The sequence below is a fragment of the Acinetobacter sp. YH16038 genome (assembly GCF_013417275.1).
GTDB lineage: Bacteria > Pseudomonadota > Gammaproteobacteria > Pseudomonadales > Moraxellaceae > Acinetobacter.
Window position 1 is genome coordinate 1 of sequence record NZ_VPEG01000024.1, and the last position, 54,163, is coordinate 54,163.

General features: G+C 43.5%; 54 protein-coding genes. 32 read left to right on the top strand and 22 right to left on the bottom strand.

Going from position 1 to position 54,163, the window contains the following annotated elements:
- On the bottom strand, nucleotides 1–152 hold a 152-nt coding region (locus tag FTV34_RS11490), incomplete at its 3' end, for a DUF4372 domain-containing protein (protein WP_141214591.1).
- 131 nt (nucleotides 153–283) lie between these two features.
- Nucleotides 284–706, bottom strand: a complete 423-nt coding sequence (locus tag FTV34_RS11495; protein WP_004782528.1) for an OsmC family protein — start codon at nucleotides 704–706, stop codon at nucleotides 284–286.
- A 147-nt stretch (nucleotides 707–853) separates the two neighbouring features.
- On the opposite strand from FTV34_RS11495, the gene crp reads away from it, so the two are divergent.
- The 4 genes from crp to clpB all read left to right on the top strand — a co-directional run bounded on the left by crp (nucleotide 854) and on the right by clpB (nucleotide 6,143).
- Nucleotides 854–1,561: a cAMP-activated global transcriptional regulator CRP gene (gene crp, locus FTV34_RS11500; protein WP_180070239.1), complete on the top strand. Its 708-nt coding sequence runs from the start codon at nucleotides 854–856 to the stop codon at nucleotides 1,559–1,561.
- A gap of 193 nt (nucleotides 1,562–1,754) precedes the next feature.
- Nucleotides 1,755–2,804: an NADP(H)-dependent aldo-keto reductase gene (locus FTV34_RS11505; RefSeq protein WP_180070241.1), complete on the top strand. Its 1,050-nt coding sequence runs from the start codon at nucleotides 1,755–1,757 to the stop codon at nucleotides 2,802–2,804.
- Between the two features lie 140 nt (nucleotides 2,805–2,944).
- Nucleotides 2,945–3,310: an antitoxin Xre/MbcA/ParS toxin-binding domain-containing protein gene (locus FTV34_RS11510; protein ID WP_180070243.1), complete on the top strand. Its 366-nt coding sequence runs from the start codon at nucleotides 2,945–2,947 to the stop codon at nucleotides 3,308–3,310.
- 253 nt (nucleotides 3,311–3,563) lie between these two features.
- Entirely contained in the window at nucleotides 3,564–6,143 is a 2,580-nt protein-coding gene (gene clpB, locus FTV34_RS11515; RefSeq protein WP_004782517.1) for an ATP-dependent chaperone ClpB, read from the top strand.
- A gap of 67 nt (nucleotides 6,144–6,210) precedes the next feature.
- Here clpB and rlmKL read toward each other — a convergent pair whose 3' ends face one another.
- On the bottom strand, nucleotides 6,211–8,415 hold the full coding sequence (gene rlmKL / locus FTV34_RS11520; RefSeq protein ID WP_166137265.1) for a bifunctional 23S rRNA (guanine(2069)-N(7))-methyltransferase RlmK/23S rRNA (guanine(2445)-N(2))-methyltransferase RlmL: 2,205 nt from the start codon (nucleotides 8,413–8,415) through the stop codon (nucleotides 6,211–6,213).
- 654 nt (nucleotides 8,416–9,069) lie between these two features.
- Between rlmKL and FTV34_RS11525 the strand changes: the two genes are divergently transcribed.
- The 4 genes from FTV34_RS11525 to FTV34_RS11540 all read left to right on the top strand — a co-directional run bounded on the left by FTV34_RS11525 (nucleotide 9,070) and on the right by FTV34_RS11540 (nucleotide 13,577).
- The gene (locus FTV34_RS11525; protein WP_034170006.1) at nucleotides 9,070–9,402 is read left to right on the top strand and encodes a hypothetical protein; all 333 of its coding nucleotides are present in this window, start codon (nucleotides 9,070–9,072) and stop codon (nucleotides 9,400–9,402) included.
- 222 nt (nucleotides 9,403–9,624) lie between these two features.
- Nucleotides 9,625–10,641, top strand: coding sequence for an aspartate carbamoyltransferase catalytic subunit (locus FTV34_RS11530; RefSeq protein ID WP_004782500.1), 1,017 nt, complete (start codon nucleotides 9,625–9,627; stop codon nucleotides 10,639–10,641).
- Between the two features lie 10 nt (nucleotides 10,642–10,651).
- On the top strand, nucleotides 10,652–11,890 hold the full coding sequence (locus tag FTV34_RS11535; RefSeq protein ID WP_180070245.1) for a dihydroorotase: 1,239 nt from the start codon (nucleotides 10,652–10,654) through the stop codon (nucleotides 11,888–11,890).
- Between the two features lie 193 nt (nucleotides 11,891–12,083).
- The gene (locus FTV34_RS11540) at nucleotides 12,084–13,577 is read left to right on the top strand and encodes an OmpA family protein (RefSeq protein ID WP_257226158.1); all 1,494 of its coding nucleotides are present in this window, start codon (nucleotides 12,084–12,086) and stop codon (nucleotides 13,575–13,577) included.
- 57 nt (nucleotides 13,578–13,634) lie between these two features.
- Here FTV34_RS11540 and FTV34_RS11545 read toward each other — a convergent pair whose 3' ends face one another.
- The 8 genes from FTV34_RS11545 to FTV34_RS11580 all read right to left on the bottom strand — a co-directional run bounded on the left by FTV34_RS11545 (nucleotide 13,635) and on the right by FTV34_RS11580 (nucleotide 23,122).
- A complete protein-coding gene (locus FTV34_RS11545; RefSeq protein WP_180070249.1) occupies nucleotides 13,635–15,047 on the bottom strand; it encodes a short-chain fatty acid transporter in 1,413 nt (470 codons plus the stop codon).
- A 96-nt stretch (nucleotides 15,048–15,143) separates the two neighbouring features.
- The gene (locus tag FTV34_RS11550) at nucleotides 15,144–15,782 is read right to left on the bottom strand and encodes a CoA transferase subunit B (protein WP_004782495.1); all 639 of its coding nucleotides are present in this window, start codon (nucleotides 15,780–15,782) and stop codon (nucleotides 15,144–15,146) included.
- Nucleotides 15,783–15,784: 2 nt separating this feature from the next.
- Entirely contained in the window at nucleotides 15,785–16,489 is a 705-nt protein-coding gene (locus FTV34_RS11555) for a CoA transferase subunit A (RefSeq protein WP_159123878.1), read from the bottom strand.
- Between the two features lie 100 nt (nucleotides 16,490–16,589).
- Nucleotides 16,590–17,492: a hydroxymethylglutaryl-CoA lyase gene (locus FTV34_RS11560; protein WP_004782490.1), complete on the bottom strand. Its 903-nt coding sequence runs from the start codon at nucleotides 17,490–17,492 to the stop codon at nucleotides 16,590–16,592.
- The gene (locus FTV34_RS11565; RefSeq protein ID WP_180070251.1) at nucleotides 17,489–19,483 is read right to left on the bottom strand and encodes an acetyl/propionyl/methylcrotonyl-CoA carboxylase subunit alpha; all 1,995 of its coding nucleotides are present in this window, start codon (nucleotides 19,481–19,483) and stop codon (nucleotides 17,489–17,491) included. The genes FTV34_RS11560 and FTV34_RS11565 overlap by 4 nt, the downstream gene beginning before the upstream one ends.
- A gap of 19 nt (nucleotides 19,484–19,502) precedes the next feature.
- On the bottom strand, nucleotides 19,503–20,300 hold the full coding sequence (locus FTV34_RS11570; protein ID WP_180070253.1) for an enoyl-CoA hydratase/isomerase family protein: 798 nt from the start codon (nucleotides 20,298–20,300) through the stop codon (nucleotides 19,503–19,505).
- A 12-nt stretch (nucleotides 20,301–20,312) separates the two neighbouring features.
- Nucleotides 20,313–21,914, bottom strand: a complete 1,602-nt coding sequence (locus tag FTV34_RS11575) for a carboxyl transferase domain-containing protein (protein ID WP_004782485.1) — start codon at nucleotides 21,912–21,914, stop codon at nucleotides 20,313–20,315.
- Nucleotides 21,915–21,949: 35 nt separating this feature from the next.
- Nucleotides 21,950–23,122 (bottom strand): isovaleryl-CoA dehydrogenase, encoded by a 1,173-nt coding sequence (locus FTV34_RS11580; RefSeq protein WP_180070254.1) that lies wholly within the window; start codon nucleotides 23,120–23,122, stop codon nucleotides 21,950–21,952.
- A gap of 146 nt (nucleotides 23,123–23,268) precedes the next feature.
- Between FTV34_RS11580 and FTV34_RS11585 the strand changes: the two genes are divergently transcribed.
- The 5 genes from FTV34_RS11585 (at nucleotide 23,269) to FTV34_RS11605 (ending at nucleotide 28,324) form a co-directional block, all read left to right on the top strand.
- Nucleotides 23,269–23,904 carry a TetR/AcrR family transcriptional regulator gene (locus FTV34_RS11585; protein ID WP_004782481.1) on the top strand — a complete coding sequence of 212 codons (636 nt, stop codon included), beginning with the start codon at nucleotides 23,269–23,271 and terminating at the stop codon, nucleotides 23,902–23,904.
- A 97-nt stretch (nucleotides 23,905–24,001) separates the two neighbouring features.
- The gene (locus FTV34_RS11590; RefSeq protein ID WP_004782479.1) at nucleotides 24,002–25,690 is read left to right on the top strand and encodes an AMP-binding protein; all 1,689 of its coding nucleotides are present in this window, start codon (nucleotides 24,002–24,004) and stop codon (nucleotides 25,688–25,690) included.
- Nucleotides 25,691–25,932: 242 nt separating this feature from the next.
- A complete protein-coding gene (locus FTV34_RS11595) occupies nucleotides 25,933–26,604 on the top strand; it encodes a class I SAM-dependent methyltransferase (RefSeq protein ID WP_180070256.1) in 672 nt (223 codons plus the stop codon).
- 62 nt (nucleotides 26,605–26,666) lie between these two features.
- Nucleotides 26,667–27,464 carry a thioesterase family protein gene (locus FTV34_RS11600; protein ID WP_180070259.1) on the top strand — a complete coding sequence of 266 codons (798 nt, stop codon included), beginning with the start codon at nucleotides 26,667–26,669 and terminating at the stop codon, nucleotides 27,462–27,464.
- Nucleotides 27,465–27,547: 83 nt separating this feature from the next.
- A complete protein-coding gene (locus tag FTV34_RS11605) occupies nucleotides 27,548–28,324 on the top strand; it encodes a Rossmann-like and DUF2520 domain-containing protein (protein ID WP_180070261.1) in 777 nt (258 codons plus the stop codon).
- A gap of 43 nt (nucleotides 28,325–28,367) precedes the next feature.
- On the opposite strand, the gene trmB is transcribed toward FTV34_RS11605, so the two are convergent.
- Nucleotides 28,368–29,084 carry a tRNA (guanosine(46)-N7)-methyltransferase TrmB gene (gene trmB / locus FTV34_RS11610; protein WP_004782474.1) on the bottom strand — a complete coding sequence of 239 codons (717 nt, stop codon included), beginning with the start codon at nucleotides 29,082–29,084 and terminating at the stop codon, nucleotides 28,368–28,370.
- Between the two features lie 150 nt (nucleotides 29,085–29,234).
- Complete coding sequence (locus FTV34_RS11615; RefSeq protein ID WP_180053552.1) at nucleotides 29,235–30,680, bottom strand: SulP family inorganic anion transporter; 1,446 nt, start codon at nucleotides 30,678–30,680, stop codon at nucleotides 29,235–29,237.
- Nucleotides 30,681–30,896: 216 nt separating this feature from the next.
- Between FTV34_RS11615 and FTV34_RS11620 the strand changes: the two genes are divergently transcribed.
- The 3 genes from FTV34_RS11620 (at nucleotide 30,897) to FTV34_RS11630 (ending at nucleotide 32,574) form a co-directional block, all read left to right on the top strand.
- Complete coding sequence (locus FTV34_RS11620) at nucleotides 30,897–31,508, top strand: glutathione binding-like protein (RefSeq protein ID WP_180070263.1); 612 nt, start codon at nucleotides 30,897–30,899, stop codon at nucleotides 31,506–31,508.
- A gap of 157 nt (nucleotides 31,509–31,665) precedes the next feature.
- Nucleotides 31,666–32,247 (top strand): NAD(P)H-dependent oxidoreductase, encoded by a 582-nt coding sequence (locus FTV34_RS11625; protein ID WP_180070264.1) that lies wholly within the window; start codon nucleotides 31,666–31,668, stop codon nucleotides 32,245–32,247.
- A 15-nt stretch (nucleotides 32,248–32,262) separates the two neighbouring features.
- Entirely contained in the window at nucleotides 32,263–32,574 is a 312-nt protein-coding gene (locus tag FTV34_RS11630) for a putative quinol monooxygenase (RefSeq protein ID WP_180070266.1), read from the top strand.
- Nucleotides 32,575–32,614: 40 nt separating this feature from the next.
- On the opposite strand, the gene FTV34_RS11635 is transcribed toward FTV34_RS11630, so the two are convergent.
- The 6 genes from FTV34_RS11635 to FTV34_RS11660 form a co-directional block, all read right to left on the bottom strand.
- Nucleotides 32,615–33,340: a hypothetical protein gene (locus FTV34_RS11635; protein ID WP_180070268.1), complete on the bottom strand. Its 726-nt coding sequence runs from the start codon at nucleotides 33,338–33,340 to the stop codon at nucleotides 32,615–32,617.
- A 453-nt stretch (nucleotides 33,341–33,793) separates the two neighbouring features.
- Nucleotides 33,794–34,576: a thiazole synthase gene (locus tag FTV34_RS11640; RefSeq protein WP_104426272.1), complete on the bottom strand. Its 783-nt coding sequence runs from the start codon at nucleotides 34,574–34,576 to the stop codon at nucleotides 33,794–33,796.
- A 17-nt stretch (nucleotides 34,577–34,593) separates the two neighbouring features.
- Nucleotides 34,594–34,791: a sulfur carrier protein ThiS gene (gene thiS, locus FTV34_RS11645; RefSeq protein WP_005235073.1), complete on the bottom strand. Its 198-nt coding sequence runs from the start codon at nucleotides 34,789–34,791 to the stop codon at nucleotides 34,594–34,596.
- Between the two features lie 39 nt (nucleotides 34,792–34,830).
- Nucleotides 34,831–35,196 carry a DUF423 domain-containing protein gene (locus tag FTV34_RS11650; RefSeq protein ID WP_004782466.1) on the bottom strand — a complete coding sequence of 122 codons (366 nt, stop codon included), beginning with the start codon at nucleotides 35,194–35,196 and terminating at the stop codon, nucleotides 34,831–34,833.
- A gap of 137 nt (nucleotides 35,197–35,333) precedes the next feature.
- Entirely contained in the window at nucleotides 35,334–36,203 is an 870-nt protein-coding gene (gene rpoH / locus FTV34_RS11655; protein WP_004782464.1) for an RNA polymerase sigma factor RpoH, read from the bottom strand.
- A gap of 141 nt (nucleotides 36,204–36,344) precedes the next feature.
- Entirely contained in the window at nucleotides 36,345–36,578 is a 234-nt protein-coding gene (locus FTV34_RS11660) for a sulfurtransferase TusA family protein (RefSeq protein WP_180070270.1), read from the bottom strand.
- Nucleotides 36,579–36,959: 381 nt separating this feature from the next.
- Between FTV34_RS11660 and FTV34_RS11665 the strand changes: the two genes are divergently transcribed.
- On the top strand, nucleotides 36,960–37,175 hold the full coding sequence (locus FTV34_RS11665; RefSeq protein WP_004782461.1) for a cold-shock protein: 216 nt from the start codon (nucleotides 36,960–36,962) through the stop codon (nucleotides 37,173–37,175).
- Between the two features lie 96 nt (nucleotides 37,176–37,271).
- Nucleotides 37,272–38,423 carry an ATP-dependent RNA helicase RhlB gene (rhlB, locus tag FTV34_RS11670; RefSeq protein WP_004782458.1) on the top strand — a complete coding sequence of 384 codons (1,152 nt, stop codon included), beginning with the start codon at nucleotides 37,272–37,274 and terminating at the stop codon, nucleotides 38,421–38,423.
- Between the two features lie 60 nt (nucleotides 38,424–38,483).
- Here the strand turns inward: rhlB and FTV34_RS11675 are convergent, their stop codons facing one another.
- A complete protein-coding gene (locus FTV34_RS11675; protein ID WP_034170065.1) occupies nucleotides 38,484–38,861 on the bottom strand; it encodes a hypothetical protein in 378 nt (125 codons plus the stop codon).
- Between the two features lie 265 nt (nucleotides 38,862–39,126).
- On the opposite strand from FTV34_RS11675, the gene FTV34_RS11680 reads away from it, so the two are divergent.
- The 13 genes from FTV34_RS11680 (at nucleotide 39,127) to FTV34_RS11740 (ending at nucleotide 52,060) form a co-directional block, all read left to right on the top strand.
- A complete protein-coding gene (locus FTV34_RS11680; protein WP_034169994.1) occupies nucleotides 39,127–39,705 on the top strand; it encodes a nitroreductase family protein in 579 nt (192 codons plus the stop codon).
- Between the two features lie 33 nt (nucleotides 39,706–39,738).
- Entirely contained in the window at nucleotides 39,739–40,812 is a 1,074-nt protein-coding gene (locus tag FTV34_RS11685; protein WP_034704062.1) for an NAD(P)H-dependent glycerol-3-phosphate dehydrogenase, read from the top strand.
- Between the two features lie 72 nt (nucleotides 40,813–40,884).
- Nucleotides 40,885–41,340: a histidine phosphatase family protein gene (locus FTV34_RS11690; protein ID WP_159123892.1), complete on the top strand. Its 456-nt coding sequence runs from the start codon at nucleotides 40,885–40,887 to the stop codon at nucleotides 41,338–41,340.
- Between the two features lie 29 nt (nucleotides 41,341–41,369).
- Nucleotides 41,370–42,512 carry a type II secretion system protein GspL gene (gene gspL, locus FTV34_RS11695; RefSeq protein ID WP_166138419.1) on the top strand — a complete coding sequence of 381 codons (1,143 nt, stop codon included), beginning with the start codon at nucleotides 41,370–41,372 and terminating at the stop codon, nucleotides 42,510–42,512.
- Nucleotides 42,512–42,991 carry a type II secretion system protein GspM gene (gene gspM, locus FTV34_RS11700; RefSeq protein WP_004782448.1) on the top strand — a complete coding sequence of 160 codons (480 nt, stop codon included), beginning with the start codon at nucleotides 42,512–42,514 and terminating at the stop codon, nucleotides 42,989–42,991. The genes gspL and gspM overlap by 1 nt, the downstream gene beginning before the upstream one ends.
- 90 nt (nucleotides 42,992–43,081) lie before the next feature.
- Nucleotides 43,082–44,083, top strand: a complete 1,002-nt coding sequence (locus tag FTV34_RS11705) for a quinone-dependent dihydroorotate dehydrogenase (RefSeq protein WP_005235085.1) — start codon at nucleotides 43,082–43,084, stop codon at nucleotides 44,081–44,083.
- Nucleotides 44,084–44,088: 5 nt separating this feature from the next.
- The gene (locus FTV34_RS11710; RefSeq protein WP_180070272.1) at nucleotides 44,089–44,670 is read left to right on the top strand and encodes a CvpA family protein; all 582 of its coding nucleotides are present in this window, start codon (nucleotides 44,089–44,091) and stop codon (nucleotides 44,668–44,670) included.
- 24 nt (nucleotides 44,671–44,694) lie between these two features.
- Nucleotides 44,695–46,230 carry an amidophosphoribosyltransferase gene (gene purF / locus FTV34_RS11715; protein ID WP_004782444.1) on the top strand — a complete coding sequence of 512 codons (1,536 nt, stop codon included), beginning with the start codon at nucleotides 44,695–44,697 and terminating at the stop codon, nucleotides 46,228–46,230.
- Nucleotides 46,231–46,321: 91 nt separating this feature from the next.
- A complete protein-coding gene (locus tag FTV34_RS11720) occupies nucleotides 46,322–48,211 on the top strand; it encodes a M48 family metalloprotease (RefSeq protein ID WP_180053547.1) in 1,890 nt (629 codons plus the stop codon).
- Nucleotides 48,212–48,420: 209 nt separating this feature from the next.
- Nucleotides 48,421–49,068: a hypothetical protein gene (locus tag FTV34_RS11725; protein ID WP_180070274.1), complete on the top strand. Its 648-nt coding sequence runs from the start codon at nucleotides 48,421–48,423 to the stop codon at nucleotides 49,066–49,068.
- A 22-nt stretch (nucleotides 49,069–49,090) separates the two neighbouring features.
- Nucleotides 49,091–50,071, top strand: a complete 981-nt coding sequence (locus tag FTV34_RS11730; protein WP_180070276.1) for a D-glycerate dehydrogenase — start codon at nucleotides 49,091–49,093, stop codon at nucleotides 50,069–50,071.
- Nucleotides 50,072–50,156: 85 nt separating this feature from the next.
- Nucleotides 50,157–51,599 (top strand): M48 family metalloprotease, encoded by a 1,443-nt coding sequence (locus FTV34_RS11735; RefSeq protein WP_180070278.1) that lies wholly within the window; start codon nucleotides 50,157–50,159, stop codon nucleotides 51,597–51,599.
- Between the two features lie 101 nt (nucleotides 51,600–51,700).
- Nucleotides 51,701–52,060, top strand: coding sequence for a hypothetical protein (locus tag FTV34_RS11740; RefSeq protein ID WP_004782434.1), 360 nt, complete (start codon nucleotides 51,701–51,703; stop codon nucleotides 52,058–52,060).
- Nucleotides 52,061–52,140: 80 nt separating this feature from the next.
- Here the strand turns inward: FTV34_RS11740 and FTV34_RS11745 are convergent, their stop codons facing one another.
- Both FTV34_RS11745 and rpsU read right to left on the bottom strand, forming a co-directional pair.
- Entirely contained in the window at nucleotides 52,141–52,587 is a 447-nt protein-coding gene (locus tag FTV34_RS11745; protein ID WP_004782432.1) for a GatB/YqeY domain-containing protein, read from the bottom strand.
- Nucleotides 52,588–52,620: 33 nt separating this feature from the next.
- Nucleotides 52,621–52,836: a 30S ribosomal protein S21 gene (gene rpsU, locus FTV34_RS11750; RefSeq protein WP_001136722.1), complete on the bottom strand. Its 216-nt coding sequence runs from the start codon at nucleotides 52,834–52,836 to the stop codon at nucleotides 52,621–52,623.
- 146 nt (nucleotides 52,837–52,982) lie between these two features.
- On the opposite strand from rpsU, the gene tsaD reads away from it, so the two are divergent.
- The gene (gene tsaD, locus FTV34_RS11755) at nucleotides 52,983–53,999 is read left to right on the top strand and encodes a tRNA (adenosine(37)-N6)-threonylcarbamoyltransferase complex transferase subunit TsaD (RefSeq protein ID WP_004782431.1); all 1,017 of its coding nucleotides are present in this window, start codon (nucleotides 52,983–52,985) and stop codon (nucleotides 53,997–53,999) included.
- The last annotated feature ends 164 nt before the right edge of the window (nucleotides 54,000–54,163 follow it).

Here is a 54,163-nt window from a genome sequence, read left to right on the forward strand (position 1 = left end):
GAGAATTGAGACATCAATATGGCAATAAACTGATCCCACCGGGAAGCCGCTCTAAATTTCTGTCCAACATGGTGCACTTTAGCAAGTTGTTCAAAATCCTGTCGCACAACAGGTTTAATTAGCTCATGAAATACGGTATTCTGATGTGACAAAACCTGAATCCTGGTCGTTAAAGTGTTTGTTTGCACTCATATTTTAACTGTTAGGACTCAGGTTTTTTTATTTAAAGCAAACTATGGGACAGCAGTGCCACGAAGACTGCTTTTTTATTGAAATTAGCGGATTATTCCACTTCTACAATTTCAAAATCGTGAGTAATTTCGACCCCACCGTCAGATAGCATTTTACTGGCAGAACAGTATTTCTCAGCAGAAAGTTCTACGGCTTTAGCGACCTGTTTCTCTTTGATGCCTTTACCGCTGACCACAAAGTGTAGATGGATTTTGGTAAATACCGCAGGAATTGTATCGGCACGTTCTGCTTTTAATTCACAGCGAACATCAGTAATCTCCTGACGTGCTTTCTTTAAAATTGTCACAATGTCAAAAGAAGCACAACCGCCCAGACCGGTTAAAATCAGTTCCATTGGGCGAGGACCACGGTTTTCACCGCCATATTCAGGTGAACCATCCATGATGATACTGTGACCACTTTGAGTTTTTGCTTCAAAAGCAACATTCTCTAGCCAATGAACACTCGTTTGCATTGCAACTACCTAAAAAAAGCTATAAATTTACGAAGTAACTGTACACTAACATAAATTGGGTTGATAAGGAATTTCAATCCCACTGTGTGACAAGTTCACATTAGGTCTTGTGCGATCTATAAATTATCCATATTCGGAACTGTAAGCATGACTTCAAACTTTTCACAATTAAGCACAGACGCACTTTCGCCGGGGCAACTACCTGAATCAGTGAAGGCGTTATTAAAACGTGCATATATCAATCGCTATCCAAAACGTACCACGATCGTGGATGCAGGATCAGAATCTAAATCGCTGTATTTAATTCTGAAGGGGTCTGTGTCTATCATTCTTCGTGAAGATGATGAACGTGAGATTGTGGTAGCTTATTTAAATGCGGGAGACTTCTTTGGGGAAATGGGTCTTTTCGAAGCAAATCCACAGCGTACTGCAGAAGTGCGTACTCGTGATGTCTGTGAAATTGCTGAAATTACCTATGAAAACTTTCATGAAATTAGCAAACAATATCCAGATCTAAGCTATGCAGTTTTTGCTCAGCTGGTTCGCCGTCTGAAAAATACCACACGTAAAGTGACTGACCTGGCATTTATTGATGTATCTGGTCGTATCGCACGTTGTCTGATTGACTTGTCATCTCAGCCAGAAGCGATGATCTTGCCAAATGGCCGTCAAATCCGTATTACCCGTCAGGAAATTGGCCGTATTGTAGGCTGTTCACGTGAAATGGTCGGCCGTGTTCTAAAAACTCTAGAAGAACAGGGCATGATTGAGACCGATGGTAAGGCGATTCTGATTTTTGATGCATCGCTGGAAGAACCTGAAGTGGTAGGTGCTGGCGAGTTCGAAGACGAATAAGTCAAAAGCGTGATAAAAAGCAAATCTTCGGGTTTGCTTTTTTTATTCCTGTTTAAAAATTTCAGCCTGATTCAGAACATAACAAATTGGCACAAGCTTGTTAGAAAAGATGATTTAAGTCCGTCTTATAATTCCGATAGGCTATAGCACACTTGCTCTTGATAAATAACAGATAAACTTAAAGGACATTTTTATGCAATTCAGACCATTGGCGGATACGGGAATCTTAGTGCCAGAAATCTGTTTGGGCACCATGACTTTTGGTGAGCAGAATACTCAGGAAGAGGCTTTTGAGCAATTAGACTATGCCTTGGAGCAAGGTTTATATTTCTGGGATACCGCAGAAATGTATCCAGTGCCACCCAAGCCGGAAACCCAAGGTGCAACTGAACGCATCATTGGTAACTGGATTGCTTCACGGGGTGGTCGTGACAAACTGTTTTTAGCTTCGAAAATTGCGGGTCCGTCACAAGGTGGGAGCCATATCCGTGATGGTCAGACCCGGTTTGTGGCAGATGAGATTGCATCAGCAATTGATAATTCATTGTCACGTTTGCAAACTGATTATATCGACCTGTACCAATTGCACTGGCCTCAGCGCGCAACCAATTTCTTTGGTAAGCTTGGCTATGGCAATGCAGAAGCTGCAGATGATCGTGCAGTAACGAATCTGGAAGAAACCTTGACTGCTTTGCATGACGAAATTAAGAAAGGTCGTATCCGTTATATTGGCCTGTCCAATGAAACACCTTGGGGCACCATGAAGTTCCTGCATCTGGCAGAGAAATTGGGACTTTCTAAATTTGTTAGCGTGCAAAATCCGTATAGCTTGCTGAATCGGACTTATGAAATTGGTATGTCGGAAATTGCCAAATACGAAGGTGTAGGTTTGCTGGCTTATTCTCCACTGGCATTCGGTTATCTGACTGGTAAATTCCGCAATGGTGCACGTCCAGCCAATGCACGTGTGACTTTATTTTCACGTTTTAGCCGTTATAGCAATCCGGAAAGCGAGTGGGCCGTCGAGCAGTATGCACAACTGGCTGAGCAGCATGGCCTGACCTTAACCCAGTTGTCACTGGCTTTCATTAAACAGCAGTTCTTCGTGACCAGTACTATTATTGGTGCGACCAACTTGGATCAGCTCAAGGAAAACATTCAGGCGTTTGACGTGAATCTTTCTGAAGAAGTCTTGCAGGGCATTGAAACCATTCACCGTCAGCAGCCCAATCCGGCACCATAATCACGATATTACCATTCTAAAACACCCTCTAAGCGAGGGTGCTTTTAATTTGATGAGTAAATTTGATGATAAACAACATAGCAAGAAAAGGATAAAGGCAGCATAATCAAAACAAGATTCATCAATAGGATTTAATAAAAATGAATAATGAAACGGATATTTCTAAATCCCAAGTATTAGCCAAAGCTATATTCAACTTAGCTGAACAGTTGCAATTGCAAGAATCCGAACTTGCATTAGTTCTGGATCTATCTGAAGCAGAATTATCGTCAATCATAAATCAAAAAGAATTAGAACCAGATACTACCGCAGGTAAAAGAGCAATAACTTTAATCAATATCTATCAGGCATTATTTAGCCTGAATGGTGGGGATTTGAGCTGGATGCGCCAGTTTATCAATTCACCTAACAAGCTTTTGGATCAGCAAATACCAAGATCCTTGATGCAAACAGAATATGGTTTGAGTGCAGTATTGCGATTACTAGGACGCTTGCAACCGCACTAAAGGTCTTTCTCTATTTTCTACCCATCCGAAAAATAGCAGAGTCAATTAAATCAAATATTCATTATTGATCTTCACCTTAAAAATTCTACTTTCGCTCACTTGAAATATTTTCATTGAATACCAATATTAATACTGATAACTCTGTCTTTTATTTAATTAAATTTTTGAAAAATATATAAAAAATTATTTGAAATTTTATTTCCAGCACCCATATATCCATCAAGTAGAAAATTTGTTGTGAGGAATAACAAGAATGCGTTTTGAGAAATTTACCAATCGCTTACAGCAAACCCTTTCCGATGCGCAATCTCTGGCAATGAGCAAGGATCATGCTGCCATTGAAGGGATTCACATCTTGTCCACCTTGATGGAAGAAGCATCGAATGTGAGCTTGCTGCAACAGGCAGGAGCGAACCTGCGTGACCTGCAAAGCAAAGTACAAACTGCGCTGAACAATGTAGCTACGCTCGGTAATCCCTCTGCCGATATCAATATCAGTCAGGAAGCAGCCAAAGCCCTGCATCTAGCGGACAGTTATGCACAAAAAGCAGGAGATGAGTTCCTGTCCACTGACTGGGTATTACTGGCACTTGCAGAAACGGGTGCCACCAAAACCTTATTAAATAGTGTTGGCGTAAAAACTGAAACTTTACGACAGGTCATTAATCAAATTCGAGGTGATGAAAAAGTCATGAGCAATAATCATGAAGATCAACGGGACTCACTGAATAAATATACGATTGATTTAACTGAACGTGCCATGGCTGGCAAACTTGACCCGGTGATTGGTCGTGATGATGAAATCCGTCGTACGATCCAGGTGCTGTCACGCCGTACCAAAAATAACCCGGTACTGATCGGTGAACCGGGTGTCGGTAAAACTGCGATTGTCGAAGGTCTGGCACAACGTATTGTCAATGGTGAAGTTCCAGAAGGACTGAAAGGCAAACGTGTATTGTCTCTAGACTTAGGTTCTCTGTTGGCAGGGGCTAAATACCGTGGTGAGTTCGAAGAACGTCTGAAAGCCGTTCTGAAAGATCTGGCTAAACATGAAGGCGAAATCATCCTGTTCATTGACGAGCTGCATACATTGGTCGGTGCCGGTAAAGGCGATGGCGCCATGGATGCGGGTAACATGCTGAAACCTGCATTAGCGCGCGGTGAACTACGCTGTGTCGGTGCAACAACTTTGGATGAATATCGTCAGTACATTGAAAAAGATGCAGCTTTAGAGCGTCGTTTCCAGAAAGTGCTGGTGGATGAACCAAGCGTGGAAGATACCATTGCGATTCTGCGTGGTCTGAAAGATCGTTATGCAACTCACCACGGTGTGCAGATTCTGGATTCTGCAATCATTGCTGCGGCGAAAATGTCACACCGTTACATCACAGATCGTCAATTGCCGGATAAAGCCATTGACCTGATTGATGAAGCAGCATCTCGTATCAAAATGGAGCTGGATTCTAAACCTGAAGCACTGGATAAACTCGAACGCCGTCTGATCCAGTTGAAAATGCAGCTTGAAGCGGTGAAAAAAGATGCAGACTCTGGTGCGCAGGGCGAAGTGAAACACCTGGAAGAGCAGATTGCCACTGTAGAGAAAGAGTACAGCGAGCTGGAAGAAATCTGGCGTGCCGATAAAGCGCTGGTAGCAGGCAATAAAGACATTCAGGTGAAACTGGATCAAGCTCGTATTGCCTTAGAAAAAGCCCAGCGAGAAGGTGATCTGGCTGAAGCAGCACGTTATCAGTATGGTGTAATTCCAGAGCTGCAAAAACAGCTGGAACGCATTGAAGCGGCTGAAGAAAGCGAAGCACCAAAATTGCTACGTGACAAAGTCACTGACAATGAGATCGCTGAAGTAGTCAGTGCTGCGACCGGTATTCCTGTGGCGAAAATGCTGCAAGGTGAGCGTGATAAACTTCTGCATATGGAAGAATTCCTGCATAACCGTGTTGTTGGTCAGGAAGAAGCCGTAGTGGCTGTATCTAATGCTGTGCGCCGTTCACGTGCTGGCTTGTCCGATCCTAACCGTCCAAGTGGTTCATTCCTGTTCTTAGGCCCAACAGGTGTGGGTAAAACAGAATTGACTAAAGCTTTGGCGAACTTCCTGTTCGACAGTGACGATGCCATGATCCGAATCGACATGTCCGAATTTATGGAAAAACATTCGGTGAGCCGCTTGGTCGGTGCACCTCCGGGCTATGTCGGTTATGAAGAAGGTGGTGTACTGACTGAAGCGGTGCGCCGTAAACCATATAGCGTGGTGTTATTCGATGAGGTCGAAAAAGCGCATCCGGATGTGTTCAACATTCTGCTGCAAGTGCTAGACGATGGTCGTTTAACAGACTCGCAAGGCCGTGTGGTGGACTTTAAAAATACGGTGATTGTGATGACTTCGAACCTAGGTTCACAGGATGTCCGTGAACTGGGCGATAAAGCAACTCGTGAAGAAGTCCGTACAGTGGTGATGAATGCGGTATCGGAACATTTCCGTCCAGAATTTATCAACCGTATTGATGAGCTGGTGGTGTTCCATGCGCTGGAAAAAGACCAGATCCGTGGTATTGCCGATATCCAGTTGAACCGCTTGCGTCAACGTCTGGCAGAACGCGATATGCGTCTGTCTGTGGATGACAGTGCTTTCGATCAGTTAATCGAAGCTGGTTTCGATCCGTTGTATGGTGCGCGTCCATTAAAACGTGCGATCCAGCAACGTATTGAAAATGGCTTGGCACAAAGCATCCTGGCAGGTGAGTTTGGCCCTGGTGATACCATCGTCGTTCGTGGTGAAAGTGGCGAGCTGGTCTTTGAAAAAATGAAACTCAGCTAATAGAAGTTCTCCTCGCAACAAAAAAACCCAGCCTAGGCTGGGTTTTTCTTTATCTTATATTCACACCTTACATTTTTGGATGAGTAATTTTCCAGGCACGGTGAATTTTCTGGTTACGCTTGAAGTCTGGACCAATGGTTTCATGCGTGATTTCTTCCACGTCATATAAACCTTCAATCATTTCATCCATTTCGAAACCACGGTAGTTGTTCGAGAAATACAACGTACCGTCAGTGGTTAAACGGTTCATGGCACGTTTCAATAAAGAGACGTGGTCACGCTGAACGTCGAAAGTCCCGTAGAATTTTTTCGAGTTAGAGAATGTCGGTGGATCGATAAAGATCAGGTCATATTGTTCATGACCTTCTTTCAGCCATTCAAAACAGTCAGATGCAAAGAATTGATGTTGTTGATCGGCATGGTCTACAGTCAGGCCGTTTAGAACAAAGTTCTCTTTTGACCAGTTCAAATAAGTATTAGACAAATCGACACTGGTGGTACTCGCTGCACCGCCTAAAGCTGCATGTAAGCTCGCGGTAGAGGTATAGCTGTACAGATTCAGGAAGTGCTTGCCTTTGGCTTCTTTGGCAATACGCAAACGTATCTGACGGTGATCCAGGAACAAACCGGTATCCAGATAGTCGGTCAGGTTGACCAGAATCTTGGCTTGGCCTTCCTGGACGATAAAACGTTTAGACGCTGTACTTTGTTTGGTGTACTGGTTTTTACCTTCCTGACGGGCACGCGTCTTGATAAAGATCGCATCACGGCCCAAACCGGTCACGGCACGAATTGCCTGTAGAGCCAGGTTAAAACGTTTTTTTGCTTTTTCTGGATCAATTTTCTTCGGAGGTGCATATTCCTGAACATGCAGACGTTCGCCGTATAGATCAACTGCTACATTAAAGTCCGGCAGGTCGGCATCATACAAACGCAGGCAGTGAATATTTTCTTTTACCGCCCATTTTTTCAGGGTTTGCATATTCTTGGTCAGACGGTTAGCAAATTCCATCGCACCTTCAATCGGCTCGAATTGTTGCGGCTGCCAGCTTTCCAGGAAAGGACGTGTGACTGCTGCCGGTTTTACCGTACCGAAACGGATATAGATCGGCAGTTTACCGTTCATCAAACGCAGAATTTGCGGGTCATTGAACGCCAAGACATCGGCCTGTTCCACCTGAGCAGCAATGACTGCCGCTTTCTGATTCGGGAAATTTTTTTGTAGCAGATTAGACAGACCCAGATACAAGGCACGGTTAGATGCCTTATCACCCAGACGCTCACCGTACGGCGGGTTGGTGACGAAGAAGACTTTTTTGCCTTCCGCCTGGAAATCTGGCCAGTCATTTAAAGTACGCTCTTCGATCTTGATCTGGTCAAGCGCAGATTCAAAACCTGCCGCAATAATGTTCTGTTTAGTGGCTTTCACTGCTTCCCAGTCGGCATCAAAAGCATAGAATTTCGGTAATGGGTTTTCTAGCGCAGCTTTATGACGTTCAGCCGCTTCAGCTTTAATACCCATCCACAATTCATGATCATGACCATTCCAGCCATTAAATCCGAAACGACGCACCAGACCCGGGGCACGATCAGTCAGAATCATCAGTGATTCAATAATAAATGTCCCTGAACCACACATTGGATCAACCACAATATCCGGGTTGATGTCTTTAAGGCCGCCTTTTTGCAGGATCGCAGCCGCCAGATTTTCCTTGATTGGTGCTTCAGTCATAAAGCGGCGATAGCCACGTTTATGCAGGGAATCACCAGATAAGTCTAAACAATAAGTGTGTTCTTTTTTACCGGCCAGAATATACATGGTGATTTCTGGCTGTTTGGTATCAATACTTGGACGCTTGCCCACAGCTTCCATAAAGGAATCGACGACGCCATCTTTGGCACGTAGAGTTGCAAACTGGGTGTTGACCTTAATATCACGTTCAACGTGCAGACGAATTGCGAAGGTGCTTTGTGGTGCAAAAATCAGTGACCAGTCGAAGCTCATCGCACCTTCATAAAGCTCTTCTGCAACATCACGCGCATCGTGGGAGAATTCGATTTCATGCGTGTGAATTGGCATCAGGACACGAGAAGCCAGACGAGACCACATACAGATGCGGTAAGCATTTTCAAGCGTGCCTTTGAAGGTCAGACGACCTGGGAAACGTTCAATATCCTGAACACCTAAACCTTTGATTTCTTCTTCTAATAAGGTTTCCAGACCATCGGCACAGGTGACCCAATAATTGCTTAAACGTGAAGAGGTATTCATAAAATAGAGAGACCGGAAAAGAATAAATAAAAACTGCGCTCAGTTTAGCGTATTTTGCCTGTTAAAGCTTTGGAAATTTTTTAAATTCGAGCACATGCAGCCTAGTTTTACTCATCCTAAAAAGCGCTAAATGTTGACTTAAAAAGCAAACTGAAAATTTACGAGATATGTAGAACTAAACAGTGACAGTAAGGCAAATTTATTGAGTAAATCTTTTTATTTTACAGATGGGTATGTGATGATTATTAAACTAATTCGCAATCTAGATCTTCAATTGCAGCCATGTTGTATGTGTGATTTAAAAAATAAATAATCGGGTTATTGATGTGATGGATCTGATGCCGGATCGTTTATATGCACCATATGGCATCAACATTACTCTAAAAGTAAAAGCTAAAATTTGGTCACTCATGTCAAGTGATCGAGACTAAGAATTGATTAGCCAGACGAGGAGTGAATCTAAAACAAAAAAGACACTGATCTACGATTGCTCGAGGTAAAACAATTTTCATTCATATCAATTTATAACTTACATAACTTATTTATTAATTTTGGTACGTCTATTGCTCTATCTAATATCAATGAAGCTGTAATGCTGAGGGGAATCATTACAGCTTCATCTTTATTCTTAATTATTATTTCGGAGGGGCTTAGATGTTGGATCTTCAATTACGCAGGAATGAGGCATTTTCAATCGCTACCTTGATCTATGCACGTTTAAGACGAGTGACTGGGCGAGTAATTGATGCCATGTATCTTGCAGAAAATATCCACTATGCAAAGCATGTGATTGGGCTGGCAGAGCAGACTGAAGATCCTGAGTTATTACATCTGGTCAATCGTTTAAAAACCACTCTGGATTTATCGTCATTTTCAGAACTGCAGGCTGAAGAACAGGCGGAAAAGGAACTGATTTCTGTGGAACCAAGTGAAGAAGATATCTATCGCGCACAGGTTTCACATCATTATATTGGCGCATTGCGCTAATTGGGGGATTGGGTGTGGATGCTCCAGACTGAAGCACTCATGTTTAAATGAAAAACAAGCATATAGATAAACAGGTTAAATTATCTTATTGAAAAAATACATGGGAATTTAAATTTCCATTCTTATTACCGAGATGGTTTTTGTACAACCGAGCTCTTTATCAACTATAAAGATTCGCTAATCTCTGTATAATACGTTGACTTAACGTATAAGGAATCTCTCATGCACTTGGCGGCATTGCATACACCGAGCCAGATTCAACTCAACAAAGCAGGTAATCTTAAACATTTCCTGACCATCGAAGGTCTTTCTAAAGAAACTCTTACAAAAATACTGGACACTGCGTTGTCCTTTTTTAATGACCAAAATCAGCTAATCACCAATAATTTGCTCGAAGGCAAAACGGTGATGAACCTATTTTTTGAAAATTCTACCCGAACGCGTACTACTTTTGAGGCAGCGGCCAAACGTCTGTCTGCCAACGTGCTGAATATCGATATTGCCCGTTCAAGTACCTCTAAAGGTGAAACTTTACGTGATACCTTGTGGAATCTTGAAGCTATGGCGGCAGATATTTTCGTAGTACGTCATTCATCTTCAGGTGCAGCGCACTTTATTGCCAAAGATGTCTGTCCAAATGTCGCCATCATTAATGCAGGCGATGGCCGTCATGCCCATCCAACTCAAGCGATGCTGGATATGCTGACCATTCGCCGTGAAACCAATAAAAAATTCGAAGATATGTCGATTGCGATTATTGGCGATATCAAGCATTCGCGTGTAGCACGTTCAGATGTGGCGGCACTGCAAACCTTAGGCTGCAAAGATATTCGCGTGATTGCACCGAATACGTTATTGCCATACGGTTTTGATGACTACAGTGAAGATGTACGCCTGTTCAATAATATGGAAGATGGCATCAAAGACTGTGATGTGATCATTACCTTGCGTATTCAAAACGAGCGTATTGATTCGCCAGCGCTGTCTTCTCAGGCTGAATTCTACAAAATGTATGGCCTGAATAAAGAACGTCTCGCCATGGCCAAGCCGGATTGTATCGTGATGCATCCAGGACCAATGAACCGTGGTGTGGAAATTGATTCCAGTATTGCAGACGGTCCGCAATCCGTGATTCTGAAACAGGTTACTAACGGGATTGCAGTACGTATGGCGGTACTGGCTCTTGCGATGCAGGGTCAGTTACAGGAACAGGGTTTGATTGAAGCGATTGCGGTATAAGGAATAAGTCATGACTATTGTAAAAATTGAAAATGTCCGTGTTCTTGACCCAATCCAAAACACTGATTCAGTCGAAACGGTTTATCTGGAAAATGGTAAACGTGTTGCAGAGACTGCTCACGTCTCTGAAACCATTGATGGACAGGGCAAATGGCTGATGCCAACCATGGTGGACCTGTGTGCACGTTTACGAGAACCGGGCCAGCAGCAACACGGAACTTTAAAGTCTGAAGGTAAGGCTGCACGTGAAAACGGTATTCTGCATGTCTTTACCCCGCCAGATTCCAAACCGATTGTGCAGGATAATGGTGCGCTGATTCATGGTCTGGTTGAAAAAGCCATGCTGGATGGCGGTATTTATTTACAGGTGATCGGTGCGCAAACCCAAGGTTTGCAAGGTCAGCAACCGGCCAATATGGCTGGTTTAAAAAAAGGCGGTTGTACTGCGGTTTCTAATGCCAGTGCGCCGTTTGCCAATGATGATGTGGTATTACGTACACTTGAATATGCAGCGGGTTTGGATCTGACTGTAGTGTTCTATGCAGAAGAGCCGCAAATTGCCAAAGATGGTTGTGTGCATGAAGGCTTTATTGCTTCACGTCAGGGCTTGCCAATGATTCCATCGCTAGCGGAAACTGTGGCCATTGCCAAATACCTGCTCATGATTGAAGCAACTAAAGTACGCGCTCATTTCGGTTTGTTATCTTGTGGTGCATCAGTAGAACTGATCCGTATTGCTAAAGAAAAAGGTCTGCCAGTAACTTGTGATGTCGCAATGCACCAATTGCATCTGACTGACCATCTGATTGATGGCTTTAACTCTCTTGCACACGTACGTCCACCATTACGTTCTGAATCTGACAAAGAATTACTGCGTCAAGGTGTGAAATCTGGTGTGATTGATGCGATCTGTACCCATCATGAACCCCTGAGCAGCTCTGCCAAAATGGCACCCTTTGCGGAAACACAGCCTGGCTTTACCGCGTTTGATACCTACGTACCGTTCGGTATCCAACTAGTGAATGAAGGCTTCTTTACGCCGTTGGAATGGGTGGAGAAAGTCACAGTTGCTCCTGCGAAAGTCGCCAGTATGTTTGAGCGTTGGAAAGCGGAAGCAGGCTGGGTACTGGTTGATCCAGAACAGGAGTGGACATTAAGCAAAGAAACGATCGTTTCTCAAGGTAAAAATACACCACTGCTCAATCAAAAAGTGAAAGGTAAAGTGCTGCAAACTTTTATTGCCGCATAACACTTACATTTCGCGTTTACAAAAAGTCAGCTTCGGCTGACTTTCTTATATCTTAATTAAAATACTAGAAAAGTTAGCCTTACATAAACAGTGAAACTTTATGATATCAGTACAATTATTAACATTCCAAAGAGGGTGGGTCGCTACACTGATTAAATATTAAACATTATAAATCAGAATAATGGTGATCTTGATGAATACAGATTTAATTGAACGTTTAAAGAGTGATGTGACCGCCATTGTGCTGCAAGGTGAAACAGAACATCTATTTGCCAAAGATCAGGCCTTAGCCCAATTCTATCCTGTATTGTTAAGTATTCTTCGTGCAAGACCGGCCTGGATTGAAAGTTTCGGTCAGCAACTTAACCCCAAGATTGATGAATTATTTAATAATAATCCGACCCTAAAACAACAATTCCTGGCTCAGTTAGATTCAACTGCACCTCAAGATGAAATTGAACAGACCCTGAATCGGGCGATTGTTCCAACCATGAATTTCTTGCAGGCAGAGGCTGGTGCACCCACTGCTGAAGCAGTAGGGCATTTGCTAGATACCCATGCAGACTCGATTCAACGGGCATTACCAGTCTGGGCTGGTCCTATACTGGCATCTTTAGGCGTATCTCCGCTGGCGGGACAAAACCTGAACCGCGCACCGGGTCTGGCTTCCGAACCGGAAGCAGAACCAGTACTGACTGAAGAGAAAAAGGCAGTGGTGTTCTGGCCTTTTATTCTCCTCGTGATTATTGCGGCGATTATCTTATTCTTCTTCCGTGGATGCCTGCGTGATGATGATCCGGATGAATTACGAAATGCTCAGGCGGTAAGCGAAGCTGCTGCAACAAACCCTGCAATTCTAAAAATCAGCACAGGTAGTCAGGGTGAAATCGTCAACTGTCAGGTACAGATGAATGATCCGAAATATATGCAGATTCTGCAAAATGAAATTAAACAGATATTTAACTACAGTATCGGCTGTGGTGCAGTAGCGAATGAAAATTACCATTCCGAATTTATTGATCAGGATACAATTCCATCCGTATTGAAATTACTGCAAGGCATGTCAAATGTGACTTTGACTTGGGCAGGTAATCAGGTATCTGTGCAGGCGGCAAACAGTGCAGATGCACAGCGTTTGGCAGGTCAGATTCGTGGTCTGGCTAAAAATGTAGAAGTCGTGACCCAAAAACCAGTGGATATGGATGAGGCGATCAATACAGCCAATACCGAGGCTAAAAAAGCTTTAGACGAACTTCAGATGGAGAATATTGAGGCATTGGATGTTGCAACTGCCTTAAACCTGCAACTTATTCATTTTGCGACAGGTTCTACAGAAATTCCTGAAGTGAATAAAAGCTTGCTGGATCAGACCGCAGCTTTATTGCAATATGCCAAAGATGTACGTCTAACCGTAATAGGCCATACTGATACGGAAGGCAGCAGCACTCAAAATCAGGAGCTATCTTTAAAACGTGCTCAAGCCATTGTGAATTATCTGGTACAGAAAGGGGTGAATCCGGCACAATTACAACCTGTAGGTATGGCGGCGAATCAGCCTGCTCAACCGAATGCAACCTCGAACGGTCAGTATCAAAATCGTCGTGTAACTTTTGAAGTTATGAGTACCGAAGATGGTCGTGTACATACTGTAGATAATGAAGGCGTAGTTGAAAAGAAAGCCAGCTAAATAATTCTTTCATCATAAAAAAGGACGAATGATTCGTCCTTTTTTATTTGTTATAAATTAAGAGAAGACAGGTGGGGTATAAGTCAGGGTTCTTCCCAGGAACCAGAGTAAGAACAGTACCAATGGAAGATGAAAGACCAGTTGGGTCACTGTAAAACCAATCACATCTTTGGCTTTTAATTTTAAGATACCCAGCATAGGGAGCATAAAGAAAGGATTGATCAGATTGGGCAAGGCTTCGGCTGCATTATAAATCTGGACAGACCAGCCCAGATGCACTTTCAGGTCATGTGCAGCCTGCATCACATAAGGCGCTTCAATAATCCATTTTCCTCCACCAGAAGGAATGAAGAAGCCTAGAATCGCTGAATAAATTCCCATCACCACTGCAAAGGTTTCCTGCGAGGCAATCGAAACGAAGAACTCGGCGATATAGTGCGATAGGGACAGGTCAGCAGAATTCAGGGCATTGGTCATCATAAAGGCGATGCTGCCATAAAGCGGAAACTGGATCAGCACCCCTGAAATGGCCGGCACAGCTTTGGACACAGCATTGAGAAAATTACGTGGTGTACCATGTAAAGCTACACCCAAAATCAGAAAGATAAAGTTATAGGTGTTTAAGCTGGAGATTGCCAGAATAGGGTTACTTTTGGAAAACTCGTTAAACATCCAGACCAGACCCAGAACCACAATCAGAATACTTAAGATTGGCGAGTTTTCAAGCCAGTCACCCGGCCGTTTATGGGTCACGGTTTCAGTCTTTTCTTCTTCAATCTGGATCGGGAAGTGATCAATAGTTTTAATATGATTGCCTTTGGGCGCAGACCAGTAGGCAATGGCAATCGAAGCGATGATCAAGACTGCTGTCATAATCATGGATTGCGGCAGGAAAATCGTTTCAGTAAATGGAATCACACCAGTCAGATTATAAAGTGGTTCTGGTAGACTGGATTTGTTGGCTTGTAATTGCGCTGCTGAAGAGCTGATACCCAGTGCCCAGGTTGCGCCCATCCCGATAATCGCTGCTGCGGCAGCCGCACGGTAATCCATATTCAGTTCTTTACGCTGCGCTAGCGCAATCACCAGAAGTGCGGTTAGAACCGTACTCATCGCCCAGTTAATCAGGGAAATCAGTAGACTAACAGTAGCTACGAGAACGATGGCTCCACGTCCAGAATGAGGAATGCGCGCCATTTTCTGAATCAGTAATTGCATCGGTTTGGAAACTGAAACTACATAACCGACCACGATCAACATGCACATCTGTAAGGTAAAGGGAATCAGACTCCAGAATCCGTCACCAAATGAAATCGCGACGTCTTGTGCCGGCGCACCAATGCCAATCGCGGCAATCGCCACAATGATGACACCGAGTAGGGCAAAAATATAAGAGTCCGGAAACCATTTTTCAGACCAGTCGCTGACGCGCATGGCAAAGCGCTCCAAGATATTTTGTTGAGTTTGCATGATTAAAATCCATTTATTCTGCATTTGTTATTAAGAAGCGGCTTTCTTCAGCCAAAAAGAAACCCTTAAAAATTTTCATTTTAAGGGTTGGGAAAATCAGGCTGCTTTACGGAGTAAAGGTACGCCGGTGACTTTCTGAATTTCATCAAAACTGACATCGGGTGCCAGTTCTACAAGTTGAATACCTTCAGGTGTGACATCCAATACACCTAAATCAGTAATAATCCGGTTGACTACGGCCTGGCCAGTAAGCGGAAGACTACATTGTGAAACAATTTTAGGTGTACCATCTTTGGCGCAGTGTTCCATCAGCACCACAACTTTTTGCACACCTGCGACCAGATCCATGGCACCACCCATGCCTTTGACCTTCTTGCCTGGAATCATCCAGTTGGCTAGATCACCATTTTCTGAGACTTCCATAGCCCCCAGAATGGCGATATTGACATGACCGCCACGGATCATGGCAAAGGAGTCAGCACTGGAAAAGAAAGAAGCACCTTTGCGGGCAGTTACCGTCTGTTTACCAGCATTGATCAGGTCTGCATCTACAGTATCGGCCGTTGGAAATTCTCCAATACCCAACAGACCATTCTCAGACTGTAGCCAGACATTAATATTCTCTGGAATATAGTTAGCGACTAAGGTTGGCAGGCCAATACCCAGATTGACATAGAAACCATCTTCAAGTTCCTGTGCGGCGCGCTGCGCCATTTCATTACGTGTCCAAGCCATGATCAAGCCTCCGCCTTTAAAGTCATCTGTTCAATCCGTTTTTCTGGTTGGGTATTCAGTACAATCCGGTTCACATAAATACCTGGAAGATGAATTTCATCTGGATCAAGGGCACCGATCTCGACAATTTCTTCAACTTCAGCAATGGTCACTTTACCAGCCATGGCACAGACCGGATTGAAGTTCTGGGCAGTTTTACGGAAAATCAGGTTGCCGGCTTTATCGGCCTTATAAGCTTTAACCAAAGCTACATCAGCAGTTAAGGATTCTTCCAGAATATAAGACTTGCCATTGAATTCGCGGACATCTTTACCTTCAGCAATGACGGTTCCAACACCGGTCGCGGTATAGAAAGCGGGAATACCTGCACCACCGGCACGTAATTTTTCTGCCAACGTGCCTTGTGGAGTCAGTTCAACTTCGAGTTCGCCGCTTAAGTATTGGCGTTCAAATTCCTTATTCTCGCCCACATAGGAAGAGATCATCTTTTTAATCTGTTTGGTTTCCAGCAATAGCCCCAAGCCAAAGCCATCGACACCGGCATTATTGGAAATACAGGTGAGACTTTTGGCACCGGTTTCTTTTAAAGCTGCAATTAGGGCTTCTGGAATACCACATAGACCAAAACCGCCTACCGCCAAGGTATGTCCATTCTGAACCACGCCGTCTAAAGCGGCTTTTGCACTGTCATACACTTTATTTGACATTTTTACCTCGATTTATTCTTCTCTTGCAGATCTCTTTTATCTAAAGATCTGCTGATTTCTATCCATGAGGACTTATAGAGTGTCCGGCTATTTCAAGTTTTTAAGCACAGGCTTTTTGCCAATAGGCATTGGCATAATTGGATGGATTATTGCGTTGTAATACCTCGCTGATATTACGGCTGGCCTGCATCAAAGCATCCAGTTGAATACCGGTTTCAAAGCCCATCTTAGAGAGCAGGTAATACAGGTCTTCAGTTGAAACATTGCCGGAAGCACCTTTGGCATAAGGACAGCCACCGAGACCGGCAATAGAGGAGTCAAATACCCGAATCCCTTGCAGCAATGACTGGTAAATATTAGCGATGGCCATGCCATAGGTATTATGAAAATGACCGGCTAGCACTTTACTATCAATTTCTGAAAGACAGGCATCCCAGACGTTCTTCACGCGATCCGGAGTTGCCGTACCAATGGTTTCACCTAATGACACTTCATAGCAGCCCATGTCTAGTAGACGCTGTGTAACTTTGACGACCTGCTTCGGATCAATTGCACCTTCATAAGGGCAGTCCACCATACAAGAGACATAGCCACGCACCTTGACATCATTTGCTTTGGCAGCTGCCATCACATCTGCAAACTTCTCAAAGCTTTCATCAATCGAGCAGTTGATATTCTTGTGGGTAAAGCTTTCAGAAGCTGCGGTAAATACCGCAACTTCTTTACAATCCACAGCCAGCGCTGATTCAAAACCTTTCATGTTTGGCGTCAGCAAACTGAACTGGATATTCGGATCTTTAGGCAAGCTGGCAAATAGCGTATCGCTATCTGCCATCTGTGGAACCCATTTGGCTGAAACACAGGAGCCGACCTCAATCGCCTGCAAACCTGTTTTCATCAGGTCCAGAATCAGATTTTTACGGTCATCTAGTGTTAAAGGTGTTTTTTCGTTTTGCAGGCCATCGCGTGGCCCGACTTCTACGATTTTAACGAAATCTGTCATGCAACTTCCTCCGCTAGAGGCTGAAACTCAACCAGTTCATCACCGGCTTTAACCTGATCACCTTTCTGGAAGTATGAGTTTGCGATAATGCCATCATGCGGAGCGCGAATGGTATATTCGATCTTCATTGCTTCCAAGGTCAGCAGTACATCGTCTTTTTTCACTTTGTCATTTGCCGCGACCAAAACCTGAGTAATCACGCCAGGCATTGGCGCAGTCAAGTTATTTTCAGTCCCTTGTTCATCCTGGTTATTAAAGTCATTTTTCAAATAATTGAACTTGTAGCTTTGACCATTCTGGAACAGGGTAATGCCATGCTCAGTCTGGCTAAATGCCAGTTTCTGCTGCTGACCCGCAAGATTTAACTGGAGTAGGTGTTGATCAAGCAGCTCACCCTGGATGGTAAGTGTCTGGCCTTCATAATTTGCCAGGAAACTATTTTCTAGCGCTTTAAAGCTCACCACACGTAAAACGTCATTACATTGTAATTTAATTGTGTAGCTATTTTGCTGATTCAGACGCCAAAATGCCTTTTGCTGCCAGACTGGATTATTGCTAGTCGGGTTTTGAGCCAGACGCGATAACAGTTCAACCAAGGCTGCAGTGACCACTAATTCTGCACTGATATTAGCAGATGGTTTGAGTAGGAACTCTTCTTCACGTTGAATCAGGCCAGTATCGAGATGGGCATTTTTAAATGAATCACATAATACTAAGCGATCAAGAAAAGCGATGTTATTGCCAAGACCATCGACATGAAACTGACCCAAGGCATGATGCATCTGGGTTAAAGCAGCTTCACGGTTTTTGCCCCAAACAATCAGTTTGGCAATCATCGGATCATAATAGGTGCTGATTTCATCACCTTCGACAATGCCACTATCCACACGCACGCTGTCATTTTGTTCTGGATAGTGCAAATAGCTGATCTGACCGATGGCAGGAATAAAACCTTTTTCTGGTTCTTCGGCATAAACACGGGCTTCCAGTGCATGACCGTGTATCTGTAATTCATGCTGCTGTTTCGGTAAAGGTTCACCGAACGCTACACGTAACTGCCATTCCACCAGATCCTGACCGGTGATCATTTCAGTGACTGGATGCTCAACCTGCAGACGGGTGTTCATTTCCATGAAGTAAGCAGTACCGTCTTGCTCAACGATGAACTCGACTGTACCGGCACCGACATAATTTACAGCACGTGCAGCATCAATTGCGGCTTGGCGCATCGCCTCAAGTTTGTCTTCTGGCATTTTAGGTGCAGGTGCTTCTTCCAGAACTTTCTGGTGACGACGCTGCACGGAGCAATCACGTTCAAACAGATGCACATAATTGCCATGTGTATCACCAAAGACCTGAACTTCAATATGGCGTGGCTGCACGACATAGCGTTCAATCAGCACATCTTCATTGCCGAAGCTGGAACGTGCTTCGCTTTTACAGGAAGCGAGTGAACTCAGGAAATCTTCACTACGCTCGACCAGTCGCATGCCTTTACCGCCACCGCCAGCACTAGCCTTGATCAGTACTGGATAGCCAATACTGTCAGCTTGTTGTTTCAAGAAATCGGCATCCTGATTGGTACCATGATAGCCGGGGGTTAACGGTACACCGGCCTTTTCCATCAGTGCTTTAGAGGTCGCTTTCAGACCCATTGCTAAGATCGCATCCACTGGCGGACCAATAAAGACAATGTTGTTATCCTGACAGGCCAGGGCAAACTGGTCATTTTCAGACAGGAAACCATAACCTGGATGAATGGCCTGAGCACCGGTAGTTTTTGCTGCCTGAATAATACGTTCAATCTGTAAATAACTTTGTGCAGCAGGCGATTCACCAATATGGATGGCTTCATCTGCCAGTTTGACATGCTGTGCCTGTGCATCGGCATCGGAATATACGGCAACGGTGGCAATCCCTAACTTTTTCGCTGTACGAATCACACGGCAGGCAATTTCACCACGATTGGCAATTAAAATCTTTTCAAACATCCTACGATCCTTCTTGTTGTTATGCCGTGGTCTTAATCCAGGCCGGGCTTTGTTTGTTTAAAAATGCATTCAGTCCATTTTTCGCCTCATCTCCCTGGCGAACATGGGCAATATGCTGTGCGGTTTTAAACAGCAGATCTTCAGTCAGGACCTGTTGATCGACCAGTTGAATCAGCTGTTTTGAGGCGTTTTGCGCTGCTGGTCCACCGAGTAAGAGCGCTTCCACAATCTCATCAATTTTGCTGTCGAGCTGTTCTGGTGCAGTCACTTCATGTGCCAGACCAATGGTTTTCGCCTGTTCAGCTGAGATTCGCTCAGCAGTCAGGAAATAACGTGACGCCTGACGGGCGCCAATCGCACGAATCACATACGGACTAATGGTCGAAGGGGCTAATCCTAAACGTACTTCAGACGTTGCAAACTTGGCATCAGTGCTGGCGATACAGATATCACAAGCGGCTGCCAGACCCATACCGCCGCCAAAAGCAATACCATGGACACGGGCAATCGTTGGCTGTTTCAAGGTCGCCAGACTTTGCAGCATTTTTGCCAGTTTGAGAGCATCGGCTTCATTGTCTGCCTGTGAGGCCTGACCGGCCTTTTTCATCCAGTTCAGATCCGCACCCGCAGAAAAGCTTTTACCTCGGCCTGCCAGAATCACTACACGTACATCATCATCACGCTGATTTAAAGACTGAAAGCAAGCATGTAGCTCTTCAATGACCTGGGTATTAAATGCATTGTGCAATTCAGCCCGGTTAATCCAGACTGTTGCTACCTGATTCTGCTGTTCGAGCTGTAAAAATTGATAGTCCATTTTTGTCACCTCTTACATGCGGAACACGCCGAATTTGGTTGGCTGGATTGGTGCATTCATCGCTGCAGCCAGACTTAGGGCCAGGACTTCACGCGATTGCGCTGGATCAATGACACCGTCATCCCATAAACGCGCAGAAGCATAATAAGGATGGCCTTGGCGTTCATATTGGTCACGAATTGGCTGTTTAAACTGGTCTTCTTCTTCAGCTGACCAGGTTCCACCTTTTTGCTCAATCTGATCGCGTTTCAAAGTCGACAATACGCTAGAGGCCTGTTCACCGCCCATCACCGAAATACGTGAGTTTGGCCAGGTCCACATAAAGCGTGGCGAGTAAGCACGGCCACACATGCCATAGTTACCGGCACCAAAAGAACCGCCAATCACCAGAGTCAGTTTAGGCACATTGGCTGTCGCGACGGCCATCACCAGCTTGGCACCATTTTTGGCAATACCTTCATTTTCATACTGACGACCCACCATAAAGCCGGTGATGTTTTGCAGGAAGATCAGTGGAATATTGCGCTGGGTACACAGTTCAATAAAATGCGCGCCTTTTTGTGCAGACTCGGAAAACAGAATGCCGTTATTGGCAATAATCCCGACTGGCATTCCATAGAGCTTGGCAAAGCCAGTCACTAGGGTAGTACCGAAACGTGCCTTGAATTCATCAAAACGTGAGCCATCGACAATACGCGCAATCACTTCACGGATATCAAACGGTTTACGGGCATCGCTTGGCACAATGCCGTACAGCTCTGAACTGTCAAAACGCGGTGCTTCGATTTCATCTGCAGTTTTATTTGGCTTTTTATTCAGGTTCGCCACAATGTTGCGGGCAATGGCAATTGCGTGTTCATCATTTTCTGCCAGATGATCAGCCACGCCAGACAAACGGGTATGCACATCACCACCACCGAGATCCTCACTGGACACCACTTCACCAGTAGCTGCCTTAACCAGAGGAGGGCCGCCGAGGAAAATCGTGCCTTGATTACGCACAATAATGGTTTCATCTGACATCGCTGGCACATAAGCACCACCTGCCGTACAGCTACCCATCACCACTGCAATCTGCGCAATACCTAGACTCGACATACGTGCCTGATTGTAAAAGATACGGCCGAAGTGATCACGATCCGGGAATACTTCATCCTGTAAAGGCAGATAAGCACCGCCAGAATCGACCAGATAAATACATGGCAAATGATTCTGTTCGGCAATTTCCTGGGCACGTAAATGCTTTTTTACCGTAAGTGGATAATAAGTACCGCCTTTGACTGTGGCATCATTGGCCACGATCATGCAGGTCACACCGTTGACTTGGCCAACACCAGCCACAACACCTGCGGCAGGGACATCATCCTGATAAACCTGATAGGCAGCCAGTTGACCGATTTCCAGAAAAGCCGTGCCTGGATCAATTAAATGATTAATCCGTTCACGCGGCAGTAATTTGCCGCGATCCAGATGTTTCTGGCGGGCAGTTTCTCCGCCACCCAAGGCAATTTTTTCTACTTTCTGTTTCAGGTCATCCACCAGTTGCAGCATGGCAGCCTGGTTGGTCTTAAACTCTTCACTACGTATATTGATTTTGCTCTGTAACTGATTCATGACGAACATCCTTGTTTTATTCTAAGTGTTAATGTTTAGGCTGTTTCGTTGAAGAGCTCACGGCCAATGAGCATGCGGCGGATTTCGGAAGTTCCGGCGCCAATTTCATAGAGTTTGGCATCGCGCCATAAACGGCCTGCAGCAAATTCGTTGATATAACCGTTCCCACCTAGGGTCTGAATGGTTTCACCCGCCATCCATGTAGCTTTTTCAGCGGCATATAAAATGGCACTGGCAGCATCTTTACGCAGGCTACGGCTATGATCGGCCTTGTCACATTCAGCACCAACGGCATATACCAGGGCCTTACATGCCAGCCAGGTAGAGTACATGTCAGCAATTTTGCCTTGCATCAACTGGAATTCGCCCAGTGCCTGACCAAATTGTTTACGCTCATGAATATAAGGAATCACGGTATCCATGCAGGCATCCATAATGCCCAGTGGACCAGCACTGAGAACCGCACGTTCATAGTCCAGACCGCTCATCAGCACTTTGGTTCCATTGCCGACACCGCCAAGCACGTTTTCTTTCGGAACTTCAACATTGTCAAAAAACAGGGGATAAGTATTGGAACCACGCATACCCAGTTTGTCTAAATGAATGCCGTGACTAAAACCTGGCATATTTTTCTCAACCAGGAAGGCGGTCATGCCTTTGGCGCCAGCTTGTAAATCGGTTTTGGCATAGACCACAAGTACATCAGCATCGCCGCCGTTGGTGATCCACATCTTGGAACCGTTGAGTAGATAATGATCACCTTTATCTTCAGCTTTCAGTTTCATGCTGACCACATCTGATCCGGCATTCGGCTCAGACATTGCTAATGCACCGACATATTCGCCAGAAATCAGTTTTGGCAGATAACGCTGCTTTTGTTCTTCATTACCATTTCGCTTAATTTGGTTTACACATAGGTTAGAATGGGCGCCATAGGACAAACCAATGGATGCTGAAGCACGGGAAATTTCTTGCATGGCAATAATATGGGCCAGATACCCCAGATTGGTACCGCCATATTCTTCACTGACCGTTAAACCAAGTAGGCCCATATCACCAAATTTTTTCCAGAGGTGAGCCGGGAATTCATTGTCACGGTCAACTTGCTGGGCAATTGGGGCAATTTCCTTGGCGCAAAATGCGGCCACTGAATCACGAAGCGCAATAAGAGTTTCATCCAAACCGAAATCTAAGCTTTGTAAATTCATTCTTCATCCATCCTGAGATTATATTTGTTGTGTCCAAAAGCATTTTTGTTGTGCTTGTTTTTTTAACATACAACGAAAAATTAAAAAAGTGAACCTATATTCACAAAATGATTTACAATTCATTTTATCTGGTTGAGAATAAGATTATGAGTTATAAAAGATCATCACTGATGCAGGAACGAATGGAACAAAATCGTTTGTCGATTTTACAGTCTGCTCGTGAACTGATTACTCAAGGGGGCTTTAAAGAGGCGTCGATTCAGGCGATTGCAGAACGCGCAGGCGTTTCTACAGGGCTGGTATATCGATATTTTGAAAACAAAAGCCAGATTTTGATTGAGGTTTTGTCGGCAGCGATTCAGCATGAAGTTGGAATTCTTGTTTCCATTGCCGGGTCGGATTTGTCGCCAAAACTGAAATTGCAAAAATCTGTTACAACTTTTGTGAAACGTGCCATGAATAGCCCCCAGTTGGCGTATTCACTTATGTTTGAACCGGTTGATCCGGAAATGGAACATGAGCGTTTTCGCAGTAAACAGCTGCTTAAACAAAGCATTAAGGAAATCCTGGCCGAAGGAAAGGTGAATGGAGAGTTCGAGTTTGAAGATTTAAATACGGCAGCTTTGGGGGTGGTTGGTGCCATGACCTTTGTCGTGATTGAACCTTTGAATCCGTCCCGTAATGTGATGTTTGATCAGAACTACAAGGATCACTTTGTCAAACAGATTGCCGATTTTTGTGTTAACGCAGTACATCGACAGGAGGGAAATTCAGCAGCATAGACACACAAAAACAGGCACATAGACAAGGTCGTCGTAGTCATAAAACAATTAGTAAAGTTGAAAATCAGAATTACAAAGAATCAAGGAGATCGATTCAATGACACAAGTACGGTTAAGCTATGCCTATGGAACCAGCAGCCAGCCTTTATTGGGCATGACCATTGGTGAAAAATTTGATCAGGCTTGCGAACAATATGCAGATCGCGATGCAGTTGTCAGTATGCATCAGAACATACGCCTGAGTTATCGGCAGCTACAGGATCAGGTCAATGCCTTTGCCTGTCAGCTGCTGAAATTGGGTATGCAAAAAGGTGACCGTCTGGCGATTTGGTCGCCGAACTGTGTGGAATGGACTATTACCCAGTTCGCAGCTTTCAAGGCAGGCATTATTCTGGTTAACCTGAATCCGGCCTATAAAAGCAATGAGCTGGAATATGTCCTGAATAAAGTGTCCTGTAAGGGACTGGTCATTGCATCGCAGTTTAAAACCACGGACTATCAGGAAATCCTGACCAAAATTGCGCCTGAATTAAAACAGGCTGAAAATAAATTACTGAATGCAGAGCGTCTCCCACATTTAAAGCATGTCATTAAAATTGATGAGCAGCAGCATACTGGCATTCATCGTTTTCAGGATTTAATGCCTACACCAAGTGCTCAAGAGCTGGAACAGCTGCAACAGATCTCCACTGATTTGCAGTTCGATGAAACTATCAATATCCAGTTTACGTCAGGCACCACAGGGAATCCTAAGGGTACGATGCTGACCCATAACAATATTTTAAATAATGGTTACTTTGTCGGTGAGGCGATTCACTTAAGTCCAGAAGACCGTGTCTGTATTTCTGTTCCACTATTCCACTGCTTTGGCATGGTAATGGGCAATCTGGCCTGTATTACCCATGGTTCAGCCATGATTTATCCGTCTGCCGTATTTAATCCGCTGGAAACCTTAAAAGCTATTCAGCAGGAAAAATGTACGGCAGCTTATGGCGTACCGACCATGTTTATTGCTGTGCTGGAACATGAACAGTTTGACGAGTTTGATCTATCCAGCCTGCGTACCGGCATTATGGCGGGTAGTCCGTGTCCACAGGAAATTATGCAGCGTGTAATAGAGCGAATGCATATGTCTGAAATTACCATCTGTTATGGCATGACTGAAACAGCACCGGTAAGTGCCCAAAGTTCAACAGAAGACAGTGTTGAACGTCGTGTGAGTACAGTTGGCCGTGTCCATCCGCATCTGGAAGTTAAAATTGTCGATGAAAATGGCAAGGTGGTGCCGCGCGGTCAATTAGGTGAACTGTGTGTGCGGGGTTATTCCGTGATGCTCGGTTACTGGGAGGACCAGGACAAGACGCAGGAAGTCATTGATGCAGCGCGCTGGATGCATACCGGTGATATTGCTGAAATGGATGATGAAGGCTTTGTCAAAATCAAGGGTCGTATCAAGGATGTGGTGATTCGCGGCGGTGAAAACCTGTTCCCGAAAGAAATTGAAGATTTTCTTTATACCCATCCAGCGGTGTCGGATGTGCAGGTGATTGGCGTGCCAGACCATAAATATGGTGAAGAGCTTTGTGCCTGCATTATCCTGCATGAGAATGATCCATGTACCGAAGAAGCCATCCGCCAGTATTGTGCCGAGCATATTTCTCACAATAAAGTGCCGCGTTATGTGCGTTTCTTCCATGAATTCCCGATGACAGCTTCAGGTAAGGCACAGAAGTTCAAGTTGCGTGAATTTATGCGTGAAGAATTAAATTTAAAAGAGATTGCTTAAATTAATTAAAGCTAAGTTTAAATAGTATTTGATCAGATGACCTGGCGGCATGGATGCCGCCGTTTCATTGTATGGCAAGGATGCCATATCAATGAAACAGAGGGGTTTGGTTACTTTGCCCAGTCAAAGTAACGAAGCACCTGCACAATGGAAGAAGAATCCATCTTGCAAATTGAGGTCATGTATTTAGCAATTTCTTTAAATAGATAAAAATCTATTTCTATATAAATCAGAGTAAACAGATGGCAAAAAACTTTCACAGTGAAGTGGTGGTCGCCAGTTATGATGACCATATCCGTAAACTGATTCCTGGCTATGAACTGGTGCATCAACAGATTGAAGCAATACTCAGTACTGAGCTTCCAGAAAATGCACATATCCTGATTGTGGGTTGCGGAACTGGTTATGAACTATCTTATTTATTGCAGCAGCATCCCAACTGGACATTTACTGCGATTGATCCTTCCGCTGCAATGCTTGAGCAGGCAAGGAAGCAGCTGGCTTCTATTGGCGCTGAACAACGAGTTCAGTTTATACAGTGCACCACTCAAGATCTGGATCAACAAAATTCATTCGATGCTGCACTCGCTATTTTAGTCGTCCATTTTATTCCTGAACCTCAGAAATCTGATTTTTTTCAGGCTATCTATCAGAGCCTTAAAGCTGGCGGGATCGGATTGACCTATGATCTGATGCAACCAGAAGATGAGAATGAATTAAAGGTAATGCAAAAAATGGCACAGCAAACCGGACTTAGTGTGCAGCAAAGCGAAAATATGCTGGCCAGATTGCAGCAGGACTTTTTCCTGATTTCAGTAGAAGATTCAAATGAACTTTTAACAAAAGTCGGATTTAAACAGCGCAAAATTTATAGTCAAATCATGAATTATTATGGTTTTTTACTCAGAAAATAAAGATCATGAAACTTTATATGAATTTTAAAGTTTAAGAGAATAATCAAGGAAGTTTAAGAAGAATGTCAGCATATTATAGTTTGATCCAGCGCGAGCAGCATACAGATGGCAGTAATACTGCCTATTATCGTTCCAATATTCATGCTCAAGGTGCGTGGAATCCTCATGAACAGCATATGGCACCGGCAACCGGTATTCTATGTGTTGAACTGGAACAGTTTCAGCCTAGATCAGAAATGCGCATTGGCCGGGTTGGACTGGATATTTTTGGGCTGATTGCATTTGGTGAATTTTCTATTACTACACGCATGATCCGTCCTGGCAAAACTATTGAACTGATTGAGGCGGAAATGTGTGCCAATGGAAAAACCTGTATCGTTGCTCGTGCCTGGAGGATGCTGACTTCGGATAGCCGGGCCATTGCAGGTATCGAAGATTTTACGATCGAAAGCCCTGATTCTTTACCGGTTTGGGAGGGTATGAGTTGCTGGCCGGGTGGTTATATTCAAAGTATTGAAACCCGTGCACATACCGACCATCGTGCAGGTAAAGGTATTGTCTGGCTTAGAAATTCATTGGATATGGTAGAAGGACAACCGACTACAGATTTTAGTCGTTTACTCGGTATGGTCGATACCGCGAATGGCATTGTGCCACGTCAGGATCCAAATGCGGGCTGGGGATTCCCGAATCTGGATTTGCAGATTCATATGCACCGTCTGCCGCAAGGTGAATGGCTGGGGCTTGAAGTGGTGCAACAGTATGGTGAAGATGGGATTGGTCTCACCAGCGGTGTACTGCATGATATTCACGGGCCTTTCGGTCGCAGTGAACAGATTCTGACCTTACGAAAATTCTAAAACTGATTTAAAAGCAAAAGGATGAATTGATTCATCCTTTTTTTATTGGCATGCTGTGCGCAATGGTTCAGGAATATTGATGAATGCGGATTAGTATTATTGGGGCAGGGCGTGTGGCTTATCATCTTGCCCATGCATTGTCAGCACAACATGAAATTGTACAGATCTACAGCCGGACTCTGGATAAAGCACAGCAACTGGCTGATCAATTTAAAGCGCAAGCCATCGCTCAACCTGAAAATCTGAATCAGGATATAGACTTGATGATCATTGCCGTGAGTGATCAATCAATTGCTGAGGTCATCAGACAAGTCTATTTTTACTTGCAAGATGTGCTGATTGTCCATACTTCAGGCAGTTCTCACCTGAATGTTCTAGCAGATGTACATGCAAAGTCTGGCGTCTTTTATCCATTGCAAACCTTTAGTCTGGAACGTGAAATTGACTGGGAAAATACGCCTTTATTTATTGAAGCGTCTGATCCAGAAGATCAAAAAATTCTAATTTATTTAGCAAATAGCCTAAGTAAACGAGTTTATCAATATAGTTCACAACAACGTTTGAGCTTGCATCTGGCTGCAGTGTTTGCTTGCAATTTTAGCAACTACTGTTATGACATGGCCAAGCAGGTGGTGGATGCACAGCAGGTAGACTTTAGCCTGCTTTATCCATTGATTCTGGAAACAGCCAATAAAGCGACGAAAAATGATCCTCGTCAGGGGCAGACTGGACCTGCGATGCGTGGTGATCAGAATATTCTGAATATGCATCAGCAGATGCTAGAGCAATCTGAACGACAAGACTTGGCAGATGTATATAAATTATTCAGTCAGCAGATTTTAGAACGCCATAAGAGCTAATAAAAAAGCGCTGAATAATCAGCGCTTTTTAGACTTATAGATATTAAGAAATTTTCTTAAAGATAAAGTCATTAATCTTGTGGCCAGCTTCGATCCCGCGACGTTCAAACTTGGTTTGTGGGCGCCATTCAGGGCGAGGGTAGCTGTTGCCTTTACCTGCCAGGTTTTCTAAACGTGGACGTTCTTCCAGAACTTCCAGCATCCACTCAGCATACGGTTCCCAGTCTGTTGCAGCATGGAAAGTACCGCCAAGTTCCAGCTTTTGCTCAACCAATGGCATGCGGTCATGAGATACAAAACGGCGTTTAAAGTGACGTTTTTTCTGCCATGGATCAGGGAAATACAGCTGAACGGTGTTGATGCTATTGTCTGGCATTTCACGAAGTACCTGAATCGCATCAGCATCCAGTACACGTAAGTTCGTCACGCCAGCCATACCTGCTTCATACACGCACTGCGCAATACCCGGTACATGCACTTCGATTCCGACAAAGTTACGCTCTGGATTCGCTTTCGCCATGAGAACCAGAGAGCGGCCCATACCAAAACCGATTTCGACAGTCAGCGGACGTTCAGGGTGTTCAAAATGCTGACGCAAATCACCTACCGGATATTCCAAAATTAAGTGACCATATTGTTCAAGCGCAGTACGTTGAGAGGTATTTAATGGCGCTGAGCGGCGCATAAACGTCACAATTTCACGGTGCTCGCTTAAATTGTCCAGCTCCACGACTTGCTGGTCTAATTGATCGTTCGACATAATTTTGGCAAATCTAAAAATTCAGAATGCGGTATTTTAAGTCCTGAGCGGTGCAAGTCAAACTTTTCTCGGTATTTCTCCATAAAAATCGAGCCAGAGATCTCAGACAAAATAAAAGAGCCAATCGGCTCTTTTATAGATCAAGCTTGATCAGGTACTAAAACGGTCGATCAAAGTGCTACTGGCTTCATTTAAACCAATCACAGTCACGTCTATGCCTTGGGCTTTAAACTTCTGGATGACGTTATTGAGCATATTTACTGAAGTTACATCCCAGATATGTGCATGCGTCAGATCTAGCTCAACATGATCTAGCTTTTCCTTAAAATCAAAAAACTGGTAGAACTTTTCTGTACTACTGAAAAAAATCTGACCAGAAATTATATAGCTACGTGAATTAGGCTTATGCAAATAAGTCGAGACATGTACAGTTCTTTCCAGCTTATTAATAAAGAACAGAGCAGAGAGCAATACACCGACAAATACACCGAGCGCCAGATTATGAGTAGCAAGCACGACAATTATCACTGCAATCATCACGGTATTAAATTCTAGCGGATGCTTGCCAAACTGTTTGATTGCACCCCACTGGAAGGTGGTAAATGATACCATAATCATAATAGCTACCAGTGCTGCCATAGGAATATAAGCCAGCCAGTCTTTCAGGAAGACCACCAGACACAGTAAAAATACGCCAGCAACTAATGTCGATAAACGTGTACGAGCACCTGATGAGACATTGATAATCGACTGGCCAATCATGGCACAACCGGCCATTCCGCCCATAAAACCGCTGACAATATTGGCCATACCCTGACCACGACATTCCTGATGTCGGTCACCTTCAGTTCCAGTCACTTCATCAATCACTGTAGTCGTCATCATACTTTCAAGCAGACCTACAGTGGCTAGAGTAAAGGAATAAGGCAGGATAATCTGCAAAGTTTCCAGATTCAGTGGAATTTCTGGAAGAAGAAAGACTGGCAAGGTATCTGGAAACTCTCCCAGATCGCTCACAGTACGCATATCTGCACCAAGCAATAACGCAAGTGCGCTCAGCACGACGATACAGATCAGAGGCGATGGAATGGCTTTACCGATTTTCGGGATATAAGGAAACAGATAGATAATTGCCAAACCTACTAAAATGAACAGATAAGCCGTACTGTCCATCCGGTGAATTTCCGGGATTTGTGCCACAAAAATCAGGATCGCGAGGGCATTCAAGAAACCATATACCACAGCCTGCGACACAAAACGCATCAGCTTGGCAACTTTAAAAAAGCCCGCAATCACCTGAATGATTCCGGTCAGAATCGTGGCTGCAAGCAGGTATTGCAAGCCATGATCCTTGACCAGCGTAATCATCAATAGTGCCATTGCACCTGTAGCCGCAGAAATCATGGCAGGACGACCACCGAAAAAGGCAATGGACACGGCAATACAGAAAGAGGCATATAAGCCGACTTGCGGATCGACACCGGCAATCGCAGAAAAGGCAATAGATTCAGGAATCAGGGCGAGTCCAACCACCAAACCTGCCAGTACATCAGTCCGGATATTGGAAAACCATTCTTCTTTTTTCAGGTTAATCACGAAATATCATCTAAATTTTGAGAACCTGCGTATCTTAAACAGATACAGATAAAAATCTACACAAGATTGACTTGCAAAAACCTGTAAATTCTTCAATATTGAATATGTAACTGTGCTGAATCACAGTTACGCTTTTTTGCAATTTACAGGTTTGATCACTTGAAAGTTTGTCAGAAGCGATTTAAAACATTGAGAAGTGTATAACAAGGATCAGAAATGAAGCTTTACTATTCGCCAGGCGCGTGCTCTTTGGCAGCTCATATTATTTTAAATGAAATTAATGTCGATTTTGATTTGGAATGTGTTGACTTAAAAACCCATAAAACAGAAAAAGGTGCAGATTATTACGAAATTAACCCAAAAGGTTATGTACCAGCATTAGAAATTAATCCGGGTTTAATTCTTACAGAAAATGTTGCAATTTTACCGTTTCTTGCTCAACACGATCCAAAACAAGATCTGATTCCACCTTCTGGCATGGGACGTGCCAAAGTGCTGGAGTGGTTAGGTTATCTCAATTCAGAACTGCATGATGCTTATGCTGTATTCTTCACTGGAAAATTATCAGATGAAGCCAAAGAAAAAGCATATGCAGAAATTGACCGTTTATTGAGTTATATCGATAAGGCGATTGGTGAATCGGACAATGATTATCTGGTCGATGATAATTTCGGTCCGGCAGATGCTTACCTGTTTGTTCTGACCAACTGGTCGAACCAGATTGAACATGATCTGAGCCCATATAAAAATATTATTCATATCCGTAATAAGGTTGCAGAACGTCAGTCTGTACAGATTGCAATGCGTGATGAAGGTTTGATTCCTTAATACTAAAATTTTGAAAAAGCGCCATAAGGCGCTTTTTTTATTGCTTCCAAAGTGATTATTGATATTTAGTCAATAATGAATTGCAAAATCACTGCTTTTTAGTAATAAGCAGAGTCTATATAGTGCCTGCATAAATTTTTGGTTTCAGGTTCTTTCCATGAAAAATATTTTATTAATTAATGGCGCAAAAGCTTTTGCCCATTCAAATGGTCAGTTAAATGATACTTTGGCCGAACTGGCACAAGAAGTATTGTCTGGACTGGGGCATCAGGTTCAGGTGACTCGTGCTGATAGTGAATATAATGCAAAAGCAGAAGTAGAAAAATACCTTTGGGCAGATACGGTCATTTACCAAATGCCAGGCTGGTGGATGGGTGCGCCGTGGCCAGTGAAAAAGTATATTGATGATGTTTTTACCGAAGGGCATGGCAACCTGTATGCAAATGATGGTCGCTCACGTTCAGATGCTTCAAAAAAATATGGCTCAGGTGGCCTGATTCACGATAAAAACTATATGTTATCTCTTACCTGGAATGCACCGATGGATGCGTTTACGGATACCGAGCAGTTTTTTCATGGCGTGGGTGTAGATGGCGTTTACCTACCTTTTCATAAAGCCAACCAATTCTTGGGGATGCAGGCTTTACCGACATTTATTGTGAATGATGTAATTAAAGCCCCTGAAGTTGAAGCGTATATTACACAGTATCGTGAACATTTAATTCAAATTTTTGCTTAACCAGGAGATATGACCATGCTAACCGTTATTGCTGAAATCATTTGTCATTCGGAACAAGGTATGAAAACAGTGCTGGATTCATTTAACAACATCCGCGCACAGGTATTACAAGAGCCAGGCTGTCATCTTTATGATGTTTATATTGATCATCCAGAGATTGAGAGCCGATTACAGACCAAAGTGCCTTTTTCAATCATGATGTTTGAAAAATGGGAAAGTATTCAGCATCTGGAAACCCACATGCATAGTGTAAATATGCAGCAACATGCTAAAGCCACTCAAGGTGCGGTTGCGAGTGTAAAGATTCGGATTTTAGAAGCACTTTAAGCTGTAATTCTCAGTTTGAAAGAGTTTGTAATATTTAATTTTATTCGAACTCTTGTGGCTGATTAAATTGAACCTGTTCAAGTTTCAGTGCGTAGCGGTGTTTTAAGGTGGACCATTGAACTTTGGCAAGTTGCGTCTGTTCTGAAAATTCATTTTCATCTGTTGTAGTTTTTAGCTTGCCTGTTAAAAAGTTAATGCTTCGTGCTGTACTCTCACCCGAGGCACGGTGAAAATCATCTACATCATAGCCAATCAATTTAAAAGCATTATCTTGGTATCGAAAGGTATAAGTATAATTGGTGACATACCATGAACCACAGCTTAGCCAGTAGTGTAAATGAACCCGAAGTACACCTTTTTGAATGCTTAAGGCTTCGGATTCACCAAGTGGATCAGTGAGGCAAGGCGACTCTAAATCACCTTCGGTTGGCAAAGTAGTATTGCTAGCTGCAAGCTGATAACCATTTGCCTGCTTGAATAAAATCAAAAGTTTTCGTTTGTTGGTATTCAGAACATGATTACCTACACCTGCATTTGCAACAAAGTTTTCGGGATTAGTATCTTCAATAATCAGAGCAATATCCGCTTGACCGTCCTGATTTAAATCGCCTTGCGCTTTTTCTAGAACTTTCCAGTTTTTCGGAATAAAAGATTGATAGCTTGATTTGGAAGAACTATCTGTCTGAGGTTTTGCACATGCATTTTGTGTAAATGCTATACACAGCAGGGTGCTAAATAGGAAAGGCAGTTTGATCTGATAAAGCATCGGTTTAAATTCCTTTTAATTATATTTTTATAAATGTTCGAAGTTAGATAATAAGTTAGTTTATCAAAAGAAGGTGAGAGGACTCTTTTAAAAATCATATGAGACGGGTTTGTGATGAGCTGCAATGTGTCTTTCTCATCAATTAAAAATATTTTGAGTTCTTCATTTGAGAATCTAAGTTACTAGAAAATGATCAAGGAAACTCCCTCTCCTTATAGGAGAGGTTTTTAAGAAATCCCCTCATCCTCTCGTGGAGCATGCTCCCCATCCTGAAGAGAGAAGGAAGGAACTTTAATACTAATGAACGACCATTGTCTGATTTATGAAAGGGATCTCATCTTAATCTTAAAATGTAATCAGAGTCATAAAGATTTAAAAGTCCAGGAGTTTGCTGGAAACTCCTGAACAGATCGACATGATTTAAATAATTTTTTGGGCCTCTAGCCTCGATTATTATTTAAAGAAATAACCGGTTTCAGGTGAGCTGGCATTGGCCATGCGTTTGCATGGCATACGGCCGGCAAGGAATGCTTCACGACCAGCTTCAACCGCTTTACGCATCGCAGAGGCCATTAACACCGGATTTTGTGCTGCTGCAATCGCCGTATTCATTAGTACGCCGTCACAGCCCAGTTCCATGGCAATCGCTGCATCACTGGCTGTACCGACACCCGCATCAACCAGCACAGGCACTTTGGCATTTTCTTTAATAATCGAAATCGTGTGTGGATTCAGAATCCCCAGACCAGAACCGATCAGGCTACCCAAAGGCATGATTGCTACGCAGCCCATACTTTCAAGTTCTTGTGCCACGATCGGATCATCTGAGGTATAGACCATGATTTCAAAACCGTCATCAATCAGGGTACGCGCTGCTTTCAAAGTTTCGGTAATATTTGGATAAAGAGTCTTTTCATCGCCCAGTACTTCCAGTTTTACCAGGTTATGACCATCCAGCAGTTCACGTGCCAGCATACAGGTGCGTATTGCGCTATTGGCATCAAAACAGCCCGCAGTATTTGGTAAAATGGTGTATTTTTCTGGCGGAACCACTGAAAGCAGGTTCGGTTGGTCTGGATGCTGACCAATATTTACCCGGCGAATAGCAACCGTTACAATTTCTGCACCACTGGCCTGAATGGCCTGATCTGTTTCATTTAAATCTTTATATTTGCCTGTGCCTACTAAAAGACGAGACTGGAATTGGCGTGAACCGATCTGTAATAAATCTTGCATAATTGTTCCAAGTGTTATTAGCCGCCACCGACTGCGTGAATAATTTCTATTTTGTCCGCTTCGCAAATGGGCGTTTCACCCAATCTGCTTTTAGAAATAATCATTTCATTGACCTCAACTGCAAAGCGTTTACCCTCAAGCGCCAGACTTTGAACCAGTTCCAGCAGGTTCTTGCATTGAGTTTCTTGTTGTTCGCCATTGATATATACCAGCATCTTGGCAACCCTCCATGATTATTGATTAAAGCATCAGACCTATTTGAGGTATTTTACGGCATTCCAGGCCAGAATTAACCAGCCAGCAATCATTAAGGCACCACCAATTGGCGTAATTGCACCTAAACCGCGCGGCAGACCCAGTGCCATGACATAGAGTGAGCCACAGAACAGGAAAATCCCCGCCTGAATTAGGAGAAAACTCCATTTAATTGGTAATTCAGGAATCACACGGCTGATCACTGCTAGAATAAGTAAGCCAAGAGCATGGTAGAAGAAATAATCTGTGGCCGTTTGCCACCAGGTCAACTGTGCTTCAGTCGCTCGAGTCTTTAAACCATGGGCACCAAATGCGCCGAGCATGACTGCAAGCGCAAGATTAAGTGCTGAAATCGCAATCCACATTTGAATTGATCTTCCCAATAAAGTTTGCGCTTAACCTTAGCATAAAAGCCAAGGCTGAAACACGGCATTAAAAGACAAAAAAAGCCTTCATATATGAAGGCTTTTTCTTAAGATTAGTAGCTTATTAATTCAACACGTCAGTTTGAAGACATTGCCACTTTGATTTTTTCCATTGCATTCTTTTCAAGCTGACGGATACGTTCGGCGGAAACATTATATTCAGCTGCCAGTTCATGCAAGGTTGACTTTTCATCATCCAGCCAGCGACGCTGCAAGATATTGCGAGAACGGTCATCTAGCTGTTCCATCGCTTCATGCAGGGCAGAGGTGCTTTGTTCCTCATAGTCTTCATTTTCAATCAGACGTGCCGGGTCATAACGGTTGTCTTCCAGATATAATGCTGGAGCAACGTGAGTTGAATTTTCGTCATCATCGTCACCTGATGCTTCAAATGCTGCATCATAAGCCGTCAATCGGCCTTCCATTTCCAACACCTGTTCTGGTGTTACATTCAGGTCATTGGCAATCGACTGAGCTTCTTCAAGCGTTAACTTTTTAGAAGACTTTTTCAGACTACGTAAATTGAAGAACAGTTTACGCTGCGCTTTAGTGGTCGCAATTTTGACAATACGCCAGTTACGAATTACATATTCATGAATTTCAGCTTTGATCCAGTGCACCGCAAATGACACCAGACGTACGCCCATACTAGGGTCAAAACGCTTAACGGCTTTCATCAGGCCAAGGTTGCCTTCCTGAATCAGGTCACCTTGAGGCAGGCCATAACCTGCATAACTACGTGCAATATGTACCACGAAACGCAAATGAGACATGACCAGCATTTTTGCTGCGTCCAAGTCCTGGTCGTAGTAATAGCGTTCAGCCAACTCTTTTTCTTGTTCGGCCGTTAAAATAGGAATTTGATTGACAGTGCTAATATAAGCACCAAGATTGACACCTGGCGCCGATAATGACAGGGGCATCAATTGATTGCGGCTGTCACTCATGTGTTCTCCTTGAAGTGCGGGGGATTTAACCCTTAACTAGGTTTTATCTTAATCCAAACTCTCCTCAAATAATGGATATTTGGGTAGAGAAATGTAAACTTTTATACGAGTATGGAGAGCATCCAGTTTAATTGAAAATTTTTAAGATTCAATCAGGTAGTGATACTCGGTCGTAGAAATCTGTTGAGATTCGCATTTTAACTGATGCATTTGGCAATACCGTGTAACATCAGTTTGACTATATGGATCTGATGACTTTAACAAGAATGTTTTGCCCTGATCTGCTTTTAATGCACGCTTTAACATCAGGAGCGGCATCGGACAGGGTTTACCCATGGCATCAATAATATGCGCTTGACCGTGGTTATCACTCATTTCCGTTTTATTCATATCGCAAAAAAGGCTATAAATATTAGCAAATAGGATGCCAAAACCCAACTATTTAGCTAAAAAGTTACATGAAATAATATATATAATTTTTCTGATATATATTGTGAAAAAAATAACTAAATCAAAAGGAACAAAGCTAAAAAATATCTATTAATTGTCATAAACCCATGTTAAGCTCGTTGCGTATTTAGGATTTCAGATAAACAAATTGATTGTTTTTCGCCCTATACACAATGGATGTAACCGGGATTTTGTTAATAGTTTTACAGAATGATTACAAGCTTAAAAATAATATTTTCAAACTTGTTTGCTCTGCTGTTTGCAACACCGGGTGGTCCTTTTTTTAGTATCAATGAGGATTAACTTATGACAGCTGCTCGTGAACAAGGCGTAGTTAAATGGTTCAACGACACTAAAGGCTTCGGCTTTATTCAACGCAACGGCGGTGATGACGTATTCGTTCATTTCCGTGCAATCCAAGGCGAAGGCCACCGTTCACTTCGTGACGGCCAACGTGTTGAATTCAGTGTAGTTAAAGGCCAAAAAGGCTTCCAAGCTGAAGAAGTTCAACCATTAGACTAATCTTCGGATTAAGCTAATAAACGCCCCAATATAAATTGGGGCGTTTTTTGTTTATACTATTCCATCTTAGTGATTATCAAATTAGAGCAGCGCTTTATGTCATCTGGTTTTGAAACCTTAAATTTACATCCCCAACTGAAAAAGGCAATTGATGCTTTAGGCTTTACTTCCATGACGCCGATTCAGCAGAAGGTTTTAAAATTCACCTTGGCAGGACATGATGCTATTGGTCGTGCACAAACGGGTACGGGTAAAACAGCCGCATTCCTGATTAGCGTGATTAATGACTTGCTGAATAATCCGGTAAAAGAACAGCGTTATCGTGGTGAACCGCGTGCACTGATTCTGGCACCAACACGTGAACTTGCCCTGCAAATCGAAAGCGACGCGCATGAGCTGACCAAGTTTACTGACCTGAGTGTCGTAACACTTCTAGGTGGTGTAGATTTTGACAAGCAGAAAGCTCAATTGGATAAAGCGCCAGTGGATATCATGGTTGCTACTCCAGGGCGTCTGATTGATTTTGTCGAGCAAAAAGAAGTCTGGCTAGACCAGATTGAATTCCTGGTGATTGATGAAGCTGACCGTCTACTGGATATGGGTTTTATTCCATCAGTAAAACGTATTGTGCGTTTCTCGCCACGCAAAGAGCAGCGTCAGACGCTGATGTTCTCTGCAACTTTTAGCTATGATGTCTTGAATCTGGCACAGCAATGGTTATTTGAACCGGTCACTGTCGAAATTGAGCCAGAGAAAAAAACCAATGCCGACGTAGAACAGCGTGTGTATATGGTGGCGAAAGCAGACAAATATAAGTTGCTGCAAGACATTCTGCGTGATGAGCCGATTGAAAAGGTCATGATTTTCGCTAACCGTCGTGATCAGGTACGTAAGCTATATGATCATTTAAAACGTGATGGTTATAAGGTGGTAATGCTGTCAGGTGAAATTGCCCAAGACAAACGCTTAAAAATGTTAGACCAGTTCAAAAATGGTAAACATAACATCATGATTGCGACAGACGTTGCCGGTCGTGGTATTCATGTGGATGGCGTATCTCATGTGATTAACTTCACTTTACCTGAACAGTCCGATGATTACGTACACCGTATTGGTCGTACCGGTCGTGCGGGAACGCGTGGTGTAAGTATCAGTTTCCTGGCGGAAGATGATGCGTTCTATTTGCCAGAGATTGAAAAAGCGATTGGACAGAAATTACCGCTGACCCGTTTAGAAGGCTATTGCTAATCTAAACTGCAAAAAAACCGCTCTTCAAGAGCGGTTTTTTATTACTGCACATGTTGAAGCTTATTTTGCTTCACAGCGGAACGTTAAAACAGTCTGATAATCATCATTCTGGTTCAATCCGGTGTTGGTGCCGGCAATATTGCCTAATACAGTCGCAGCAGCCTGAATCATTTGTCCGGTCTGTTCATCGACTACACCTTTTAGTGCACCATCATAAGAAGTTTTTTCATCCAGAATAATCGCAGTTGCTTTGGAGCCACAGGTTTTGCTGGCGGCATTCACTGCATTATTTTTAGAGGTTAACTGGTTTTTACCTAATCCTGTTACTTCAAACTGATTATTTTCCTTTTGAACCGCCACTGAAGTCGGGTTAGATGCACAGGCAGTTAAAAGGAGAGCTGAAGCTGCTAATCCGCTGATCGCAATTGTTTTTTTCATCATAAAATCTCGCTTGAAAACAGAACTGGGAATATTGAAACACAGTAAAAAGCACAGAATTAGGAGCTGTTGTATAAGTTTGGCAATTTTTGATGTTGCTCTATGAGAGAAAAGTGAATGAAAGAGACCTTTTATTGATTCCATAGAAAATATTGTAATCTTCCTTAAATATTTTCAAGGTAGAGGTATTTGCAAGTTTCTAGAGTATTACTAGTGGAATATGCTAATCTTGACCGTAGTTTTTAAGTTATAGATCTATAAAGCAATGACGGAATCTGTGGTCGACATCGTTCATCAAAATATTCACCAACGTCAATCAATAGGACATTTGCTGGCACCTGCGCCGAATGCAGAACAGTTAGAAATGGCATTTAAAGCTGCTTTGACAGCACCGGATCATCACCGGTTAAAACCTACCACTTTTGTGATCATCCCGGATGCGCAACGTGAAGCATTTGGTGAACTGTTATCGCAAGCACTGATAGATCTGGGTCAAACTGAATCAGCTCAGATTGAACGGGTCAAGAATCATCCTTTTCGTGCACCTTTGCTGGTACTGGCATTAACCCGTTTGCAGGATCATCCGAAAGTGCCACATTTTGAGCAGATTTTGAGTTCAGGTGCCGCTATTCAAAACTTCTTGCTGTCTTTGCAGGCTCAAGGTTTTTCAACTATGTGGCGTAGTGGCGCAGTAGTAGAATCAAAATTTTTCAAGCAGTCGCTCGGCATTGGTAAGGATGATCTGGTTTCTGGCATTATCTATATCGGTACGGCGGCAAAAGCGATTGCACCACGTGCTGAAATCCAGACCCAGAATTATGTAAGTTATTGGAATCAAAACTAAGGCATTTCAAGACACAGGATATTAGAAAACAAGATGTCAGAATTAAATTTTACCGATTTGATTGAACCGGTAGTGGTCAACCAGAATACGGCTTTAAGAATTACAGTTTTAGGCGGTGGTAGTTTTGGTACTGCAATGGCCAATACCGCGGTTCGAAATGGCTGCGATACCATGATCTGGATTCGTGATCCGGAAGTAGCTGAAGATATTAATGCAACACATATCAATAAACGCTATCTACCGGATTTTAAGCTGGAAGAAAATCTGCTTGCTGTGTCCGATCTGGAGAAGGCTGTTCGTGATCGCGATATTATTCTAGTCGCGATTCCAAGTCATTCTTTTCGTGATGTGTTGCAGCAGATCAAGCCCTTTATAACCTCTCAAGCGGTGATTTCCCTGACAAAAGGGATTGAAGCCAATACCTTCAGCTTTATGAGTGACATCATTCGTGAAGAACTACCGGAAGTGCCTTATGGTGTGCTGTCTGGTCCAAACCTGGCCAAAGAAATTGTCGCAGGTCAGCCGGCAGGTACGGTGATTGCCAGTGAATCTGAACTGGTACGTTATGCAGTGCAACAGGCACTCCATAGTGCATTATTCCGTGTCTTTGCCAGTGATGATGTGCATGGCGTAGAACTGGGTGGCGCATTGAAAAATATTTATGCGGTCGCGATGGGAATGGCGGCTGCCTATAATGTCGGTGAAAATACCAAAAGTATGATTCTAACTCGTGCGCTAGCTGAAATGAGCCGATTTGCAGTCAAGCTGGGTGCAAATCCGCTAACTTTCTTGGGGCTTTCTGGTGTAGGTGATCTATTTGCCACTTGTAACAGTCCGCTGAGTCGTAACTATCAGGTTGGTTATGCATTAGGTAAGGGTAAAACCTTAGAGCAGGCGACGACTGAACTGGGTCAAACTGCGGAAGGGATCAACACCATTGTGCAGGTAAAAGCGCGTTCAGAAGAGCTGGATGTTTATATGCCGATTACAACTGCCTTGTATGAAGTGATCTTTGAAGGAGCGCCGCCGCTGACGATCGCTTTATCTTTGATGAAAAATGGTCATCGCAGTGATGTGGAATTTGTCTTGCCACATCATCAAGTCTGATCTATAACACAGGAAGAGCGATGATTATAATGCTGACTGATGACCGTAGCGACAAAATAAATAGGGAATAAGATGCAACTGACTTTAGTGCGACATGGCGAAGCCGCGCCACCAGTGAGTGGGAATGATAGCAAACGTCCCCTAACGGAACGCGGGCATCAACAGGCGGAACAGACAGCGCAGTATTTAAAGGACATCATTAAACCGGAAGTGTTTGTGGTCAGTCCTTTATTGCGTGCGCAGGAAACTCTGGCGCATTTACAGCACTATTTTAAAGATGTACCCGTGGTGATCTGTAATACCATCAAGCCTGATGATGATGCTAAAGTTGCAGTTGAATGGTTATCGCAGTTGCCGTATGAGTCCATTGCGGTGGTTTGTCATATGAATGTTGTGGCGCATATTGCCTCCATTCTCGTGACTGAGTCTTTCCACCCGTTTCATTTATCAGAAGCACGTATTTATGATCAGGCCGTGATTGCACCAGGCTTATCAACACAAGTTAAAAGCTTTATTCCAACAGTATAAAAACCAATTAAAATGGTAGAACACAATCGATGTTGTATTTATGGATGCCGGAAGCCAATGGGGTTTGGCAATGGTCAAAGGGGGAGTTCTGGAACACTGCTGCAACACTTGAGCAGCTGATTCAGGATATTCAGGCTTATCATGGTGAAGAGGCGACGGTCTTTTTTCCAAGTCGTCATGTGCAAATTTTGCAGCAGACTTTGCCAAAGAGCCAATATAAAAAAATGGGCAATGATGGCATTAAATATCTGTTAGAAGAATATGTAGTACTGCCTGTCGATACCATGAAAGTGCTGCATCATTTTCAGCAGCCTGACCAGATCAGTATTCTGGGGATTGCAAATTCTACAGTTGAAACTTTGCAGCATGCCCTGAATTTGATTCCTGTTAAACTCGCTGCGTTATTGCCAGACTTTCTGGTTTTGCCAGTGCCTGAACATGCGCAGCAGCGCGTTATTGCACAAATTGGTGGGCATTTGCTGGTACGTGAAGCTGAATATATCGGCCAGTCAGTGGATGATCTGAGCCTTTATCTGGATTTTCAGTCTAAAGATCTGGAATATCAGGTCAGCAATCTCAGCCCTGAACAAATGAGCAGTTTAGAAGCGGTAGCAACACGTGAACAATTAAACTCGTTCCAATATACGTTGCCAATGCTGAAAAAACCGAAACAGCATCCATTTAATATCCTGCCAAAGGGTAAATCGGATCATACTGTTTCCGGTTACTGGAAAGCCTGTGCGGCGGTTTTTCTTGGGATTTTAGTACTACAGTTTACTTATGATGCGGTGCGCTGGTATCAATATAAAAAAGTCGCCAATACCACTGCGATGCAGGCGATTGACCAGTTTAAATATTGGTTCGGACAAAATTATCCGGTCACTGAGCAGAATATTAAAAGTCAGTTTGAAGCCCAGCTTCGTCAAAGTCAGACTGCGGATACTCAGGCTTTGCAGCTCATTAGCCGAGTCGGGCCGGTGTTGATGCAAAACCAGATTGTGGCACAGCGTGTCAATTATGATCCGTCTGGATTGAGTCTGCAGTTACAGTCCAATTCATCTGAAAGTTTAAATACTTTGACCAAGCAACTGGGGCAGCAGGGCTTTAAAGTAGAATTGGGGAATATACAGGCGAATGGAACAGGCGCCGTAGGACTGGTGAAAATACAATAATGAAAGCTATTGAAACCTTACAGAACCGCATGGATCTGCAAATTGAAAAACTGACCGATTATCTGGATCGTTTGTCAGCACGTGAACGCATTCTGGTAATCTTTACCACAATCTTTGTGCTGGTGACCGCTGTTGCGAGTGCACTCTGGGCAATGCATCAGGCAGCAGATACCCAGCAGAAACGTTTAAATGATCTAAAAGATACGCTGGTCTGGATGCAAAGCAATGCTGTTACTATGAAGCCGGCAGGAGACTTGCAATTAGATGCAGCAGAAAAAGTGCAGCGTATTGCTCAGCAACAAGGGCTGTCGGTCGCATCACAGCAAATGGATGGAAAAATTCAGTTGATGCTGTCTCATGAAAATTATTCTGTGCTGGCCAACTTCCTGACACAGTTGGCACAAATGGGGCTAAGTATCGAGAAAATGGAACTAAATAATGAAGCAGGGCAGATTAAATTAACAGCGACTGTGCAATAACTGGTAAAAATAAAGATTTGCAAAGCATGGTTTTTTTGTCAGCCTATGCCTATAATATGCCGACTTAAAAAGCAGTAGACTTTTCTAGATATGTTGTATTCTCTAGCCCGCCCTTTGTTGTTTTCTTTAGCACCAGAGCGTGCACATGAGCTGACACTATCACTATTAAAATCATCCCATAAAATGGGCATGATGCGTCAAAATGTTGCTGTGAAACCTGTGACCTGTATGGGAATCGAATTTCCTAATCCGGTCGGTCTTGCAGCAGGGTTAGATAAAAATGGTGCCTATATTGATGCCTTGGCCAGTCAAGGCTTTGGTTTTATTGAAATTGGTACTATTACTCCACGCCCGCAACCTGGTAATCCTCATCCACGTTTATTCCGTCTTCCGAAAGCCAAAGCGATTATTAACCGTATGGGCTTTAATAATGATGGCGTGGATAAACTGATTGAAAACGTTAAGGCTGCAAAATTTAAAGGTGTGCTGGGAATCAATATCGGTAAAAACGCTGATACTCCTGTAGAAAAAGCAGTAGATGATTACCTTATTTGTTTAGAAAAAGTCTATAATTATGCTTCCTATATCACCGTTAATATTTCTTCTCCAAATACCAAGAACCTGCGCAGTTTACAAAGTGGCGATGCACTGACTGAATTGCTGGAAACGCTGAAGAATCGTCAGCTGGAACTGGCTCAGGAACATCAGCATTACGTTCCTCTGGTATTAAAAGTTGCACCGGATCTTGAAGCTGAAGATATTGCCTTTATTGCCAAGCAGTTATTGCAATACAAGATTGATGGTCTGATCGTGACCAATACCACATTGTCACGTGAAGGTGTGGAAGGTCTGGAGCATGCAGAAGAAGCGGGCGGTTTATCAGGCGCGCCAGTCTTTGAGAAAAGCACGGCATGTCTGGCTGCATTTGCAGAGGAATTAAAGGGACAAATTCCATTGATTGGTGTGGGTGGTATTCTTTCAGGTGCGGATGCACTGGCCAAGAAAAAAGCTGGTGCAAGCCTTGTACAAGTCTATAGTGGCCTCATATATACTGGGCCGGAACTGGTTAAAGACTGTGTAGCCGCGCTTTAAATCCTATGAATGCCATTGATATCTTTCTACTGATTATCTTGCTCATTGGAGGGCTCAACGGTTTGCGCCAAGGATTTATTAAAGCCTTTGCGAACTTAGTGGGATGGATTTTTGCCTTGATTATTGCGGCGAAATATTCAACACTACTTGCGCCCTCAATGGTTGCTCTTAGTACAGATCCAGTGGTACAGAAGATTGCAGCCTTTGCCTTTATCGTTCTGATGATTGTGGTACTCACCTGGATTGTTACCTTTCTGCTCAACCGCATTTTAAAAACCCTGAAACTTGGTCCGCTGAATCGTCTTGCGGGCGGTGTTTTCGGCAGCCTGAAAGGTTTGCTGATTGTTCTGATTACTATGCAAGGTATTGGCCCTTGGGTTGAAAGTTCGCCGCACTGGAAGCAGTCCAAATTTATACAGGTTTTATTGCCATATGCGCCTTGGGCAACAGAGCTCTCCAAAGAAGCCGCAAATGGCGCCCTGCAACATATCAAGTCTGAAGGGGCACAGAAACCTTTAGATTCCTCATCTGAACCGGTATCCAAGGCCAAGAGTTCAGATGCGTCAACGAATAATCCTTTTTATTAATCCTAGCTTGTCTGCGAGGTTGCTATGTGTGGAGTAGTTGGTATAGCTGGTAAATCACCTGTTAACCAAATGTTGTTTGATGCATTAACGATGTTACAACATCGTGGACAAGATGCAGCTGGGATTGTGACTTGTCAGGAAGGCCGCCTGTTCCTGCGTAAAGATGTCGGTATGGTCCGTGATGTATTCCATACCCGTCATATGCGTGCTTTACAGGGTAATTATGGTATTGGTCATGTGCGTTACCCAACGGCGGGTACTTCGAGCAGTGCCGAAGCGCAACCATTCTACGTAAACTCACCTTATGGGATTACACTGGCGCATAATGGTAACCTGACCAATGCTGAAGAAATTCATGATGACCTGTTCAAAACTGACCTGCGTCACATGAATACTGATTCAGATTCAGAAGTGCTACTAAACGTACTGGCGCACGAATTACAAAAACGTGGCAAGCTGGTACCAACATCTGAAGATATTTTCCAGGCTGTGACGCGTGTACATGAACGTTGCAAAGGTGGTTATGCTGTTGTTGCGATGATTACTGGTCAAGGTCTGGTAGGCTTCCGTGATCCAAACGGTATCCGTCCATTAATTTATGGTTCGCGCGAAACAGAAAATGGTATGGAATATATCATTGCTTCTGAATCTGTAGCGATTACTGCGCTAGGCTTTAAGGTTGAGCGTGATATCGAACCGGGTGAAGCGGTTTTCATTGATTCTGACGGTAATTTCTTTACCCAGCAATGTGCAGCAAATCCAGAATACCGTCCATGTATTTTTGAATATGTGTACTTTGCTCGTCCAGATGCAACCATTGATGGGATCTCTGTGTATAAAGCCCGTCTGAAAATGGGTGAGAAGCTGGCACAAAAAATTCTGCGCGAGTGGGGCGATGAGCACGACATCGACGTGGTGATTCCAATTCCGGATACTTCACGTACTTCTGCACTTGAACTGGCTAATATGCTAGGCGTGAAATTCCGTGAAGGTTTCATGAAAAACCGTTATATCGGCCGTACCTTCATCATGCCAGGTCAGCAACTGCGTAAAAAATCAGTACGTCAAAAACTGAACCCGGTTGAGCTCGAGTTCCAGGGCAAAAACGTTCTACTAGTCGATGACTCGATTGTGCGTGGCACGACTTGTAATGAAATTATTCAGATGGCACGTGATGCGGGTGCGAAAAAAGTATTCTTCGCTTCTGCGGCACCTATGGTGAAATATCCAAACGTATACGGTATTGATATGCCGGCGAAATCTGAACTAATCGCTTCTGAACGTAGTGTAGAAGAAATCCGTGAAATTATTGGTGCTGACCGTCTGATTTTCCAAGATCTGGAAGACCTGAAAGATGCAGTACGTACCAAAAAAGTTCCTCATTTGCGTGAATTTGACTGTTCTGTATTTGATGGTGTGTATGTCGCAGGTGGAATCAATGCTGAATACCTCGATCAATTAGAGCAAAAACGCAGTGATGGCGCCAAAAAAGGCGACAATTTTATTGATGTGAATATTGATGCAGCATCAGTTGATCTGACCGGTGTACGCGAAGTCTAAGCAATTAAAATCATGATGAAAAAGCGGGAATTTCCCGCTTTTTTGTTTTATGATGAGCCCAAGGAAAGACCAGATCAGTTAGGGTGGTAGATTGAAAAGCGTAGGATATGCTTTGGTCAAAAACAAGAATATGCTATTGCTAGCCAGCTTTTGTCTGATTGCGATACTATTAACAGTTCTGATTATCAATACAGTGGTTGGCCTGTTTGTTTTCTATGCTGATCCTAGCCAGTCCATATGGTGGCATGTTCTTAGTCCTTATCTGGTTGCGCTAGTTTTATTTTTGATGATTATTTCGGTCATCTATGAGTTTTATACATTCCGTGCCGGCGGCTATTCTTTAGCCCAGCAAATGGGCGCGCGTCGACTGAACCAAATGGAAAGTATTCCGGAAGAAAGTGCTGCACTACGGATCAATACTCAACTGGCAGATACGTTCCTGATTGAACCGCCAGCCATGTATGTGTTGCCCAATGAAGTCGGGGTCAATGCGTTAACAGCGGGTTTTAGTCCACGTGATACTGCTATTATTCTGACTTGGGGTGCATTACAAACCCTTGATGAAATTGAACTTTATGGCTTGCTCAGTCATGAATTTAACAAGATTCTATCTGGTGAAACAGCTGAAAATACTCGCCTGAAAATTCTATATAGCAGTCTGACCACTTTTAGCCAATGGGGCAGCAAGATTGCGAAGTTAGGCTTTTATCGCAATGATGTGCCTCGCGAAAACAAGTTTGAAACCTTCTATGTCTCAATCGGAGCAGTCATCTGGTTGATTGGCAGCTTGGGTATTTTGATCACGCGTTTTATTAAATATATTTCATTGGGCGGACGTACTTATAAAAATGACCAGAAAACCCGACGCCTGATTCAGAATGATGCCAATATTCAGACTTTATTGCGCATTCATGTGCATCATTCAGGATCACAGATTTATAGTGAATATGCCGAATCCATTTCACATATGTGTTTTGCCAATTCCTTAAGTCCACAGAACTGGCTAAATATTCATCCGAATATTAATCAGCGTATTTATGAATTAAATCCTGCCTTGATTCAGGATCTACAGCTTGAAAATCTGAAGAAACTAAAAAACCAGCCTTTGTTTAGCCTGTTTCGTTCACTCGAAGATGTCGTGCCTGAAAGCACAGCAGTCTGGGAATCCCCACAGCCTTTGCCTTTATTGCGTTTGTCTCCAATCAGCTTTGCAATCAAGGATGCCATCAAGCCATTGAATCCTGAACTACGTGCCAATATGCCGCGTCCGGAGCTGATTGAACGTGCTTTGCAAACCTCGACCGGCTCGCGTGAAGTGATGGTCGCGATTTTGATGATCCGGCAATATCGTGAGTTTATTCCAACTGAAGCTGAAGTCAGTCGTGCGATTATTGATTCATTATTAAATCTAGATGGACGGGTACATATCTCGATTTTCCAGCAAGCCTGTAAAAATATTGGTGGAATGCCTACTACGGTAGCGCGACAGTTTTTAATGAAGCTAGCAAGGATTATTCAGGAAGATGGTGAAATCGGTTTGCTGGATGCCTTATTGCTAGAGCGGGTGAAGTATGAGCTGAATCTGTTGCCGATGCATACACCGACGTCTTTAGATGAGGTCAAACCACAGATTGTACGTCTGATTGATGCCTTGCTGCATGTGCAGCAGATTAATAGTGATAATCAGCTGGAGGTTAGGGAAAAGATTTTAAATCGTATTCTTAGCCCACGAGAACTTGAGCTGTATAGTGAAATCTCAGATGAGCCGATTGATTTGGCCGAGATTTTAAATGATATTGCCGGATTGTTATTGCGTGATCGTTTGAGCATGTTAGGAATTGCAGAGGTTTGCCTGTGGAGCGACCGGATCATGACCCAGGATGAACTGGATGTGATGGAGCTCTTATACTGGCGCTTGGGCTTTGAATCCAATGAAATTACCCAGCAAATGCTCAAGAAAAACAGCTTGATGATTATCTAGTATTTTTAAATTAATATAATGTATTTAAGTCGAGTCTTTCCAGAACTGATCTATAAACAAACTTGCAGTAGAAAAAAGTAATCTTATAAATTGATTTCTATTCTGAGTTAAAATGACTCAAGATAGAGAGTGAAAAGCTTGGAAATAGTTCGGCAAAGAAAAGCGAATCCCGTTAAAATGTTCAACCTGAAATAGGTGATGAAGAAAAGATGATTGGGCATCAGCGTGACATACTGGCAACATTAGGAATCGATATCTGGATTCCCAAGGGCGACGTATGTCAGCAGCATCAGGTTTCGATCTGGCGTGATCAGGCCCCAGCAGAATTACATAGCGAAATCATCCTGCCACAACCGACTCAGATTGCTCCGGTAGCAAAAGCTCCTTTAATTGCGCCTGAGCCTGTTACAGTTGAAGCAAAAGCTGAAGCTAAAAGTGAAGCGCCAGTAGTTGTTGCAACAATTCAGGAACAGCGGGAAATTCTGCATATTCCGCCATTCAACTTGCAGGCTTTAAGCTTGGAACATTGCACGATTGTCATCGATGCCACAGAAATGACCGAGCAAACCCAGCATTTATGGACCAATATCCAGCGTGCTCTGCAAAGTGAATTTTATGAACTGAACTGGCCATTTCCTTGGGTGAATCTGCAAGATGGCCGGGGTGTTGAATCTTATATTCAGGGTTTTCTGGACATGATGAGCCTGGAAAAAAATATCATTTCCCTTGGCTCTATTCCGCATGTGACACATAATAAAATGATTCAACTGGCATCTTTACAGGAAATGCTGGATCAGCCCATACTTAAAAAACGCTTATGGCAATTTATGCAAAACAGGCCAGCGAACTCAGAATAATATTGATGTGGAATAGGGACATATGAAACAAAAAGTGATTGTATTTAGCCAGATCGATCAGGATGTCCAGAAAAAACTCGAACAAAATTTTAATGTAGTAACTTTACAGCCGAAACTGGGCAATGTACATGAACAGTTGCTGGAACATGTGCGCGATGCCGATGGCATGATTGGGGCAGGCCGACTGCTCAATCGCGATAATCTGGCACTAGCAACCCGACTTAAAATCATTTCTAGTGTCAGTGTAGGGTATGACAACTATGAAGTTGATTATCTGAATGAAAAAAATATCTATCTGACCAATACCCCCCATGTCCTGACTGAAACCACGGCAGATCTGGGATTTACGCTGTTAATGGCAGCTGCACGCAAAGTGGCTTATCTGGATCACTGGACCAAACAGGGACAATGGCACCGCACGACACGTGAAGCACAGTTTGGTATGGATATTTTCGGAAAAACGCTGGGGATAATCGGGCTAGGGCATATTGGGGCAGCAGTTGCACGCCGTGGATTTTACGGTTTCAATATGAATATCTTGTACCATAATCGCCATGAAAAACCGGAATTGGCTCAAGGGCTCAGTGCACAGTATTGTTCTCTGAATGAGCTTTTGCAGCGTTCAGATTTCGTGGTGGTTACCGTGGATTTAAATGCTGAATCAAAAGCACTGATTGGAGCAGAACAACTGGCACAGATGCAGCCACATGCGGTGCTGGTAAATATCTCCCGTGGGCCTGTGATTGATGAGCAGGCTTTGATCGAAGCCTTAAAAGCCAACCAAATCTTTGCTGCGGGTCTGGATGTCTATGAGAAAGAGCCTTTAAAAGAATCAGAATTATTTGAGCTGGATAATGTCATTACCTTGCCCCATGTCGGTTCGGCCACAGTGGCGACGCGTCGAAAAATGGCTGAGCTGGCTTATCAGAATCTGGTCGATGCACTTGAAGGGCGGGTGCCACGCTATGTGGTGAATCCTCAAGTAATTGGTTCATCTAAGTAATATTAAATAACATTTTCCTGCATCTATGCTCATTTTTCGATGCTATATTCGAGACAGGTTGAAACTGAATTTTAGAGATTTTTCATTGAAACGTTTGGTATTGGCGTGCGGGTTAGGTCTGTGTGCAGCAGCAGGACATAGTGATAATGATTATTTTAATCAGCCTGCTGCACAATTTTCTGTACCGGATATTGGTGCGGGCGTCGGATTGATCGATCAGCAAAAAGAACAAATGATCGGTGAGAAGGTCTATCGTCAAGTCCAGAAACAAATGCCTGTGATTCAGAATCCATGGCTTGAAGATCAGTTACTTTCCATATTCTCTCAAATTCTCAGTCAGACCAAATTACAGCAGCCGATTGGGTTAATGGTAATCAATGATCCGCAAATTAATGCTTTTGCAGTACCCGGCGGATTATTTGCTTTAAATGCTGGCCTGATTAATTCAGCCCGGAATACAGACGAAGTGGCAGGGGTGATGGCACATGAAATTGCACATGTTACACAACGTCATTACAGTCGTTCGCAAGAAACCTTTAAAGGACAAGGGTTATTAGCCTTAGCAGGGATTCTGGTGGGGGCATTAGTCGCTTCACAGGCAGATGGTGATGCAGGTGCAGCAGTGATGATGGGTTCTCAAGCAGCACTACTGGATCAGCAATTGACTTATAGCCGTAATCAGGAACGTGAGGCGGACCGGATCGGGATGCAATATATGTATGCTGCCGGCTATAGTCCGCACAGTATGGCGGATTTCTTTGAAGTGATGCATCGGTCCACTAGCCGTTTAAGCTTTATGCCAGATTTCTGGCTGACGCATCCTTTAACTACTGAGCGTATGAGTGAAGCGCGTTTGCGTGCCAATCAGTTGCCTGCGGTTAAGCGTAATTTAAATGATCAGGATTTTGAAATCATTAAATGGTATACACGGGTACTGTCACGTCAGACTACTGAACAACAGCTCAACTTAATGGTGCAACGTAATGATTTTCCTGGTCAGCTGGTTTTAACGGCTTATCAGCTTCAACAGGGAGATTTTCAGGCGGCACAAACCGCACTGGATCAAGCCAAAAAGCACAATAAAATGCATCCTTTGCAGGTGTTATTTCAGACTGATATTTATCTGGGGCAAAATCAGCTGGATAATGCGCTAAAAAGCATTAGTTCAGCCGCACGGATCATGCCGGAAAACCGTGCTTTAAATTATAAATATGCTGAAACCCTGATTCGTGCTAAACAGCCTGATCAGGCCAGAACGATTGTGCAGCGCTTTTTAAATAGCAATACCCGTGATGTTAGTGGCTGGAGATTAATGCAACTGGCAGCGAATGCAGCACCTGATTCATCGATAAAAGCCGCGAATGTCTTGCGTTATCGGGCTGAAGTGGAGTACTGGTCAGGCTATGAAGAAACTGCGATTAAGTCCTTAATACATGCTCAACGCATCAGCAAAGGCAATCAGTCTTTATCGGCAACGATTGGCCAGCGTTTAAAACAGATGCAGCAAACGCGACAGTTTAAAATTTAAGTCTATTTTTCTAATGATTTTTAGCTTCAGTAGATATAGCCGAAGTTCACTAAATCACGCTACAATCCGGGCAAAGCTAAGTTGTCTATTTTAATTATTTTATGAAAAAAATATTATTGGGTTTATTGATATTGGGGTACGGCGGTAATGTATTGGCGGCTAGTGCAGCAGAATACGTACAGTCCGTTGAGCAGATTAATGCTGATTATCAAAAAGAATCACGCCAGTTTTTAAAAGGTTTAAATCCACAGCAGCAGGGTTTTAGCGCATCGCAGAATCAGCAGTTTTGCGCGATTGTGCAGCGCTATGTGGATCGTTTATATAAAGCGGCAGACCAGAACCGGGCTTATCTGGATCGTCAGTATCAAAATGTAGGCAAGCAGGATGTCATACTGCAGGTAAAATCTTCAAAAGAGATGCAGTTGCTGAAACGTTATAATGTGGATTGTAATTTACAGTAAGAATAAATAAGAAAATGCTGAGAACTGTCCGGAATGGAGGCAGTTCAACGCAGATTTAGATTTGAAATAGAATGGGGGAATTAAGCAAGTTTTGCTTTAATTTTTGCTGAAACTTGTGCAGGATCGGCGCGCCCGGCTATGAGCGGACGCAGAGAATTCATCACCTTACCCATATCTTTCATGCTAGTAGCTTGTTGCGCTTCAATTATTTGCGCAATCAGGGAATCAAGTTCTTCCTCAGTCATAGCTTCTGGTAGAAATTGAGAGAGAACCTCAACTTCGGCTTGTTCCTTACTAGCTAAATCATCTCGACCAGCGCCTTCAAAGGCTTTGATCGATTCTTTACGTTGTTTAATTTGCTTTTCAATGACCGCAAGAACTTGAGCATCGTCAAGTTCTTTACGCTCATCGACTTCGATTTGCTTAATTGCTGCTTGCAGACTACGAATGACCGTCAACTTTGACATATCTTTGGCACGCATGGTGGCTTTCAATACGTCAGTAATCTGGTTTTTTAAAGTAGTCATTATTTATTCCAAGCAGTCAATCACAAATTAATCTTAGTAAAGGCGAGTAGTACGTACTGATTCACGCGCCAATTTCTTTTGGTAGCGTTTAACAGCAGCAGCTTTTTTACGTTTACGTTCTTGAGTTGGTTTTTCGTAGAATTCACGTTTACGAACGTCAGCAAGAACACCTGCTTTTTCGCATGAACGTTTGAAACGACGGATAGCTACGTCTACTGGTTCGCCTTCTTTCAATTTAACTTGTGGCATGAAGAATCCTCATTAAGTTATGGATAAGATCAGGGCCGAATTGCCCTCGATCACAAGTGAAGGTCAGTATTTTACTCATTTACATCTCATATCACAAGTCTATAATAGTTGCTGCAATAGATTTGATACAGGTTATAGGCAGTTTAATGATCGTTTTAGGCTTGGAAACGTCGTGTGATGAAACAGGACTTGCGCTGTATGACAGCGAGTTGGGTTTGCGCGGACAGGTGCTGTACAGCCAGATTAAACTGCATGCTGAATATGGCGGCGTCGTACCAGAACTGGCTTCGCGCGACCATGTGCGTAAACTCATTCCCTTACTGAATGAACTGCTTGAACAAAGTGGCATCAAAAAATCAGAAATTGATGCGGTGGCCTATACCCGTGGTCCGGGCCTGATGGGCGCGTTAATGACTGGCGCACTGTTTGGTCGGACTTTGGCCTTTGCCTTAAATAAACCGGCAATTGGTGTGCACCATATGGAAGGTCATATGCTGGCACCATTACTTTCTAAAACGCCACCGGAATTTCCATTTGTGGCATTACTGGTGTCTGGTGGTCACTCACAGCTCATGGCCGCTTATGGTATTGGACAATATGAATTACTCGGTGAATCGATTGATGATGCGGCGGGTGAAGCATTTGATAAAGTTGCGAAAATGATGGGTCTGCCATATCCGGGCGGCCCGAATATTTCCAGACTAGCTGAGCAGGGCGACCCGAACGCCTTTGCTTTCCCACGTCCAATGCTGCATCAAGGTTTGGAGTTTTCATTCAGTGGTTTAAAAACTGCAGTTTCTGTTCAAATGAAGAAACTCGGTGAAGAAAGACGTGATGCAGATATCGCTGCGAGCTTCCAGGAAGCCATTGTCGATACACTTGTTAAAAAATCAGTGAAGGCATTGAAACAGACTGGCTTAAAACGTCTGGTGATTGCTGGTGGTGTAAGTGCCAACAAGCGTTTACGTGAACGCCTGGAAGCAGACTTGGCGAAAATCAAAGCCACCGTGTACTATGCAGAACCTGCGCTGTGTACCGATAATGGTGCGATGATTGCCTTTGCGGGTTATCAACGTCTAAAAGCCGGACAGCAAGATGGTTTGGCTGTGACCACAACTCCACGTTGGCCAATGACAGAATTGACGAATCCAGCCGAAGCTTGATTTAAAGATTCAGGATGAAGAAAAGGGGCGTTAAGCCCATTGCTGTCCCACAATTTTTCACAAGAGGAAGCTCATTTGAGCTTCCTCTTGTTTTATGGGTATTTTATCGGGTGAAAATAAAGCTTTTAAAGTTCTTCTTTCAAACAAATTCACTTGAATTATTC

What these genes read in the sequence shown, in the direction of transcription:
- FTV34_RS11495 (WP_004782528.1), bottom strand. Translation starts at nt 706, where the DNA reads ATGCAAACGAGTGTTCATTGGCTAGAGAATGTTGCTTTTGAAGCAAAA.
- crp (WP_180070239.1), top strand. Translation starts at nt 854, where the DNA reads ATGACTTCAAACTTTTCACAATTAAGCACAGACGCACTTTCGCCGGGG.
- FTV34_RS11505 (WP_180070241.1), top strand. Translation starts at nt 1,755, where the DNA reads ATGCAATTCAGACCATTGGCGGATACGGGAATCTTAGTGCCAGAAATC.
- FTV34_RS11510 (WP_180070243.1), top strand. Translation starts at nt 2,945, where the DNA reads ATGAATAATGAAACGGATATTTCTAAATCCCAAGTATTAGCCAAAGCT.
- clpB (WP_004782517.1), top strand. Translation starts at nt 3,564, where the DNA reads ATGCGTTTTGAGAAATTTACCAATCGCTTACAGCAAACCCTTTCCGAT.
- rlmKL (WP_166137265.1), bottom strand. Translation starts at nt 8,415, where the DNA reads ATGAATACCTCTTCACGTTTAAGCAATTATTGGGTCACCTGTGCCGAT.
- FTV34_RS11525 (WP_034170006.1), top strand. Translation starts at nt 9,070, where the DNA reads ATGTTGGATCTTCAATTACGCAGGAATGAGGCATTTTCAATCGCTACC.
- FTV34_RS11530 (WP_004782500.1), top strand. Translation starts at nt 9,625, where the DNA reads ATGCACTTGGCGGCATTGCATACACCGAGCCAGATTCAACTCAACAAA.
- FTV34_RS11535 (WP_180070245.1), top strand. Translation starts at nt 10,652, where the DNA reads ATGACTATTGTAAAAATTGAAAATGTCCGTGTTCTTGACCCAATCCAA.
- FTV34_RS11540 (WP_257226158.1), top strand. Translation starts at nt 12,084, where the DNA reads ATGAATACAGATTTAATTGAACGTTTAAAGAGTGATGTGACCGCCATT.
- FTV34_RS11545 (WP_180070249.1), bottom strand. Translation starts at nt 15,047, where the DNA reads ATGCAAACTCAACAAAATATCTTGGAGCGCTTTGCCATGCGCGTCAGC.
- FTV34_RS11550 (WP_004782495.1), bottom strand. Translation starts at nt 15,782, where the DNA reads ATGGCTTGGACACGTAATGAAATGGCGCAGCGCGCCGCACAGGAACTT.
- FTV34_RS11555 (WP_159123878.1), bottom strand. Translation starts at nt 16,489, where the DNA reads ATGTCAAATAAAGTGTATGACAGTGCAAAAGCCGCTTTAGACGGCGTG.
- FTV34_RS11560 (WP_004782490.1), bottom strand. Translation starts at nt 17,492, where the DNA reads ATGACAGATTTCGTTAAAATCGTAGAAGTCGGGCCACGCGATGGCCTG.
- FTV34_RS11565 (WP_180070251.1), bottom strand. Translation starts at nt 19,483, where the DNA reads ATGTTTGAAAAGATTTTAATTGCCAATCGTGGTGAAATTGCCTGCCGT.
- FTV34_RS11570 (WP_180070253.1), bottom strand. Translation starts at nt 20,300, where the DNA reads ATGGACTATCAATTTTTACAGCTCGAACAGCAGAATCAGGTAGCAACA.
- FTV34_RS11575 (WP_004782485.1), bottom strand. Translation starts at nt 21,914, where the DNA reads ATGAATCAGTTACAGAGCAAAATCAATATACGTAGTGAAGAGTTTAAG.
- FTV34_RS11580 (WP_180070254.1), bottom strand. Translation starts at nt 23,122, where the DNA reads ATGAATTTACAAAGCTTAGATTTCGGTTTGGATGAAACTCTTATTGCG.
- FTV34_RS11585 (WP_004782481.1), top strand. Translation starts at nt 23,269, where the DNA reads ATGAGTTATAAAAGATCATCACTGATGCAGGAACGAATGGAACAAAAT.
- FTV34_RS11590 (WP_004782479.1), top strand. Translation starts at nt 24,002, where the DNA reads ATGACACAAGTACGGTTAAGCTATGCCTATGGAACCAGCAGCCAGCCT.
- FTV34_RS11595 (WP_180070256.1), top strand. Translation starts at nt 25,933, where the DNA reads ATGGCAAAAAACTTTCACAGTGAAGTGGTGGTCGCCAGTTATGATGAC.
- FTV34_RS11600 (WP_180070259.1), top strand. Translation starts at nt 26,667, where the DNA reads ATGTCAGCATATTATAGTTTGATCCAGCGCGAGCAGCATACAGATGGC.
- FTV34_RS11605 (WP_180070261.1), top strand. Translation starts at nt 27,548, where the DNA reads ATGCGGATTAGTATTATTGGGGCAGGGCGTGTGGCTTATCATCTTGCC.
- trmB (WP_004782474.1), bottom strand. Translation starts at nt 29,084, where the DNA reads ATGTCGAACGATCAATTAGACCAGCAAGTCGTGGAGCTGGACAATTTA.
- FTV34_RS11620 (WP_180070263.1), top strand. Translation starts at nt 30,897, where the DNA reads ATGAAGCTTTACTATTCGCCAGGCGCGTGCTCTTTGGCAGCTCATATT.
- FTV34_RS11625 (WP_180070264.1), top strand. Translation starts at nt 31,666, where the DNA reads ATGAAAAATATTTTATTAATTAATGGCGCAAAAGCTTTTGCCCATTCA.
- FTV34_RS11630 (WP_180070266.1), top strand. Translation starts at nt 32,263, where the DNA reads ATGCTAACCGTTATTGCTGAAATCATTTGTCATTCGGAACAAGGTATG.
- FTV34_RS11635 (WP_180070268.1), bottom strand. Translation starts at nt 33,340, where the DNA reads ATGCTTTATCAGATCAAACTGCCTTTCCTATTTAGCACCCTGCTGTGT.
- FTV34_RS11640 (WP_104426272.1), bottom strand. Translation starts at nt 34,576, where the DNA reads ATGCAAGATTTATTACAGATCGGTTCACGCCAATTCCAGTCTCGTCTT.
- thiS (WP_005235073.1), bottom strand. Translation starts at nt 34,791, where the DNA reads ATGCTGGTATATATCAATGGCGAACAACAAGAAACTCAATGCAAGAAC.
- FTV34_RS11650 (WP_004782466.1), bottom strand. Translation starts at nt 35,196, where the DNA reads ATGTGGATTGCGATTTCAGCACTTAATCTTGCGCTTGCAGTCATGCTC.
- rpoH (WP_004782464.1), bottom strand. Translation starts at nt 36,203, where the DNA reads ATGAGTGACAGCCGCAATCAATTGATGCCCCTGTCATTATCGGCGCCA.
- FTV34_RS11660 (WP_180070270.1), bottom strand. Translation starts at nt 36,578, where the DNA reads ATGAGTGATAACCACGGTCAAGCGCATATTATTGATGCCATGGGTAAA.
- FTV34_RS11665 (WP_004782461.1), top strand. Translation starts at nt 36,960, where the DNA reads ATGACAGCTGCTCGTGAACAAGGCGTAGTTAAATGGTTCAACGACACT.
- rhlB (WP_004782458.1), top strand. Translation starts at nt 37,272, where the DNA reads ATGTCATCTGGTTTTGAAACCTTAAATTTACATCCCCAACTGAAAAAG.
- FTV34_RS11675 (WP_034170065.1), bottom strand. Translation starts at nt 38,861, where the DNA reads ATGAAAAAAACAATTGCGATCAGCGGATTAGCAGCTTCAGCTCTCCTT.
- FTV34_RS11680 (WP_034169994.1), top strand. Translation starts at nt 39,127, where the DNA reads ATGACGGAATCTGTGGTCGACATCGTTCATCAAAATATTCACCAACGT.
- FTV34_RS11685 (WP_034704062.1), top strand. Translation starts at nt 39,739, where the DNA reads ATGTCAGAATTAAATTTTACCGATTTGATTGAACCGGTAGTGGTCAAC.
- FTV34_RS11690 (WP_159123892.1), top strand. Translation starts at nt 40,885, where the DNA reads ATGCAACTGACTTTAGTGCGACATGGCGAAGCCGCGCCACCAGTGAGT.
- gspL (WP_166138419.1), top strand. Translation starts at nt 41,370, where the DNA reads ATGTTGTATTTATGGATGCCGGAAGCCAATGGGGTTTGGCAATGGTCA.
- gspM (WP_004782448.1), top strand. Translation starts at nt 42,512, where the DNA reads ATGAAAGCTATTGAAACCTTACAGAACCGCATGGATCTGCAAATTGAA.
- FTV34_RS11705 (WP_005235085.1), top strand. Translation starts at nt 43,082, where the DNA reads ATGTTGTATTCTCTAGCCCGCCCTTTGTTGTTTTCTTTAGCACCAGAG.
- FTV34_RS11710 (WP_180070272.1), top strand. Translation starts at nt 44,089, where the DNA reads ATGAATGCCATTGATATCTTTCTACTGATTATCTTGCTCATTGGAGGG.
- purF (WP_004782444.1), top strand. Translation starts at nt 44,695, where the DNA reads ATGTGTGGAGTAGTTGGTATAGCTGGTAAATCACCTGTTAACCAAATG.
- FTV34_RS11725 (WP_180070274.1), top strand. Translation starts at nt 48,421, where the DNA reads ATGATTGGGCATCAGCGTGACATACTGGCAACATTAGGAATCGATATC.
- FTV34_RS11730 (WP_180070276.1), top strand. Translation starts at nt 49,091, where the DNA reads ATGAAACAAAAAGTGATTGTATTTAGCCAGATCGATCAGGATGTCCAG.
- FTV34_RS11740 (WP_004782434.1), top strand. Translation starts at nt 51,701, where the DNA reads ATGAAAAAAATATTATTGGGTTTATTGATATTGGGGTACGGCGGTAAT.
- FTV34_RS11745 (WP_004782432.1), bottom strand. Translation starts at nt 52,587, where the DNA reads ATGACTACTTTAAAAAACCAGATTACTGACGTATTGAAAGCCACCATG.
- rpsU (WP_001136722.1), bottom strand. Translation starts at nt 52,836, where the DNA reads ATGCCACAAGTTAAATTGAAAGAAGGCGAACCAGTAGACGTAGCTATC.
- tsaD (WP_004782431.1), top strand. Translation starts at nt 52,983, where the DNA reads ATGATCGTTTTAGGCTTGGAAACGTCGTGTGATGAAACAGGACTTGCG.